At 65.2% G+C, this 50,736-nt stretch carries 48 protein-coding genes and 1 pseudogene; 28 read left to right on the top strand and 21 right to left on the bottom strand.

Annotation, left to right across the window (positions count from 1 at the left end; translation table 11 throughout):
• The 8 genes and pseudogenes from AC1DRP_RS01740 to AC1DRP_RS01705 form a co-directional block, all read left to right on the top strand.
• Nucleotides 1–80, top strand: a pseudogene (locus AC1DRP_RS01740) (transposase); the annotation flags it as partial.
• Between the two features lie 399 nt (nucleotides 81–479).
• Complete coding sequence (locus tag AC1DRP_RS01735; RefSeq protein ID WP_441504888.1) at nucleotides 480–1,679, top strand: mandelate racemase/muconate lactonizing enzyme family protein; 1,200 nt, start codon at nucleotides 480–482, stop codon at nucleotides 1,677–1,679.
• Nucleotides 1,657–2,406, top strand: a complete 750-nt coding sequence (locus tag AC1DRP_RS01730) for a GntR family transcriptional regulator (protein ID WP_441504887.1) — start codon at nucleotides 1,657–1,659, stop codon at nucleotides 2,404–2,406. Before AC1DRP_RS01735 ends, AC1DRP_RS01730 begins: the two co-directional genes overlap by 23 nt.
• A 31-nt stretch (nucleotides 2,407–2,437) precedes the next feature.
• Nucleotides 2,438–3,751, top strand: a complete 1,314-nt coding sequence (locus AC1DRP_RS01725) for an ABC transporter substrate-binding protein (RefSeq protein WP_476767639.1) — start codon at nucleotides 2,438–2,440, stop codon at nucleotides 3,749–3,751.
• A gap of 20 nt (nucleotides 3,752–3,771) precedes the next feature.
• Nucleotides 3,772–4,383 carry a carbohydrate ABC transporter permease gene (locus AC1DRP_RS01720; RefSeq protein WP_476767642.1) on the top strand — a complete coding sequence of 204 codons (612 nt, stop codon included), beginning with the start codon at nucleotides 3,772–3,774 and terminating at the stop codon, nucleotides 4,381–4,383.
• Nucleotides 4,383–5,288 (top strand): carbohydrate ABC transporter permease, encoded by a 906-nt coding sequence (locus AC1DRP_RS01715; RefSeq protein ID WP_476767638.1) that lies wholly within the window; start codon nucleotides 4,383–4,385, stop codon nucleotides 5,286–5,288. Before AC1DRP_RS01720 ends, AC1DRP_RS01715 begins: the two co-directional genes overlap by 1 nt.
• A gap of 3 nt (nucleotides 5,289–5,291) precedes the next feature.
• A complete protein-coding gene (locus AC1DRP_RS01710; RefSeq protein WP_441490679.1) occupies nucleotides 5,292–5,723 on the top strand; it encodes a GlcG/HbpS family heme-binding protein in 432 nt (143 codons plus the stop codon).
• A 40-nt stretch (nucleotides 5,724–5,763) separates the two neighbouring features.
• A complete protein-coding gene (locus AC1DRP_RS01705) occupies nucleotides 5,764–7,464 on the top strand; it encodes a GMC family oxidoreductase (RefSeq protein WP_441504884.1) in 1,701 nt (566 codons plus the stop codon).
• A gap of 366 nt (nucleotides 7,465–7,830) precedes the next feature.
• On the opposite strand, the gene AC1DRP_RS01700 is transcribed toward AC1DRP_RS01705, so the two are convergent.
• Nucleotides 7,831–8,523 (bottom strand): 3'-5' exonuclease, encoded by a 693-nt coding sequence (locus tag AC1DRP_RS01700; RefSeq protein WP_476767637.1) that lies wholly within the window; start codon nucleotides 8,521–8,523, stop codon nucleotides 7,831–7,833.
• Nucleotides 8,524–9,451: 928 nt separating this feature from the next.
• Between AC1DRP_RS01700 and AC1DRP_RS01695 the strand changes: the two genes are divergently transcribed.
• Complete coding sequence (locus AC1DRP_RS01695; protein WP_476767636.1) at nucleotides 9,452–9,727, top strand: YMGG-like glycine zipper-containing protein; 276 nt, start codon at nucleotides 9,452–9,454, stop codon at nucleotides 9,725–9,727.
• Between the two features lie 318 nt (nucleotides 9,728–10,045).
• Nucleotides 10,046–11,482, top strand: coding sequence for a patatin-like phospholipase family protein (locus AC1DRP_RS01690; RefSeq protein WP_441504881.1), 1,437 nt, complete (start codon nucleotides 10,046–10,048; stop codon nucleotides 11,480–11,482).
• 49 nt (nucleotides 11,483–11,531) lie between these two features.
• Here AC1DRP_RS01690 and hydA read toward each other — a convergent pair whose 3' ends face one another.
• Complete coding sequence (gene hydA, locus AC1DRP_RS01685; protein ID WP_476767635.1) at nucleotides 11,532–12,974, bottom strand: dihydropyrimidinase; 1,443 nt, start codon at nucleotides 12,972–12,974, stop codon at nucleotides 11,532–11,534.
• On the opposite strand from hydA, the gene AC1DRP_RS01680 reads away from it, so the two are divergent.
• A complete protein-coding gene (locus AC1DRP_RS01680; RefSeq protein WP_476767634.1) occupies nucleotides 12,974–13,894 on the top strand; it encodes an NHL repeat-containing protein in 921 nt (306 codons plus the stop codon). The genes hydA and AC1DRP_RS01680 overlap by 1 nt on opposite strands.
• An 89-nt stretch (nucleotides 13,895–13,983) precedes the next feature.
• Here the strand turns inward: AC1DRP_RS01680 and AC1DRP_RS01675 are convergent, their stop codons facing one another.
• The 5 genes from AC1DRP_RS01675 to AC1DRP_RS01655 form a co-directional block, all read right to left on the bottom strand.
• Entirely contained in the window at nucleotides 13,984–14,658 is a 675-nt protein-coding gene (locus tag AC1DRP_RS01675; protein WP_441490687.1) for an amino acid ABC transporter permease, read from the bottom strand.
• Nucleotides 14,658–15,332, bottom strand: coding sequence for an amino acid ABC transporter permease (locus AC1DRP_RS01670; RefSeq protein ID WP_441490688.1), 675 nt, complete (start codon nucleotides 15,330–15,332; stop codon nucleotides 14,658–14,660). Before AC1DRP_RS01670 ends, AC1DRP_RS01675 begins: the two co-directional genes overlap by 1 nt.
• Before the next feature lie 9 nt (nucleotides 15,333–15,341).
• Nucleotides 15,342–16,109 carry an amino acid ABC transporter ATP-binding protein gene (locus AC1DRP_RS01665; RefSeq protein WP_476767633.1) on the bottom strand — a complete coding sequence of 256 codons (768 nt, stop codon included), beginning with the start codon at nucleotides 16,107–16,109 and terminating at the stop codon, nucleotides 15,342–15,344.
• A complete protein-coding gene (locus AC1DRP_RS01660; RefSeq protein ID WP_441504878.1) occupies nucleotides 16,106–16,981 on the bottom strand; it encodes a substrate-binding periplasmic protein in 876 nt (291 codons plus the stop codon). The genes AC1DRP_RS01665 and AC1DRP_RS01660 overlap by 4 nt, the downstream gene beginning before the upstream one ends.
• Before the next feature lie 108 nt (nucleotides 16,982–17,089).
• The gene (locus AC1DRP_RS01655) at nucleotides 17,090–18,055 is read right to left on the bottom strand and encodes a LysR family transcriptional regulator (RefSeq protein WP_476767632.1); all 966 of its coding nucleotides are present in this window, start codon (nucleotides 18,053–18,055) and stop codon (nucleotides 17,090–17,092) included.
• Nucleotides 18,056–18,175: 120 nt separating this feature from the next.
• Between AC1DRP_RS01655 and AC1DRP_RS01650 the strand changes: the two genes are divergently transcribed.
• The 8 genes from AC1DRP_RS01650 (at nucleotide 18,176) to AC1DRP_RS01615 (ending at nucleotide 26,529) form a co-directional block, all read left to right on the top strand.
• Nucleotides 18,176–19,264 carry a DUF917 domain-containing protein gene (locus AC1DRP_RS01650; protein WP_476767631.1) on the top strand — a complete coding sequence of 363 codons (1,089 nt, stop codon included), beginning with the start codon at nucleotides 18,176–18,178 and terminating at the stop codon, nucleotides 19,262–19,264.
• A 150-nt stretch (nucleotides 19,265–19,414) separates the two neighbouring features.
• On the top strand, nucleotides 19,415–20,764 hold the full coding sequence (locus AC1DRP_RS01645) for a dihydroorotase (RefSeq protein WP_476767630.1): 1,350 nt from the start codon (nucleotides 19,415–19,417) through the stop codon (nucleotides 20,762–20,764).
• Nucleotides 20,765–20,775: 11 nt separating this feature from the next.
• Nucleotides 20,776–22,020 (top strand): hydantoinase/carbamoylase family amidase, encoded by a 1,245-nt coding sequence (locus AC1DRP_RS01640; RefSeq protein WP_476767629.1) that lies wholly within the window; start codon nucleotides 20,776–20,778, stop codon nucleotides 22,018–22,020.
• A 4-nt stretch (nucleotides 22,021–22,024) separates the two neighbouring features.
• On the top strand, nucleotides 22,025–22,696 hold the full coding sequence (locus AC1DRP_RS01635; protein WP_441490696.1) for a flavin reductase family protein: 672 nt from the start codon (nucleotides 22,025–22,027) through the stop codon (nucleotides 22,694–22,696).
• Nucleotides 22,693–23,382: an aspartate/glutamate racemase family protein gene (locus tag AC1DRP_RS01630; RefSeq protein ID WP_441490697.1), complete on the top strand. Its 690-nt coding sequence runs from the start codon at nucleotides 22,693–22,695 to the stop codon at nucleotides 23,380–23,382. The genes AC1DRP_RS01635 and AC1DRP_RS01630 overlap by 4 nt, the downstream gene beginning before the upstream one ends.
• A complete protein-coding gene (locus AC1DRP_RS01625) occupies nucleotides 23,379–24,803 on the top strand; it encodes an FAD-binding oxidoreductase (protein ID WP_476767628.1) in 1,425 nt (474 codons plus the stop codon). Before AC1DRP_RS01630 ends, AC1DRP_RS01625 begins: the two co-directional genes overlap by 4 nt.
• A gap of 8 nt (nucleotides 24,804–24,811) precedes the next feature.
• Entirely contained in the window at nucleotides 24,812–25,744 is a 933-nt protein-coding gene (locus AC1DRP_RS01620) for a dihydrodipicolinate synthase family protein (RefSeq protein WP_476767627.1), read from the top strand.
• Nucleotides 25,744–26,529 carry an SDR family oxidoreductase gene (locus tag AC1DRP_RS01615; RefSeq protein WP_441490700.1) on the top strand — a complete coding sequence of 262 codons (786 nt, stop codon included), beginning with the start codon at nucleotides 25,744–25,746 and terminating at the stop codon, nucleotides 26,527–26,529. Before AC1DRP_RS01620 ends, AC1DRP_RS01615 begins: the two co-directional genes overlap by 1 nt.
• A 267-nt stretch (nucleotides 26,530–26,796) precedes the next feature.
• On the opposite strand, the gene AC1DRP_RS01610 is transcribed toward AC1DRP_RS01615, so the two are convergent.
• Genes AC1DRP_RS01610 through AC1DRP_RS01600 form a run of 3 tightly spaced genes read right to left on the bottom strand, consistent with a single transcriptional unit; the run spans nucleotide 26,797 to nucleotide 29,528 of the window.
• Complete coding sequence (locus AC1DRP_RS01610) at nucleotides 26,797–27,816, bottom strand: ABC transporter substrate-binding protein (RefSeq protein ID WP_476767626.1); 1,020 nt, start codon at nucleotides 27,814–27,816, stop codon at nucleotides 26,797–26,799.
• 49 nt (nucleotides 27,817–27,865) lie between these two features.
• Nucleotides 27,866–28,732: an ABC transporter permease gene (locus AC1DRP_RS01605; protein ID WP_441504867.1), complete on the bottom strand. Its 867-nt coding sequence runs from the start codon at nucleotides 28,730–28,732 to the stop codon at nucleotides 27,866–27,868.
• Between the two features lie 16 nt (nucleotides 28,733–28,748).
• On the bottom strand, nucleotides 28,749–29,528 hold the full coding sequence (locus AC1DRP_RS01600; protein WP_441490703.1) for an ABC transporter ATP-binding protein: 780 nt from the start codon (nucleotides 29,526–29,528) through the stop codon (nucleotides 28,749–28,751).
• Between the two features lie 103 nt (nucleotides 29,529–29,631).
• On the opposite strand from AC1DRP_RS01600, the gene AC1DRP_RS01595 reads away from it, so the two are divergent.
• Together AC1DRP_RS01595 and AC1DRP_RS01590 are read left to right on the top strand one after the other, a co-directional pair.
• Nucleotides 29,632–30,297 carry a response regulator transcription factor gene (locus tag AC1DRP_RS01595; RefSeq protein ID WP_441490817.1) on the top strand — a complete coding sequence of 222 codons (666 nt, stop codon included), beginning with the start codon at nucleotides 29,632–29,634 and terminating at the stop codon, nucleotides 30,295–30,297.
• Complete coding sequence (locus AC1DRP_RS01590) at nucleotides 30,284–31,654, top strand: sensor histidine kinase (RefSeq protein ID WP_441490704.1); 1,371 nt, start codon at nucleotides 30,284–30,286, stop codon at nucleotides 31,652–31,654. The genes AC1DRP_RS01595 and AC1DRP_RS01590 overlap by 14 nt, the downstream gene beginning before the upstream one ends.
• A 14-nt stretch (nucleotides 31,655–31,668) precedes the next feature.
• Here AC1DRP_RS01590 and AC1DRP_RS01585 read toward each other — a convergent pair whose 3' ends face one another.
• On the bottom strand, nucleotides 31,669–32,190 hold the full coding sequence (locus tag AC1DRP_RS01585) for a 2'-5' RNA ligase family protein (protein WP_441490705.1): 522 nt from the start codon (nucleotides 32,188–32,190) through the stop codon (nucleotides 31,669–31,671).
• Nucleotides 32,191–32,319: 129 nt separating this feature from the next.
• Here AC1DRP_RS01585 and AC1DRP_RS01580 point away from each other — a divergent pair, with 129 nt between their 5' ends.
• The 6 genes from AC1DRP_RS01580 to AC1DRP_RS01555 all read left to right on the top strand — a co-directional run bounded on the left by AC1DRP_RS01580 (nucleotide 32,320) and on the right by AC1DRP_RS01555 (nucleotide 38,635).
• Nucleotides 32,320–33,426 carry an ABC transporter ATP-binding protein gene (locus AC1DRP_RS01580; RefSeq protein WP_441490818.1) on the top strand — a complete coding sequence of 369 codons (1,107 nt, stop codon included), beginning with the start codon at nucleotides 32,320–32,322 and terminating at the stop codon, nucleotides 33,424–33,426.
• 14 nt (nucleotides 33,427–33,440) lie between these two features.
• Nucleotides 33,441–34,571, top strand: a complete 1,131-nt coding sequence (locus tag AC1DRP_RS01575; RefSeq protein WP_476767625.1) for an ABC transporter substrate-binding protein — start codon at nucleotides 33,441–33,443, stop codon at nucleotides 34,569–34,571.
• Nucleotides 34,572–34,638: 67 nt separating this feature from the next.
• Nucleotides 34,639–35,469, top strand: coding sequence for an ABC transporter permease (locus tag AC1DRP_RS01570; protein WP_441490707.1), 831 nt, complete (start codon nucleotides 34,639–34,641; stop codon nucleotides 35,467–35,469).
• A complete protein-coding gene (locus AC1DRP_RS01565; RefSeq protein ID WP_476767624.1) occupies nucleotides 35,466–36,281 on the top strand; it encodes an ABC transporter permease in 816 nt (271 codons plus the stop codon). The genes AC1DRP_RS01570 and AC1DRP_RS01565 overlap by 4 nt, the downstream gene beginning before the upstream one ends.
• Before the next feature lie 257 nt (nucleotides 36,282–36,538).
• Nucleotides 36,539–37,096 carry an HdeD family acid-resistance protein gene (locus AC1DRP_RS01560; protein WP_441490709.1) on the top strand — a complete coding sequence of 186 codons (558 nt, stop codon included), beginning with the start codon at nucleotides 36,539–36,541 and terminating at the stop codon, nucleotides 37,094–37,096.
• A gap of 51 nt (nucleotides 37,097–37,147) precedes the next feature.
• Nucleotides 37,148–38,635 (top strand): alpha/beta hydrolase, encoded by a 1,488-nt coding sequence (locus AC1DRP_RS01555; protein ID WP_441490710.1) that lies wholly within the window; start codon nucleotides 37,148–37,150, stop codon nucleotides 38,633–38,635.
• Between the two features lie 67 nt (nucleotides 38,636–38,702).
• Here the strand turns inward: AC1DRP_RS01555 and AC1DRP_RS01550 are convergent, their stop codons facing one another.
• From AC1DRP_RS01550 to AC1DRP_RS01515, 8 genes are all read right to left on the bottom strand, one after another.
• Nucleotides 38,703–40,514, bottom strand: coding sequence for an SLC13 family permease (locus tag AC1DRP_RS01550; protein WP_441490711.1), 1,812 nt, complete (start codon nucleotides 40,512–40,514; stop codon nucleotides 38,703–38,705).
• A gap of 183 nt (nucleotides 40,515–40,697) precedes the next feature.
• Nucleotides 40,698–42,326 (bottom strand): complex I subunit 5 family protein, encoded by a 1,629-nt coding sequence (locus AC1DRP_RS01545; protein WP_441490712.1) that lies wholly within the window; start codon nucleotides 42,324–42,326, stop codon nucleotides 40,698–40,700.
• Complete coding sequence (locus tag AC1DRP_RS01540; protein ID WP_441490713.1) at nucleotides 42,323–43,858, bottom strand: complex I subunit 5 family protein; 1,536 nt, start codon at nucleotides 43,856–43,858, stop codon at nucleotides 42,323–42,325. Before AC1DRP_RS01540 ends, AC1DRP_RS01545 begins: the two co-directional genes overlap by 4 nt.
• Nucleotides 43,855–44,205, bottom strand: a complete 351-nt coding sequence (locus AC1DRP_RS01535; RefSeq protein ID WP_441490714.1) for an NADH-quinone oxidoreductase subunit K — start codon at nucleotides 44,203–44,205, stop codon at nucleotides 43,855–43,857. Before AC1DRP_RS01535 ends, AC1DRP_RS01540 begins: the two co-directional genes overlap by 4 nt.
• Nucleotides 44,202–45,134: a hydrogenase subunit MbhD domain-containing protein gene (locus AC1DRP_RS01530; RefSeq protein ID WP_476767623.1), complete on the bottom strand. Its 933-nt coding sequence runs from the start codon at nucleotides 45,132–45,134 to the stop codon at nucleotides 44,202–44,204. Before AC1DRP_RS01530 ends, AC1DRP_RS01535 begins: the two co-directional genes overlap by 4 nt.
• The gene (locus AC1DRP_RS01525; protein ID WP_476767622.1) at nucleotides 45,131–45,424 is read right to left on the bottom strand and encodes a cation:proton antiporter; all 294 of its coding nucleotides are present in this window, start codon (nucleotides 45,422–45,424) and stop codon (nucleotides 45,131–45,133) included. Before AC1DRP_RS01525 ends, AC1DRP_RS01530 begins: the two co-directional genes overlap by 4 nt.
• On the bottom strand, nucleotides 45,421–45,711 hold the full coding sequence (locus AC1DRP_RS01520) for a monovalent cation/H+ antiporter complex subunit F (RefSeq protein WP_441506414.1): 291 nt from the start codon (nucleotides 45,709–45,711) through the stop codon (nucleotides 45,421–45,423). The genes AC1DRP_RS01525 and AC1DRP_RS01520 overlap by 4 nt, the downstream gene beginning before the upstream one ends.
• Entirely contained in the window at nucleotides 45,704–46,207 is a 504-nt protein-coding gene (locus tag AC1DRP_RS01515; protein ID WP_476767621.1) for a Na+/H+ antiporter subunit E, read from the bottom strand. The genes AC1DRP_RS01520 and AC1DRP_RS01515 overlap by 8 nt, the downstream gene beginning before the upstream one ends.
• Nucleotides 46,208–46,777: 570 nt before the next feature.
• Between AC1DRP_RS01515 and AC1DRP_RS01510 the strand changes: the two genes are divergently transcribed.
• Nucleotides 46,778–48,529 carry a metallophosphoesterase family protein gene (locus tag AC1DRP_RS01510; RefSeq protein ID WP_441490719.1) on the top strand — a complete coding sequence of 584 codons (1,752 nt, stop codon included), beginning with the start codon at nucleotides 46,778–46,780 and terminating at the stop codon, nucleotides 48,527–48,529.
• Here the strand turns inward: AC1DRP_RS01510 and AC1DRP_RS01505 are convergent.
• Together AC1DRP_RS01505 and AC1DRP_RS01500 are read right to left on the bottom strand one after the other, a co-directional pair.
• Nucleotides 48,519–49,586 carry an AI-2E family transporter gene (locus AC1DRP_RS01505; RefSeq protein WP_441490720.1) on the bottom strand — a complete coding sequence of 356 codons (1,068 nt, stop codon included), beginning with the start codon at nucleotides 49,584–49,586 and terminating at the stop codon, nucleotides 48,519–48,521. The two genes, AC1DRP_RS01510 and AC1DRP_RS01505, sit on opposite strands and share 11 nt — an antisense overlap.
• Before the next feature lie 63 nt (nucleotides 49,587–49,649).
• A complete protein-coding gene (locus AC1DRP_RS01500) occupies nucleotides 49,650–50,720 on the bottom strand; it encodes a patatin-like phospholipase family protein (protein WP_476767620.1) in 1,071 nt (356 codons plus the stop codon).
• Between the last annotated feature and the right edge of the window lie 16 nt (nucleotides 50,721–50,736).

Raw genomic sequence — 50,736 nt, 5'->3', positions numbered from 1 at the left:
TCGCCACACGATACGACCGCTGCGCCCACACTTTCTTCTCGGCAATCTGTATCGCCGCGGCCGTCATCTTCTGGCTCTGATCAACGAGTCCTGAGCCTAGCTCTTGCCGCTGCCCTGCGTCGGCAATGCTCTCTTAGGCGCCGCTGGAATGATTCCGTCATCCGGCGCATCGAGCAGGGCGCCAGCCCAGCGGCCGTGATGCCGCGAGCGCTTAGGACTTGCTTCCCCGGATTGTCGAAAAGACGTGAGTGCCAGTCACTCTCCAAATCAGCCCTTTTCATCCGCGCCAACGAAATGCGCTTCATCGGCCGGAGTGCCCAGGCGCGAAGCGTATGGACGATACGCTCGGCCGCTCACTAAACGAGAGGGCACGCTCCCTGGCCAAGTTTCATGTCGCAGGCGACGATCTTGTCGGCCACTCCATCTTGACGGCGCGCCAAAAAAAATAAATTATAATTTATAATATCGGAGGCGCGACGTTGAAGATTTCTCGACTCAAGGCGATCCAGCTCGAAGCACGGTTCGCGGATGTGTTCGGCGGCATCGAGAAGGTGCCCGCAGAACTGCTCGCTCCGGCCGCTCACTTTCGGCGGATTCCCCGCACCGGCCAGGTTTCGACGCTGGTCATCGTCGAGAGCAATGACGGCGCCATCGGCTATGGCGAGGCTTTYGGCCTGCCCCATGCCGGCGCGGCGACTGCGATCATCAACGGTGTCATCGCGCCGGTGCTGATCGGCGCCGAGATCGGCGATCCCAACGAGATGCTCGGGGACCTCGAGCGCTATTTCACGGCGATGGGCAGCACGCGCGGACCCGCCATCGAAGCTCTGAGCGGCGTCGACATCGCCTTGTGGGATCTCAAGGCGCGGGCCGCCGGCCTGCCGCTCGCGACGCTGCTGGGCGGCTCGCCGGGCCCGGTCGCGACCTATGTCAGCCCCGTCGGCTTCCAGGATCATCCCGACAAGTCGGCGCGCGCCGCGCGGGCCTATCTCGATCAGGGCTACACCGCCATCAAGCTCAAGGTCGGCCGCGGCCTCGCGATCGATATCGATCATATCGCTGCCGTGCGCGGCGAAATGGGGTCTGATAAGGCGCTCTATCTCGATGCGAATTGCGCCTATGACGTGCCTACGGCGATCGCGGTCGCCAAGGCGCTCGCTCCCTACAATATCGGCTGGTTCGAGGAGCCGGTGCCGCCTGATGATCCCCAGGCCCTCGCCGAGGTGCGCAGGGCTTCGCCCGTGCCGGTAGCAGCGGGCGAGAACGATTTTACGCTCGCCGCTCACGCCAAACTGGTCGCTGCCGATGCGGTCGATTTCCTGCAGCCAAATATTTCACGCGCGGGTGGCGTGTCGGGTCTGATGGCGATCGGCGCGCTCTGTGCGCGCTCCGGCATCCTGATGGCACCGCATGGCGTCGGCAGCTGCGTCGCCGTCTCGGCGGCAGTGCATACCTGCCGGGCGGCGCCAGCCGTCCATGGCTATGAGGCAAACCGGCTGCTGAACCCGCTGCGCGACAACATGGCGGTGCGCCCACTCGTCACGGAAGCCGGGCAACTCGTCGCTCAGGATTTCCCGGGTCACGGGGGCGAGCCGGATCTAGCACGCCTTGCCCGTTACGTCGTGAACGGCCTCGAGACCAACGCGGAGCGGGGCGATGTCATCCATATCAGTGCGTAGCCCCGGAGACATGGGCGAACTCGTCGGCAAGCCCGGCGAGACGCTCGCCGAGACCTTGCGGCGCACGCTGCTCGACATGATCGTCTTCGGCTACTTCGAGCGGGGCACGCGGCTCTATCCGGAAAAGCTCGCCGAGCATTTCAATGTCAGCCTGACTCCGGTGCGCGAGGCCCTGATGCGACTGGCGGCGGAGGGCTTCATCGAGGTCATCCAGCGGCGCGGCTATCACATCCGCGACCCCGACGCGAAGCAGGTTCTCGACCTCTGGCAGGTGCGGCTCGCAATCGAGCTGATGGCCGGCGAACTGATGATCGGACGCCTGAACGAAGGCAGCCTCGACATCACGGCTGTCGACGCGATCGAGGAGGTCCAGCGCCGCCTCGAAGTCGATCCGCAGGAGATCTCGCACAAGAATCGACATGAGCAGAACGCGAGCTTCCATCACAAGATCGTCGAGTTCAGCGGCAACGACCTGCTGCTCTCGACCTATCGCGGAATCCAGATGCAGGTGCTGAACGCCTGGATCCAGCGCGGCATCGAATCCTGGCGCACGCGCCATGCCTCGGAAGCCGTCGAGCACCGCGCCATCATCAAAGCGCTGCGCGACCGCAATCCCAACGACTACGCGAAGGCGGTGCGCGCCCATCTGGGCCGCTCGCTCAAGGACGCGCTGGCTGATCTCAAGGCCCGCAATCTGATCGAAGAACTCGCACAGAGCCGAACCTAATCGGCCGCTTTTTCATGGGGAGGAAATGAACATGAAGAGACGTCACGTTCTAAATGGCCTGGCGGCGCTCGGTTTCGTGGCTGCAGGCGCGCTTGTTCCACAGGCTCCGGTCTTGGCGCAGACCAAGACGATCCGAATGTGGACGTTCCTGAGCGCCACAGGGACGACGCCGCGCGAGGTGGCCCTGGCGCAGATCATCAAGAATTACGAGGCCGCCAATCCCGGCACGAAGATCGTCGTGGAGACGCAGGTCTGGGATCAGATGACACCGAAGTTCCTGGCGGCCCATCGCGCCGGCAACGCGCCCGACATCAGTTGGGTGGTGACCGATTTCCTTGGCGACGCGATCGGCTCCGGATCGCTGGCCGACCTCAACGAGCTGTTCATCAAAAAATGGCCGGCAGACCAGGTCAAGGACCATGCCAGCGCCTATTGGGACCTGACCAAGAAGGGCGACAAACAATATGCCTTGTTCGCCTCGCCGAACTACATCTCGATCGTCTACCGCGCGGATCTGATGAAGGCTGCCGGCATTGACCCGGCTTCGATCAAGACCTGGGATGACTTCCGCGCCGCCGCCGAGAAGCTGACGGTGAAGAACGCCGGAGGCCAGGTGACGCGCTATGGCTATGCCCAGGGCTTCAGCGAGCAGCAGGCCGACCCGCACATGATGATCCCCTATCTTCTCGGAGAGGGCGAGACGCTGTTCAAGCCGGACGGAAAAGCCAATTTCGCCAGCCCCGCGGGCGTCGCCGCCATGACCTTCGCGACCGACCTGGTCAAGAAATACAATGTCTCGCCGCCCCAATCGGCGACCTGGACGGTCGACGACCTCTTCGAACAGTTCTCCTCCGACCGCGTCGCCATGATCCAGGGCCCGAGCGTGCGCGTCTCGACGTTGCAGGCCAAGCTCGGCAAGGAGAATGTCGGCCTGATGCTTTGGCCGGGCAACGGCAAGTCCGCCCATTCGCCGGCTGTCATGGCCGGTTGGGCCGTCGGCGTCTGGTCAAAGGGCACGCAGAAGGAGGAGGCCGGCAAGTTCGTAGACTACCTGTTGGGCGCGGAAGCCGAGAAGATCTGGGTCACCGTCGGCGGGCAGTCGCCCCTGATRGCATCAACGGCGAAGGCGGTCGCCCCCTTCGTCGACCAGCCGGGCAACGGCTATATCCGCGTCGCCGCCGAGGGGGCGAGCAAATATGGCTGGCTCACTCCGATTGAGTTCAATGTCGGCGGCTACCGGCAGGCGCTGAACAAGGCGACGCAACGCATCATCGTCGAAGGCGTCGCCGTCAAGGCGGCCCTCGAAGAGGCAGAAACCCGCTTCAACCGTCAGAACAATCGCTGACGTGAGCCAGGCGGAGTCGAATCCGGCTCCGCCTTCGATCCAACCGACTCGGCCAGCGGCTCGGCTTCGTCGTCCAGATGATCGTCATCCTCCCCTGGATCATCTCGACGGTGGTGGCGACGCTGCTGTTCCGCTGGGTCTTCGTCAGCGATATCGGGCTGGTGGGATCGCTGATCCGGATGGCGGGCATCCCCGACGTGCAGCTCCTCAACAGCCCCGGCAGCGCCATGGCCTTGCTGATTGGCGTCTCGGTGTGGAAGCGGGTTGGCTATGCCGTGATCATCCTGCWCGCGGGGCTCAAGGGCATTCCCGACGATTACGAGGAAGCCGCCAAGATCGATGGCGCCAATCCTTGGCAGATCTTCTGGCTGATCGTGCTGCCGCTCTTGAAGACTCCGCTGTTGCTGGTCACGATCGTGCTGACCCTGTCCAACCTCAATACCGTCGAGACACCGCTCGTCCTGACCGGCGGCGGACCGGGCGATGCGACACGAATCCTGCCGATCGAGGTGTTCGACCGCGCCTTCGTGAGTTTTGACCTCGGCTCGGCCACGGCGCTCGCCCTGGTGATGTTTGCCGGCAATATCCTGCTCGTCCTGGCCTATGTCAGGCTCGCGAAGTGGAAGACGTGATGAGCGCTGCCTCTTCCGCCGCTCATCCCAGGCCCGTCCCAGCGCAGAATGCCCAGCCGGTCGGAGCCCGCGCGATCCTGCCCGGCCCGCTCGGCTTCGTCATCGCCGCCCTCTTCCTGGTGCTGGCCGGCCTCAATTTGCTGCCCCTGTTCTGGGGCGTGCTCACCTCGCTCAAGTCGCAACCGGACCTGTTCAGGACGCCTCCGGTGCTGTTTGATTTCATACCGACGGCCGAGAACTACCAGCGCGTCGTCGACAGCGGCTTTCTCGGCAATATGCGTATGAGCGTGTTCTATTGCGTGGTCACGGTGGCGAGCGTGCTGCTGCTCGCGCTGCCTGCCGCCTATGCCTTCGACCGCTTCGATTTCCCACTGCGCCGGGCGCTGTTCATGCTCGTCGTCGCCAGCATTCCGCTGTCGCTCGGCGCGGCCGCCCTGCTGATCCCGAACTATCTGTATTTCACCCGGCTGGGCCTGACCAATTCCTGGTTCACGCTGCCGGTGATCTACACCGCCTACCAGCTGCCGATGGCGATTTGGATCATCAAGGGCTCGCTGGAAGCCATCCCGCGCGAACTCGATGAGGCCGCGATCATAGACGGCGCCACGCATTTCCAGATCCTGACGCGCGTGATGCTGCCCCTGACGCGGCCCGCACTGGGCGCGGCCGGGGTGCTGACCTTCGTCGCCTGCTGGAACGAATTCGTGGCCGGCTCGGTGATGATCGACACGCCGGACCTGCGGCCGATCCAGCCGGCGATCTACAATTTCATCGGCTATTTCGGGCGCGAATGGGGTCCTCTGACAGCCTCCGCGACGCTCGCCATTCTCCCCATCCTCATCGCATTCGCCCTGCTCAGCCGCCTCATCGTGTCCGGCCTGACCAAGGGTTCGGTCAAGGGCTGAGACATGCATACCATCTCCAATATCGGCTGYGACGAGGCTGAGGCCGTCATCACTGCCGCAGCCAGGGAAGCGGCGCAGATCGGCGTGCCGCAGAACATCGCGATCGTCGATGCCGCTGGCCACCTGGTGGCCTTCCGCCGAATGGACGGGGCGAAATTCACCTCGATCGAGATCGCGCTGGCAAAGGCCTTCACTGCGGCCGGCACCCTGGTCGAGACCCGGGCGATCGGGCCCAAGACCCTACCGGGTGAACCCGGCTTCGGCATCCAGAACATGCATGGCGGCCGCTTTACCACGCTCGCCGGCGGCATGCCGCTGCGAGCCGGGACACAGGTGGTCGGCGCGATCGGCGTCAGCTCTGGCTCGACCGCTCAGGACCAGCAGGTGGCCGAGGCCGGGGCGGCTGCCTTCGCTGCCCTCGGCCTCTCCGCCTGATCCGCCTTTCCCTGCCTCTGCAAGCATCGTGAGCCTCACCATGTGGGATATCATCATCGTGGGCGGCGGTTCGGCCGGCTGCGTCCTGGCCAATCGCCTCTCCGCCGACCTATCGAGAAAGGTCCTGCTGATCGAGGCCGGGCGCGACCTCAAGCCCGGGGAGGAAGGTGCGGCGATCCTCGACACTTATCCCGGCAAGGCCGCGTTCGACCCGCAGAACCACTGGCCGGACCTGCTGGTGCAGACTCAGCCGCATCTTCACAATGTGGCCAACCGTCCGCCCGCAAAGCGCTACGAGCAACCGATGCTGATCGGCGGTGGCTCCAGCATCAACGGCCAGATCGCCAATCGCGGCACGCCCGACGACTACAACGAATGGGGTCAGGCCGGCGCCGAGGGCTGGGACTGGGACGCCGTGCTACCCTATTTCATCAAGGCTGAGACGGATCTGGACTATTCGGGACCGCTGCACGGCAAGAGCGGGCCGATCCCGATCCACCGCATCCCGCATGAGCGCTGGCCGGCCTTCTCCATTGCCGCCGAGGCCGCCATGGAAGCGCAGGGTTTACCAGACATCAAGGACCAGAACGGTGCCTTCGGCGACGGGCATTTTGCTATAACGCTGTCAAACAACGGGCAGCATCGCGTGTCGACCGCCATGGCCTATCTCGACGCCGCGACCCGGCGACGGCCCAATCTCACGATCATGACCAACACTCAGGTGCTCACTCTGGCGATGGAGGGCAATCAGGTCGTCGGCGTCGACATCGCAAGGGGCAAGGGCCAGGAAAGGCTGGCGGCCCGCGAGGTCGTGGTGTCCTCCGGCAGCATGCACTCGCCGGCCCTGCTGATGCGCTCCGGCATCGGCCCAGGCGGGCATCTGCGCTCGCTCGGCATCGAGGTCCGGGCCAATCTGCAGGGCGTGGGCGCCAATCTGCAGGAGCACCCCGGCATCTCGCTCTCGGGCTACATCAAGCCAGCGGCGCGGCTCGGCAACTCGACGCGCCGCCATATCCATGTCGGCATGCGCTACAGTTCCGGCGTCGAGGAGTGCGGGCCGTCCGACATGTTCCTGATGGTCGCCGCCAAATCCGCCTGGCATCCGCTGGGACCGCGGATCGGCACAATCATCTCCTGGATCAATAAGGCTCATTCGCGCGGCGAGGTGCGGCTGGCATCGTCGGATCCGCGCAAGGAGCCGACAGCGGACTTCAATTATCTCTCCGACCATCGCGATCTCCAGCGCATGGGCGCGGCTGTCCACCTTATTGCAAGGCTCTTTGCCACGCGGCCCCTTGCCGATCTCGTCGAGATGCCGGGCGCCTCGAGCTATAGCGGCTTTGCCAAGTCGCTGGGCCGCCAGACCGTGCGCAACTACCTGATCACCGCGCCGATTGCGCTCGCCATCGATGCTCTGCCGCCGCTGCGAAAGCTGTTCTTCCAGCGCGCCGTCTCAAGCGGCATCAGCTTGCAATCGCTGCTGAACGAGCCCGACATCCTCGAGGCCTACGTCAAGGCACATGCCTTCGGCCAATGGCACTGCTGCGGAACCTGCCGCATGGGCGCTGCGGTCGACCCCGACGCGGTCGTGGACGGCGCCACGGGGCGGGTGCATGGCGTGGGCGGCCTCAGCGTCGTCGATGCCTCGATCATGCCCACCGCGCCACGCGCGAACCTGAACCTGCCGGTGATCATGATGGCCGAGCGCATGGCAGACCTGATCGCGGCCCGACCAACCTAGGCTATACCTGCCAGTGCGGACGGACGTGGCAGCATCGTCGAACATGCCGATCTTCGAGCGAGCGGCACGCTGAACGCCACCGCCCAGCCGGAGATCAACGACGAGGCGCCTCGATCTACGGCCGAATACTGGTCAGGTTGGGCACGATCGTGGGCTGGTCGAGCGCGGCGAAGCAGATTTCGCAGCACGCCCTCTAAGCGGCAATGAACCCCGGCGCCTGGTCAAAACTCGCCAACTGTGGATCGGACGAGGAGTGCCGGCCCCTGCGTCGGATTGAATGGCCCAGACAGTACCAGGGGATGTCGTCCTTTCTGTCCATGCGGAATCGAAGCCGACGATGGTTCAGAAGCAACAACTCATTTTGGGTTAGTTCACCGAGCTGATGTTCTGCGCGACAGCACCGGCTAATCCAAATTTGCGGTGCGATTTTGCGTCAGGGCTACCTAACGCCGCCAGCCAGTCACGCGCTCGCGCAGCCGGGACACGCTGCAGCCGGTGCAGCACGTCGTCATCGAAATGCTCGGCGCGACAAAGAGAGCGTGCGTCTGCGCAGATGCGATCGAATAGGTGCGCGGTCACGAACGTATCTGCACTCGCTCGATGGAGCCGTCCAGGGAACGAAATGCCCATCTCTTCGATGAGGCCGCCCAATCGATAACTCTTCCGGCCCGGAAACATGCGCCGAGCCAACAGCAGAGTGCAAAGAGTGCGAACGGGCCGCCCCTCAAGGAATTCGCTCGCCTCATGCTCGTAGAATTTTCGATCGAAGCCCGCGTTGTGGCAAACGACGGGCGACGATCCAATGAAGGACGCCAGCTGACGCATGGCTATGGCCGAGGTCGGTGCTCCGATCAGCATCGCAGTGGTTATTCCGGTGATCTGAGTGATCTCCTGGGGCACGCGAACGCCTGGGTCGACAAAGGTGAGTAACTCGTGGCCCGCTCGACCATCCAGCACTTCGCGGGCTGATACTTCAATCACACGAGCCCCCAAGGCTGGGCTGAGGCCGGTCGTCTCGAAGTCGAGCACGACAAAGCGTCCGCCGGGAATGCTGTTCAAGGTAGAGACTCCTCGCGCCTGCTTCGTTGATTCGAGGACAGGATATCATTCAAGGACGGTCGGCCGCGCCTGAAGTCCTCGGGCATTCGGGCGGGGTGATATAAACGAACGGGGCGGCTCGTTGACCATTTATCGGCGGCAGGCGGACTAGAGAGATGACGCTGCACAGCGGGGGGCATCGGCAGCAATCGTCGCTTTAGAAGGGCTCCCGTCGATGACGAAGACAGTGTCTCTGGTGGCTCATTGGAAGCACGTCCTGCGCGCGGGAGAACAAAGCTGAGCAGCGGCCATAAGCCGAGCGTGCCGTGGTCGTGCCGACGGCGGTCATGATCACGACTCGCGTCGGATTTTTGAGGCGAAGCTTTTGGAAATTAAGGGATTTATCTAGCGCTCGGCAAACTCAAATCCAGCTTCGGAGGGCAACGCTCTTTCCAGCTGAGCTACGGGCGCAATCCGTGGATGGTGGATAGCTGATTGCCGGACGCTCGGTAACAGGCGTTTGATCGAAGGCCGAACTGGAGAGGGCGCAGGTTCAAATCCTGTTGGGCGGGCCGATTAAGTCGAAGTTGATATTCCGGGGCTGGTAGCCGTGGCGGACCGGCGGCTCGTTGCGATCATCAGGAAGCAGCTTGCCGGATGGGGCCACGCCCACTTCACGACGGATGCATCCGCCTATCGGCCGGCCGCGCCCCGAAGCGCCGCCGACCGCTTGGTCCGCTTCGATGATCCGTGGCCAATCGGTTGCGACCCCAGTGCGGGCAGCGGGCTCGCGTAGGGCGCGTGCCAAGCGGCGGTTTTCAGCCTTCGGTTCAGAGCGGCAAGAAACGCCATGCACATAGATTGGGACGCAGGGCGATGGCAGGTTCGGCTGCTTGGCCTAGATTGATGCGTTCGCATTCGCGCGCACTCTTGAACAAGGAGCCCCATAATGATCCGTTCGATCACGTTCGCCGGCTTTATCGGCCTCGGCCTCTTCCTCGCAGGGTGCAACCCTGAGTCTCAGTCGCAGCGCACGCTTGGCGGCGCGGCAATTGGCGCTGGCGGCGGTGCGCTCATTGGTGGGATCGCGGGCGGCGGACGGGGGGCCGCGATCGSTGCCCTCGCTGGTGGCGTGACCGGTGCGGTCGTCGGCCGGGCGACAACCCCGAACAACTGCATCTTCCAGGACAGGAGCGGTCGCCGTTTCACGGGGCCCTGCCCATAGGGCACGCCTGAGCGCAGCTGCGGGCCAAAGGGCGGGCCGCCTGGCAGTATCTGGTCTCGTACACGGCCGCTCCGCTGGGGTGGCTGCTGTGCGTGAGGGCCAAGACCGCAACCCCTATCGGGGCGGCCCGTCGCACCGGCGACGGTCCGGCCTTCATGAGTGAACGAAACTGCGTCGGATGCCGGCGCAGTCAATGGCGGGATTCCGAGCCAGGACCTGATTGCTGGTTGCAATTTGATCGAGCGGTTCGACCGAATCGGCTATGTGCCGGGATGTCAGTTACGTAACCAGTCATCGTGCGACGGTGCCGGAGAGCGAATGAGGCTGCTTGCTGAGAAGGGCGTGAAGGCCATCTGGCTGATGGCCACGCTCATCCTCTGCGGCTGCTCGGCTGCGGATGTCGGGCCCGTCAATAGTCACGCGGAGAAGACGCCGCCACCGTCGCCGGAATTCGTCCCCGATCGCGGGGATGACGGCTCGATGGTCGTTGGCCTCGCCTTCTCGGGAGGCGGCGTTCGCGCTTCGGCCTTTTCCTACGGCGTCCTGCGTGCGCTTGACGATATCGTCGTCGACGAGAAGCCTTATCGACGCACGATGGTCGATAATGTCCGGATGATTTCCGGGGTCTCCGGCGGCGCCATTACCGCGGCCTATTTCGGCTATCGTGGCCGCGACGATTACCGTGATTTCGATGATCGCTTCTTGTTCCAGCACGCAGAAGCGAGCATGGAAACATCGCTGGCGTCACCCTTCAGCCTGTCCCGGGCAGTGGCTGGCGGCGTCAATGACCGAAATACCTTTGCACGCTGGTTGAACGATAATCTGTTCGATGGGGCAGATTTTACCCGTTTCAAATGGGCGAACGCACCGTCCGTCTGGATCAGCGCTTCGGATATCTACAATCGGACGCCTTTTCTATTTAGCTACGATACCTTTGCGGCGCTCTGCAGTGATCTCGACAAGCTGAAGATTTCGGATGCGGTGGCAGCCTCCGCCGCCGTGCCTGTCGTCTTTGCGCCCGTCGTGCTGGCTGCCACCAAACAGGATTGCGGCTATAGCCGCCCCGCCTGGTTGAAGGAGGCGCTGAGCGGCTCCAACCCATCCACGCGACTGACGGCCTACGCCAACGCATTGCACTCCTATCATGCCGAAGACGGCATCAAGTTTGTGCGGCTGATGGATGGCGGGCTGACGGACAATCTGGGCATAACGGGTTTCGTCCTCGAAAGAAGCGCGTCAAAGACACCGCACGGACCATTATCGGCGGAGCAGGCCGTCAAGCTGCGCCATTTCCTGTTCATCGTTGCCGATGCTGGCCGCGGGCAGACGGATGATTGGGGGGCTTCGATGAATGGCCCCTGGCTGGCGCCACTGGTCGAAGCGGCAATCGATACCGGCATGACCTCATCGTCTCGCCATGGTCTCGACGCTTTGAACTTTGCCGTCGAAAGGTGGAAGGAGCGGGTGGTCCGCTATCGTTGCGGGTTGCCGTTGGAAACCGTGCGCCGGATCCGGGGCAGCGCTGACGGCTGGGACTGCCGTAAGGTGGATTTCAAGGTCGAACACCTTGAATTCGCTGATCTGGAACAGAACGTCGCGTCCCACCTGAACCGCGTCGAAACGCGGCTCTCGCTGCCGCGCGAGCAGGTCGAGCTGCTCATCGAGGCCGGAAGGACGGTTGTTCACCGGAGCGCGGCCGTGAAGCAGGCGGTCGACGATGTCCGCCGCGCTGCGGGCGTCAGCGGGGGAAATTGATCGCGAGGCCCCTGTCGTTCAGACAACGGCGCGTCTGCCAGAACCGGGCCTAACCAAATGGATTGAACGGCGTCGGGAAACGTCCGGTGGGAGCGATTTCCGCATAGGCCGATCGCGCAATCAGCTGTCCGGCTCCGGGCTGCGCAAGCACATTGGTGCCGTCGAAGATCAACTGGCCGCGCTGGTAGGTCGCAGTGGGGTAGCCGAGCACCTCGAGCCCCTCATAGGGCGTGTAGTCGCTGCCATGGTGCTGCAGCGCGTTGGTCAKGCGCATGCGCTTGGTCGGATCGAAGACGACGATATCGGCATCGGCGCCGATCGCGATGGAACCCTTGCGCGGGGCAAGCCCGAAACGGCGCGCCGGATTGGTCGCAACGAGCGAGACGAACGTGCGCAGATCGATGCGCCCCTTGGCGACCCCCTCGGAATAGAGAATCGGCAAGCGCGCTGCGAGGCCGGGAACGCCGTTCGGGATCTTGTTGAAGGGGGCCGTTTCGCCGTGCTGCTTCTTGCCGCGCGGATCGTCGAAACGCAGCGGCGAGTGATCGGACGAGACGATATCGATGACGCCGTCTCGGATGAGCTGCCAGAGCGCCTCGCGATCGGATGGTGGCCGCAGCGCCGGCGAGATCATGAACTTGGCGCCTTCGAAGCCCAGCCGGTCCATGTCGGATTCGCTGAGCACGAGATACTGCGTGCAGGTCTCCGCCCAGGCCTTCTGGCCGCGAGCCTGGGCGCGCGCCACCTCCTCCCCGGACTGTGCGCCCGAGACGTGGAAGACCTGGACCGGGGTGTCGAGCGCCTCCGCCAGCGCCAGAATGCGGTGGGTCGCTTCGCGTTCGACCACCATGGGTTTCGCCCAGGCAAGATGCTTTGGTGCGCTCAGCCCTGCCGCCAGCAGCGCCTGCGTCAGCCAGCCGATCAGTTCGTGATGTTCGGCATGCACGCAGACGAGTGCTCCGGCATGTCGCGCCGCCGCGAGCACCTGCAGGATCTGCGCATCGGCGAGGCGATTGCTCTCATAGGTCATGAAGACCTTCACGGAGCGATGCCCCGCTGCAACCAGCGCCGGCAGTTCCCGCTCGAGCACCTCGGGCGTCGGGTCGTTGATCAGCAGGTGAAAACCGTGATCGATGCGCGCCTGCTTCGCTTTCGCGCCATAGGCCGCAACCGCCTCGGCAAGCGACCCGCCGCGCGTCTGAGGCGCGTGGCAGACGATCGTCGTCGTGCCGCCCGCCGCAGCTGACGCTGTCCCGCTCGCAAAATCGTCGGCGATGTCGGCGCCGGACGAGAAGGGCTGGTCGAGATGCACATGCGTGTCGACCCCGCCCGGAAGGACCAGCAATCCCTTCGCATCGATATCGGTGTCGCCTCGAGGCAGACCGGCGCCGATCGCGGCAATCAACCCATCCTTGACGCCGACATCGCAAACAGAGATGTCGGACGCGGTCACCGTCGTTCCGCCACGAATGACGAGATCGAAATCGCTCATTGCAGTTCTCCGGTTCTGGCGGCTGGCTCGCCATTCACAAGCCGGCGCGGCTGCGCCGCAGTCTCGAGGGGATGATGAAGACGGAATTGCGCGTCCGGTTGGGCGAGCGGAGCTTTGGCGTCGAGCGGCCTTGGGGCGATCTGTCCCAAACGTCGGGAAAGATCACCGACGTCACGAACGATGCCGAAGGTCGCGCCTATGTGCTGCTGCGCTCCGACGTCGCGGTCGACGCTCCCGGCCCCTGCGTCGTGGTTCTCGACCGTGAGGGATGCCGGATCGCGAGCTGGGGCGAAGGTCTCTGCGTCGATGCGCACAAGATTGCGGCAGGCCCCGATGGCGTGATCGCCATTGTCGATCGTGATGCTCACCRCATCCTGTTCTGCGACCGGGATGGCGCCGTGCGGCGCCAGATCGGCGGGACGCATCAGCCGGGCGCGCCGTTCAATCATCCCAGCGATATCGCCTTTGCCCCGGACGGAGGATTCTATGTGGCGGATGGCTATGGCCACGCGCTCGTGCATCGTTTCGACCGCGCCGGGCGGCATCTGTCGAGCTGGGGCTCCGTCGGCAGGGCGCCCGGCGCGCTCCTGACGCCACATGGCATCTGCGTTCTCAGCGATGGCCGCGTGATCGTCGCCGATCGCGAGAACAGCCGCGTGCAGGCCTTCACCGCCACCGGCGATCTGCTCGCTGTCTGGGATGGGTTTCTGCGGCCGCAGGATGTCGTCGTCGATGCCGCCGATCGCATCCATGTCTGCGACTCGATTCCCACGCTCAGCCTGCTGGCCCCCGATGGGACCCTGCTCGGCCGCTGTCGTCCGGTGCTGAACGGTGCACATGGCATGTGGCTCGCGCCGAACGGCGATATCCTCCTTGCGGAGACCAGCCCCAACCGCCTGACGCGGCTGTTCCCGGTCTAATGCATCGGCCCGAACAATGGGTTGCGGTGTCCGGGAGGGCCGATGCAAACACGGATGACCTCGCCGCTGGTCCAGATGCGGGCCGGCGCTCATCCGGCCTGCGCGACGGCCCTGTGCTGCAGGCGCGACACCATCCGGACGAACGGCCAGAACATCAGGAAATAAACGATCGCGACCGCAACCAGCGGCGTCGGGTTGTACAGAAGGCCCTGGGCGAGCTGCGCGGAACGCAGCAGTTCCTGCAGGGCGACGGCTGAGGCGATCGAGGTCTGTTTGACCAGCTCGACCGTGTTGCTGATCAGGTCGGGCAGCACATTGCGGGCGCCTTGCGGCACCACGACATAGGTCATGCTCTGGCGCCAGGTCAGCCCGGTGGAGCGCGCCGCTTCGCGCTGACCCTTCGGCACGGACTCGATGCCGGCACGGAAGATCTCGGCAAAGTAGCTTGACCCGTTGAGGGTCAGTGCGAGCACGGCCGCGGTGAACTCGTTGAGCTTCAGCCCGAGGAAGGGCAGGCCGAAGAAAATGAAGATCAGCAGCACCAGCGGCGGGATTGCCCGCATGACGTCGACATAGGCGACCAGCAGCATCCGCAGCAGCCTGCTGGGCGAATCCTGCGCCATCGCGATGGCGACACCGCAGGCGACGGATAGCGGCACGGCGACCGCCGCGAGCGCCAGCGTCATCCAGAAGCCCTGCAGGAGCAGTGGCCAGACTTCCCGGAGGACGTCGATATTGAGAAATGTCGTGACGAGTTCGTCCATCACGACCTCGGATGAGCGTAAGCGCGTTCGAGCCAGCGCGTGAAGCGCACGAATGGCAGGAACAGGGCGAGGAACAGCAGCGCGCCAACGGTGAGGGCAGTCGGATTGGCGACGTTCGACTGAATGCTCGATGTCACATTGAGCAGTTCGGGGACCGCGACGACCGAGCCGAGCGTCGTGCCCTTGCTGATACCGATCGCGCGGTTGGTCAGGGGCGGGATCGAGATACGCACGACCTGCGGCAGGATGATATGGACCAGCGTCTGGTTGAAGCCGAGGCCCGTCGAGCGCCCGGCTTCCCATTGGCCCTTGGCGACCGCATTGATGCCGGCCCAGAAGATCTCTTCGGAGAAGGCCGAGAGCACGATCGCCAGCGCCAGGACGGTGGCGGTGAACGGCCCCAGCATCAACCCGAAGGAGGGCAGCGCGAAATAGGCCAGCATGATCAGCACGAGCTGCGGGATCGAGCGAAAGAAATCGATATAGAGGATGATCAGCGCGTTCAGCGGCCTGAAGCCGTAAAGCCGCAGGATCGCGATGGCGAGGCCGAGCGGCACGCCGATCAGCACCGTCAGGATCGACATTTCGATGGTGATGAGGAAGCCGCGCAGGATATCCGGCCAATAGGCGGACATCAGCGAGAAGTCGAAGAAATAGCGGACGATCTGGTCCATGACGTGCTGTCAGGCTCTGGAGCGCGTGACGAAGTCGCGGATGCGCTGGTGTTGCGGCGAGACCAGAATGTCTTCCGGGGTGCCTTCCGCCAGCACCGCACCATGATCCATGAACACGACGCGGTCGGCGACGTCGCGCGCGAAATGCATCTCATGCGTCACGACGATCATGGTCATGCCCATCTCCTTGGTGCGGACCATGACGTTCAGGACCTCGCCCACGAGCTCAGGGTCCAGCGCCGAGGTCGGCTCGTCGAAAAGCATCACCTGAGGCTCCAGCGCCATGGCGCGGGCAATGCCGACGCGCTGCTGCTGACCGCCCGATAGTTGCGCCGGATAGGAGTCGGCCTTGTGCGCGAGCCCGACCAGTTCGAGATGCTGGCGCGCCTTCTGCTCGGCCTCGGCCTTTCCGAGGCCTGCCACCTTGCGCAGCGCCAGGGTCACGTTTCCCAGAGCGGTCTTGTGCGGATAGAGGTTGATGCCCTGGAACACCATGCCGATGCGCCGGCGCAGCAGGTTGAGGTCGACCTTGGCGCCGGTCACTTCCTCGCCGCCGACGCGGATGGTCCCCGCCGTCGGCTCTTCCAGCCGTTTGATGCAGCGCAGGCAGGTGCTCTTGCCCGAGCCGGACGAGCCGACGATCACGACGGCCTCGCCCTTGGCGACCCTGAGATCGACGCCGCGCAGGACCTCGACATTGCCGAAGCTCTTCCGCAGACCGTCTATGGCGACGATCGGGTCTGCGGATGCAGGCGTGATTGCGGTCGCCGACCTCACTTACAGACGGCCTTGTGCTCGGTCGCGTCATAGCCCTCGAAGTCCGGGGCACCGATGCCCGGATAGATCTTCGCCGAGGAGGACGAGGCGTCCGGCTTCACGCCGAACCATTTCTCATGGATCTTGGCGAGCGTTCCGTCCGTCTTGATGCATTCGAGGGCTTCCTCGACCTTGGCGCGAAACGCTGCGTCCTCCTTGCGGAAGGCGATGCCGAAATTGCGACCGCTGTCGAGCACGAACGCAACCTCGGCAGCGGGCGTCTGCGTCGAAACATAGCGCGAGACCGGTGCATCGGCGACGTTGGCGAAGGCACGGCCGATCATCACGGCCTGCACCGCGTCGGCATTCTTGTTGTAGCGCTGGATCGTATAGCCGTACTTGGCTTCGTTGTCGGTCAGCCACTTGTCGGAAATGCTACCATTGTTCACGGTCAGCGCCTTGCCCTTCAGCTCCTCGAGATTGGCGATCTTGCCGCCTTTCTTGACGAGGAAGCCGAGGCCGGTCGGCATATAGGGCTCGCTGAACAGCATCTGCTGGGCGCGCTCCGGCGTGATGTTGGTCGGCGCCGGGATCATCTCATAGCGCTTGGAGAAGAGGCCGGCGAAGATCGCCGAGAAGTTCGAGTCGGTAACGTCGACGCCCGGGCGGCCCAGCTTCTGCGCCAGCGCCAGCGACATGTCATAGGTGAAGCCGGTGGTCTCGCCGGCCGCCGTCTTGAAGCAGAATGGAGCAAAGCCGAGGTCGCAAGCCACTTTCAGCTTCTCATTGGCTGGATGATCGGCGTCCTGGGCCAGCACAGGGGTGACAAGGAGCGCCGCCACGGCGAATCCCTGAACGGCCGTGCGCGCCGCTTTGACCGACAAAAACCTCATCATCCTGCTCCCGTTAGATGTTGTCTCCGGGAGCCGCGATCGCCGCGCCTGTCGCTTGCAACGATCCGGCCGCCCAGAGGCAAAACTCTAACAGTGCGAATTCATGCCTTACCAATCACTTGTTGTCGGGTTGCCATAACCTTGTGTTAAGTCCCCGACGTCGGCCTCCTGGCCATGTCCGCCAGGCGGAGGCGGGACAAGATCGCGCAGGATGTCGACGAAGGCGCGTGCCGTGCGTGACAGGGGTTCGTAGCGAAGTGTCAGCAGATGCGCGCGCACACGCGTCTTGGGGGCGAGCGGACGTGAGACCAGTTCGGGCCATGTCCGGCCGCGCAGGACGAATTCGTCGACAACGGCAACCCCCGCTCCGGCTCTGACCATCGCGCAGGCGACGGGGGTGAAGCGAACGACGGTGCTGATGCGAAGGGGCTCGGGGCCGAAAGCCAGTGCCCTTTGGACAATGTCTCCATAGGGCGTCTGCGGCCCGAAACCGATCAACGGATAGGGGGCGATATCGGCTGGCCGGACGACGCGCAATCGGGTCAGCGGGTGGTCGCGCGGCATGATCGCCATCAGGCGCCCCTCCGTGACCACCTCCGATTGAATGGTCGGCTCGTCCACCGGCAGCACTGAAACGCCGAGATCGGCCCGCGCACTGGTGATCTTGGCTATCACTTCGAGCAGCGTCAGGATCTCGAACTCGACGCGCAGATCGGAAAAGCGCTCGCGCAGCCGCGCGATCGCGCCGGGAACCATGGTCTGGCCGACGCTCGGGCTGGCGACGATGCGGACCGTGCCGGTCCCGCGCTCGCGCAGTTCCTCGGCGAGTTCGTTGACGCGCAGCACGCCCTGGTGGACCTGGTCGACCTCGGTGAAGAGGCGCCGCGCCTCCGGCGTCGGCTGGATCCGACCGCGCACGCGTTCGAACAGGCGCAACTCCAGCCGGTCCTCCGTATAGGCCAGGAGCCGGCTGATGGCTGGCTGCGAGACCGAGAGCAGGCGCGCCGCGCCGCTGATCGATCCGGTGATCATGATTGCGCGGAAAACTTCCAGCTGCCGCAGGTTCAATCGCATGCGAATAACATTCAGTTATGACTTCCAGCCGAATTAGCATGCTTGCTTGGACGTGCCGCCATCTAAGTTCGTCCGGGCTCGGCGGGATGCCGGCATGCCAGGTCGATTCGAGGCTGACCGATGGGACGTTTTCTGACGATTGGGGATGTCGAGGCGGCTATTGCAGGCGGCTCGATCTTTGCTGCGGGTGGCGGTGGCTGGGCCGAGCACGGGCGCATGCTGGGGACTGCAGCGGTGATGGCCGGCCGGCCGGAGTTGGTCTCGATCGAAGAGGCGCCGGACGACGCGATCATCGCGACCGCGGCTGCAATCGGCGCTCCTGCCGGCACGACGGACTGGGAGATGCAGGGCGTCGACTACGTCCGGGCCGTCCAGCTGCTGCAGGATGCGCTGGGCAAGCCAGTCTATGGCCTGATCATCGGCCAGAACGGCATGTCGAGCACGCTCAATGCCTGGCTCCCGAGCGCCCTCCTCGGCGTGAAGGTGATCGATGCCGTTGGTGATATCCGCGCCCATCCCACCGGCGACATGGGGTCGATCGGCCTTGCCAACAGCCCCGAGGCGACGATCCAGACGGCTGTCGGCGGCAATCGCGCCAAGAATTCCTATATCGAGCTCGTGACGCGCGGCGCGACGGGGAAGGTCTCGCCGATCCTGCGCACGGCCTCGGACATGTCGGGCGGGTTCATCGCGTCCTGCCGGAACCCGGTTCCGGCGTCCTATGTGCGCAAGCACGCGGCGCTCGGCGGTATTTCCATGGCGCTGGCGCTCGGGGAGCGCATCCTGGCCGCCACGCCCAAGGGCGGGCCCGCGGTCATCGACGCAATCTGCGACCAGGCCGGTGGATCGATCATCGGGCGTGGGACTGTTGTCCGCAAGTCGGTGCAGTACACCAGCGAAGCCTTTGATATCGGAACCATCCAGGTCGGCTCCGGCGCCGCGGCACGGATTCTCCATGTCATGAATGAGTACATGGCGGTGACCGATCTCGATGGCGCGCGCCTGGCGAGCTATCCCGATGTCATCACCACGCTCGGTTCGGATGGCCGGCCCGTCAGCGTCGGCCATGTCACTGAGGGCATGGAGCTCTCGATCCTGCGCATTGCCAAGGATCGCATCCCGCTGAGCTCCAGCGTGACGGATCCGAGTGTCTACCCGATCGTAGAGAAGGCGCTCGGGATGGATTTCACGGGCTATGCGCTCGGGTGATCCGCCTGACGCGCACATGCACTGCTTCCGCTGTCGCGATAACGACCGATTATGGGCGACGGCGAAATTGGTATGTTTGGCTCTGAGGCCGAGCAGCTATCGTGACACGCATGGCCTGCGGGCCAGACAGCATCAACCGGGCATCTGACCATGAGTGATTTCGATCTCGTTCTTCGCGGCAATGTCGTTCTGTCCGACCAGATCATCGAGGATGGCTATGTCGCCGTCACTGGTGGCAAGGTCGGCGCTGTCGGTGCGGGTACACCGCCTTCGGCGCGCGAGACGCAGGATTTCCGCGGTCAGTGGATCATCCCGGGCGTGATCGACGGCCAGGTCCATTCCGGGAGCCAGGCCAACCACGAGGGCATCGGCATGTGCTCGCGCGCGGCCGCCGCCGGTGGCGTCACCGTCATGGTCGACATGCCCTATGACGAGCCCGAGCCGGTCACCAACGCCAGGCTTTTCAACGAGAAGGTCGCGATCGTCGAACGCGACGCACATGTCGATGTCGCGCTCTATGCCACGATCACCATCGAAAACGGCCTGCATGCCATTCCGGGCCTCGTCGATGCCGGCGCCTGCGCCTTCAAGTTCTCGACCTTCGAGGCGAACCCGACGCGCTTCCCGCGCATCGGCGACGACACGCTCTACGAGGCGTTCAAGCTGATCGAGCCGACGGGGCTCCTTTGCGGTGTCCATAACCAGGACCAGGAGATGACGCGCCGGAACATCGCGCGCCTGATCGAGGCCGGCGATACCGGCTCCGACGCCTTCCTGCGCGCCCATACCCCGCTGGTTGAGAACCTCGCCACGRCGCGGATCTACGAGATCGGCGCCGAGACCGGCGCCCGCGCCCATGCCGTCCATGTCTCGACCTCGCGCGGCTTCGAGATCTGCAACCTCTACAAGCGCGCCGGCTACAGGGCGACGGTCGAGAGCTGCGTGCAGTACTTCATGCTCAACGCCGAGGAGCACGCGCCTCGCTTCGGTGCCAAGATCAAGCACTACCCGCCGATCCGGCCGAAGGCGGAGAGCGAGCTGCTCTGGAGCCACCTCGCCGCCGGTCATTGCGACTTCATCTCCTCCGACCACGTCTCCTGGGGGCTGGAGAAGAAGGGCGACCCCAACATCTTCAAGAACACCTCCGGCGGTCCCGGCATCGAGACCCTGCTGCCGGCGCTGTGGACCGGCTGCGAGGAGCACGGCATCTCCCCGACCATGGCGGTGAAGCAGCTTTGCGAAGGCCCGGCGAAGGCCTTCCTGCTCGCCGACAAGGGCCGTCTCGCGCCAGGCTCGGATGCCGACATCGTCGTGCTCGAGCCCGGCCGCTTCATCCATGATCCGAGCAAGAGCCTTGCGGCGGTGAAGTGGAGCTCGTTCGAGGGCCGCGAATTCCGCGTGCGGGTGGCTGCGACCTATGTCCGTGGCGCTCTTGCCTGGGATGGCGCGAAGATCTGCAACGAAGCGGGCGACGGCCGCTTCCTGCGGCCTGCGGCGTAAAGCGGCGAACGATGTCGATCGACGCAGAGCGTTTGTGGCGGCGTATCGAGGCGCTGTCCAAGATCACCGATCCCGATCGTCCCTGGACGCGGCGCTCCTTTACGCCGCGCTTCCTCGAAGGACGCAAATGGCTGGCGGCCGAGTTCCGCGCTGCCGGTCTGGAGACGACGATCGACGCAGGCGGCAATCTCGTCGGCCGCCTTGCGGGCGCCGATCCCTCGTTGAAGCCGATCATCATCGGCTCGCATTCCGACACGGTGCCCTCGGGCGGACGCTATGACGGGATTCTCGGCGTGCTGGCGGGACTGGAAGTCGCGCAAAGCTTCATCGAGCGCGGCGACCGGCTGCGGCATTCGCTCGAGGTTTACGATTTCCTGGCCGAGGAGCCGAGCGAGTTCGGCCTCTCCTGCATCGGCAGCCGTGCGCTTGCCGGTGCGCTCTCCGACGAGATGCTGGCGATGACGCGCCCCGACCGCATGACGCTGCGCGAGGGTATCGGCTTCGTCGGCGGCCGGCCCGACGAGATCGCCTCGGTGCGGCGTACCGCCGAGAGCGTCGCGGCCTATGTCGAGGTGCATATCGAGCAGGGGCGCGTGCTGGAGAGCGAGGGCACGGCGATCGGTGTCGTTACAGACATCGTCGGCATTCGGCGCGAGCGCATCATCGTGTCCGGGCGGGCCGACCACGCGGGTGCGACGCCGATGCCCTTGCGCGCCGATGCGCTCGTCGGCGCGGCCAAGCTGATCGAGGCCGCTTACGAGCGTGCCGGCGCGCGATCGAACGATCCCCAACCCCTGGTCGCCACCTTTGGTCGCATCGAGATCAGCCCCAATGCCGCCAATGCCGTGCCTGGTGAGGCGGTTCTGACGCTCGAGGTGCGTTCGGGCGACGAGGCGGCGGTCAAGGCGTTCGGCGAGGAACTGGTCAGCGATCTGAAGCCGGCACTGGCGGCGCTGCGTCTCACTGTGCGGTCGGAACCGATCAGCCATGTGCCGCCGACGGCCTGCGCGCCGGCCGTGCGCTCGGCGATCGCCGCTGCCGCGGCCTCGCTCGGTCTGTCGACGCGGGACCTGCCGAGTGGTGCCGGGCATGATGGCGTGTTCGTCGCCCGCACCGGTCCGATCGGCATGATCTTCGTGCCCTGTCTCGATGGCCGCAGCCACGCCCCGGAAGAGTCGATCGAGCCACAACAGGCCGGGGATGGCGCACGCGTCCTCGGTGAAACGGTGCGCCTGCTCGACGCGACCCTGGGTTGACGCGATGGAGTGGTCCGTCACCGATCTGGCCGAGCGCGATCTCTACAAGCTGCTCGTCAACACCGTGTTGCCGCGGCCGATCGCGCTCGTCACCACCGTGAATGCGCAGGGGCACGCCAATGCTGCGCCCTTCAGCTTCTTCAACGTCTTCAGCCACGCACCGCCGCTCGTCGTGCTTGGCATCGAAGGCCGCGATCTGGGGGATGCCCCGCTGAAGGATACGATGCGCAACATCCGCGCGACGGGGAGTTTCGTCGTCAACCTCGTCGACCGGGCGCTCGTCGACGCGATGCAGGTCTGCGCGATCGATTTTCCCGGCGATGTCGACGAGATCGCAGCCGCCGGGCTTGAAACAGCGCCCGGCCGCAAGGTCGCCGCGCCACGCCTCGCAGCGTCACCGGTCCAGCTCGAATGCCGCGAGACGGTGTCGCTGTCGCTGGGCACACGCCATCGCAACCTCGTCGTCGGCGAAATCCAGCACATCCATATTCGGGATGGCGCGGTCGATGAGCGGCTGCATGTCGACATCGACAAGCTCGACCTGGTCGGCCGCCTGCATGGTTCCGACTGGTATGTCACGATGCGCGACCGCTTCCAGGCGCCGCGCCAGACGCTCGACACCTGGCGCGCGCAACAGAGCGCGCTGCGTGCGAAGCCCGAAGGAGAGGCCCCGTGAGCGGCACGATCTTTGTCATCAACCCCAATTCGAACGGGGCAGTGACCGCCGGCATCGATACCGCGGTGGCGCCGCTGCGCTCGGTCGATGGTCCGCCGATCGAGTGCCTGACCCTGGCCGAGGGGCCTGCTGGCATCCAGTCCCAGCGCGATATCGACGGCCTGATACAGCCCATGCTGAGGCGGGCCGCCGCGCTGGAGAACGAGGCTTCGGCCTTCGTGATCGCCTGCTTCTCCGACCCGGGCATGTACGCGCTGCGCGAGCAGAGCGAGAAGCCGGTGCTGGGCATTGCCGAGTGCGGGGTCCTGACCGCTTTGACGCTGGGCCAGCGCTTCGGCGTGATCGCCATTCTGCCGGCCTCGATCCCGCGTCACTTGCGCTATTTCGGCGCGATGGGTGTGACGGACCGCCTGGCCGGCGATCTTTCGATCGGCCTGACGGTCGCCGAGCTTGCCGATGACGCGCGGACCATGGGACGGATGACCGATGTCGGGCGCACCTTGCGCGATACCCATCACGCCGATGTGCTGGTGATGGGCTGCGCCGGCATGGCGCGTTTCCGGGACCCGCTCGAGCAGGCGCTCGGCGTACCCGTGGTCGAGCCGACGCAGGCTGCGGTGACCATGGCGATCGGCCGCGCCCGGCTCGGCTGGGGCGGCCGCCCGCTTCGGGGACATGCCGCGTGACGGATCTAGTTGCGCGCCTCGCCGACATCGTCGGTGAGAGGCATGTGCTTGTCGATGCCGAAGCGCAGGCGCCGTTCCTGACGGATTGGCTCGGAAAATACAGGGGGGCTGCTGCCGCCATCGTCCGGCCCGGCTCGACCGAGGAGGTCGCGGCCGTGATGGCGCTTTGCACGGCGCGGAGGATTCCGGTCGTGCCCCAGGGCGGCAACACCAGCATGTCGGGCGGCGCGACGCCGGATATGTCGGGGCGCGCCATCGTCGTGTCGCTGACGCGCATGAACCGCATCCGCGCGGTCGATCCGATCGGCAACACGATGACGGTCGATGCCGGCAGCGTGCTTGCCAAGGTCCAGGAGGCCGCGAAAGCGGCTGGACGCTTCTTCCCGCTCAGCCTTGGAGCCGAGGGGAGCTGCACGATCGGCGGGAATCTTGCGGCCAATGCCGGCGGCGTCGCCGTGCTGCGCTACGGCACCATGCGTGAACTGACGCTCGGGCTCGAGGTCGTTCTGCCGGACGGAAGGATCTGGGATGGCCTCACCGCGCTGCGCAAGGATAATACCGGTTACGCCTTGCGGAATCTGTTCATCGGATCGGAAGGGACGCTGGGCGTCATCACCGGCGCGGTCCTGAAACTGTTTCCTCAACCCTTGGCGCGCGCGACCGCTTTCGTCGCCTTGCGCGACGCGAACGCTGCCCTGTCCTTGCTGTCTTCGGTGCGTGCGCGCTGTGGCGATCGCCTGACCGCCTTCGAATTCATGACCGGCGATTGCCTCTCGCTCATCCTGAAGCACAGCGCCGAGGCGCGGTTGCCGCTTGGCGCCGTTCCGCCTGCGGCGGTGCTGATCGAATTGTCCGATGCGGATGACGAGTTGGCGCTGACCGAGCGGCTCGAAGGCGCGCTGGCAGAAGCCGTCGAGACGGAGATCGTTCTCGACGCCGCCATCGCCCAGGATGGTGTGCAGGCCAAGGCGTTCTGGCGCATCCGCGAAGGCGTCTCGGAAGCGCTGGTGCGCGAAGGCAAGGCTGCCAAGCACGATGTCTCGGTGCCGGTCGCGGCCATGGCCGATTTCGTCGCAGCCACCGATGCGGCTGTCATCGCTGCTGCTCCCGGTGTGCGCCCCATCGTGTTCGGCCATCTCGGCGACGGCAACCTGCACTACAATCTGCTGCCGCGTATGGGACAGAGCGATGCGGACTTCGCCGCCCTCGCACCGGAACTCACCCGCATCGTTCATGACGAGACGTGCAAGCGCCGCGGATCGATCAGCGCCGAGCATGGCATCGGTCAGCTTCGGGTCGCGGAGATGCCGCGCTGCAAGGCGCCGATCGAGCTGGACCTGATGCGCTCGCTCAAGACCCTGTTCGACCCCCACAATCTGCTCAATCCGGGCAAGTTGCTGCCCGACCCCGTCGAGAACTGAGGATCATCATGGCGTTGTTGGATGAAGGCGCGAAGGGCGTCTATGTAATCGCGGTCACTCCGTTCACGGAGGACGGCGCGCTCGACCTGCCGAGCACCGACCGCATGGTCGATTTCTACCTCGAGAAGGGCGCCAACGGCCTGACCGTGCTCGGCATGATGGGCGAGGCGCCGAAACTGACGGCAGAGGAATCGCGGATATTCGTGCGGCGGGTCCTGGCGCGGGTGCAGGGGCGTGTTCCGGTCGTGGTCGGCGTCTCCGCCCCGGGCTTTGCCGCGATGCGGGAGCTGAGCGACAGCGTCATGGCTGACGGAGCCGCGGGCGTGATGGTGGCGCCGCCCGCAAGTTTGCGGACGGACGACCAGATCGTCTCCTATTACGACATGGTCGCAAAGACGCTCGGACCGAAGACCCCCTTCGTGCTGCAGGATTTCCCACTGGTCACCAATGTCCAGATCGCCTCCTCGGTGATCCTGCGCATCGTCGCGGCGCAGCCGAGCTGCGTGATGCTGAAGCACGAGGACTGGCCGGGGCTTGCCAAGATCTCGGCCCTGCGTGCGGCCAGCGACAAGAACGGCGGGCGGCGCATATCGATCCTGGTCGGGAACGGCGCGATGTTCCTGCCCGAGGAACTGTCGCGCGGGGCCGATGGCGCCATGACCGGATTTGCCTATCCCGAGATGATGGTCGATGTCTGGAAGGCCCATGCCGCCGGGGACGTCGAACGCGCCCATGACCTGTTCGACGCCTATCTGCCGCTGGCGCGCTATGAGCAGCAGCCTGGTCACGGGCTCGCCATTCGCAAATATCTGCTCGCCAAGCGCGGCGCGATCGCGTCGGGCATGGTACGCAGCCCCGGGTCAGCCCTTTCGGCGGCCGACATCGCCGACATCGAACGTCTCGTCGCCCGTCAGGCGCGGCGCCTCAAGGAGATCAACTGATGGATCTGGGCCTCAACGGAAAGCGCGCATTGGTGCTCGGCGCCAGCCGCGGCCTCGGCGCGACGATCGCACGCACGCTCGCCGCCGAAGGTGCGACGGTGATCGCGGCGGCGCGCAATCAAGACGCGCTCGCCGCCTGGATCGGCGAGCTGCCGGCTGAGCAGCGCGGCCGCGTGGTCGCCGCCACGCTCGACCTTGCGGATATCGCCTCGATCGATGCGCTGGCCGACAAGCTGATTGCCGAGGGCGGCGTCGACATCCTGATCGGCAATTCCGGCGGGCCTCCGCCGGGCGAGGCCCGCGACGCGAAGCGCCTGGACTGGCTGATGCATTTCGAGGCCATGGCGGCCAACCTGTTTCATGTCGCGCAGCGTCTGCTGCCTGGCATGACCGAGCGGGGTTGGGGCCGGATCGTCACCATCGTCTCCTCCGGCGTCGAGCAGCCGATTCCGCGTCTCGCGCTCTCCAATGGCGTGCGTGCCGCAGTCGTCGGCTGGTCGAAGACGCTGGCCTCCGAGGTTGCGGGGCAGGGGGTGACGGTGAATGTCGTGCTGCCCGGTCGCATCCACACCGAGCGCGTCGATCAACTCGACGACGCAGCTGCGACGCGGGCCGGCGCGACGAAAGACGCGATCACGAAGGCCTCGATCGCGACGATTCCGGCCGGCCGCTACGGCAAGCCACAGGAATTCGCCGATGTCGTTGCGTTCCTTGCCAGCGAGCGGGCGTCCTATGTCACGGGCGCCAAGATTCGGGTTGATGGCGGCCTGATCCGAGGGATCTGACGGCTGCGTCCCCCGGTGGATGGGGCCTGGGCGCGTTGGTATGATCTGCGTGAGCCGATCAACCGCGCGCCAATTGGTTCGCGGCAGAATGGCACGCCGGCCGGCCCGGTAGCGAGTGCCTCGGCGGAGCAATCAGAGCCTGCCCGCCTGGTGGGATCCTCGTCCTGCCCGCGATCGCAGCGGGCCCGTAGCATTGCCGGCGCTCAGATCGCGATATTCCGGGCTCATCGCCCGGCATTATGCCGCCGGCGATGAGCCATTGGGGGGCTAGCTGCCGGAGCGACCCGTCAACTGCGGGACGAACATGTCGCTCCACTTGGCCGGCTTGATCTTGATCGTACCTGCACGGTGCATGAATTCGGCGAACTGCATCACGCCGCTCGGAGTCGTCGAGAAACGGGCGTCGGGATCTTCGATCATCGCCTGGATCTCGGCGGCGTCGACCTTCACCTTGGAACTCTTGGCGTAGATCTCGGCCGCGAGCTTCTGGTCTTTGGCGATCAGCGCGTTGGCGTCATCCATCGCTTCGATGAAGGCCTGCGTCATCTTTGGGTTGGCATCCACGAATTTCTTCGGCGCAAAGGTGACGTCGAGCGTGATGTTGCCGAGATAATCGACCGAGTTCAGGACGCGGTGCACGCCCGGTGCCTTGGCTTCGATGTACTGGAAGGGCGGCGAGGTGAAATGTGCCTTGATCTCGGTCTTGCCGCCGATGAGCGCGGCCAGCGCCTCGGGATGCGGCAAGCTCACCGTCATCGGGTCCATCTTGGCGTAGTTCTCGGGGCCGAACTCCTTGGCCGCGATCATCTGCAGAACGACGGCCGCAAGTGAAGTCTTGATGCCGGGCAGCGCGATCTTGTCGCTGCCCGTGAAATCCTTGAGCGACTTCAGCTCGGGCTTGTTGGCGTTCAACCAGAGCGAGGTCGAGCTCATGCCGGAGACGCCGACGACCTCGACATTGGGAATCCCCTTGGCCTTTGCCCAGAGCGTGACGAAGCCGGGTGCGCCGGTTCCCGCAAAGTCGAGCGTGCCGGCCATCATCGCGTCGTTGATGACATTGCCGCCATCAAGCATCAGCCACGTCACCTTGACGTCGCCAAGTCCGGCCGCCTTCGCGCGCTTCTCGAGGAACTGCTGGTCCTGCATCACGATCAKCGGCAGGTAGAGGATGCCGAAGCCCTTGGAGACGCGGACCTCGCTGACCTCGGCCCGCGCCGCACTGGCGCAGAAGGCAGTCCCGATCACGGCTGCGGCAAGCGCCCCCTTGAACCAGTTTGTGTGTTTCATCTGTCGTCCTCCCTTTGATGCGGCCATTCGGCCTTGGTGACTGGATGTTTCAGTGCTGCATGCCCCAGCGGCGGATCGTCCTGCGCTCGATCGTGGCGAAGATGACGTTCTCGACGAAGAGGCCGATCAGGATCACGGTGAAGAGGCCGGCGAAGACATTGGCCGTCTCGAGTTGATTGCGGTTCTCATAGATGAACCAGCCGAGGCCACCCGAGCCGGACGATACGCCGAAGACGAGTTCCGCAGCGATCAGCGTCCGCCAGGCAAAGGCCCACCCGACCTTGAGGCCGGTGAGGATGGCCGGGAAGGCGGCGGGGATCAGGATGAGGCGAACGAGCTTCAACCCACGCAAGCCGTAGTTCTGACCGACCATGCGCAACGTATTCGAGACCGACCGAAAGCCGGCATGGGTGTTCAGAGCGATTGCCCAGAGCACTGAATGCACGAGCACGAAGATCACGCTGCCCGAGCCGAGGCCGAACCAGATCAATGCCAGCGGCAAGAGTGCGATCGCCGGCAACGGATTGAACATCGAGGTCAATGTCTCGAGCAGGTCCGCCCCGATGCGCGAGCCGATGGCCAAGGTCGTCAGGAGCGCGGCGAGCGCGATGCCGATGCCGTAGCCGATGATCAGGGTCTGCAGCGAGACCAGCATGCGCTGCGGAATGACGCCGCTCGCGATATTGCTGACGAAGGCATCGACCGTCTCGCCGAAGGTCGGGAACAGCAGCGGGTTACCAAGCCAGCGGCCATAGGCCTCCCAGGCAATGGCGAGCACCGCGAGGATCAGCCCCTTGCGCACGAAGCCGAGGCGGTAGGTCCGTTCGATGAGGCTCAGCGACTTGGCCACGACCGGCGCATCGCTCGAATTGACGTCGCGGATGATTTCCGGGCGGAAGGTCAGGAGGTCGGTCATGTCTGTCGTCTCCGTCTCAATGCGCCGCGAAGAGCATGTCGTTGATGCGGGTTTCGAGCGCGGCCTGCGTGCCGGTGCCCATCTCCTCGGGGGGCACGCTGTTGAGCTCGGCCTTGACCTCGCCCGGATGGGGCGACAGCAGCAGGATGCGGGTGCCGATACGGATCGCCTCCTCGATCGAGTGCGTCACAAACAGCACGGTGAAATGGGTGTCGTCCCAGAGCCGCAGCAACTCGTCCTGCATCTTGCGGCGCGTCAGCGCGTCCAGCGCGGCGAAGGGCTCATCCATCAGCAGGACGTCGGGCTCCATTGCCATGCCGCGCGCGATCGCGACGCGCTGCTTCATGCCGCCGGAAAGCATGTGCGGATAGCTGTCGGTGAATTTCGTCAGGCCGACCTTGTCGATATAGGATTTCGCACGCTCTTCGGCCTCCGGCGCTCCGGCGCGGCCGCTCGAGGTCAGGGCGAAAACGACATTCTCGCGCACCGTCTTCCAGGGCAGAAGCTGGTCGAATTCCTGAAAGACCATCATCCGGTCCGGTCCTGGCCCGGTGATCTCGTGTCCCTTGAGGCGGATGCGCCCCTCGACCGGGCTCAGATAGCCGCCGATCGCCTTGAGCAGGGTCGACTTGCCACAGCCGGAGGGGCCAAGCAGGACGAAACGATCGGACGGATAGACGTCGAAGGAGACGCGGCGCGTCGCCGTGACGACCACATCCGGCGTCTTGTATTGCAGCGTGACGCCCTCGACGGAGAGAAGCGGCGCGGCGGCGCTGGTGGTGAATGGGGCGTGCATCGGCCCTCCCTTGCTTTCGTTTCCCTGCGCACTTGCGGCGCTTGCCATGCTAGTAACCTGCGAACCTGACTCCGACCTGACTCCGACGAAGGATGTTTTGGCCGTGCGCGTTCTCGTCGTCGAAGACACCGCCGATATCGCCGAGGCCGTCGTGATGCGGTTCGAGAAGATCGGTCACGCCGTCGATTGGGAATCGAACGGGCGCACAGCTGCCGAGCTGCTTCAGGTCCAGGCCTATGATCTCGTGATTCTTGATCTGACCTTGCCGGGCGAGGACGGGCTCACGCTGCTCAAGAGCCTGCGCGCGAGACGGCTGAAGACACCGGTCCTGGTCATCACCGCGCGTTCGGCTGTCGACGAGCGGATCAGCGCGCTCGATCTCGGCGCGGACGATTACCTGACCAAGCCATTCGACTACCGCGAACTTGAAGCACGTGCTCGCGCCCTCTTGCGGCGCAGCGCCGGGCTTTCGGACAATATGCTGCGAGTGGGCCCGCTCGTGATCGATCGAGCGGGCCGGGTCGCGAGCATCGGCGACAGGACGCTCAACCTGACGCGCCGCGAGCTGACGGTGCTCGAGATCCTGGCGGCCAGGCCGGACAGGATCGTGCCCAAGGAGGAACTGATCGAGCAGCTCTTCAACTTCGATCAGGAACCGAGTCCGAACGCCGTCGAGCAGTTCGTGGCGCGCTTGCGGCGCAAGCTCGCAGATGCCCCCATCGAGATCAGAACCATGCGCGGCCTGGGCTATCAGCTTGCAACGACATGACCTGCTCCTCTCGCTGCGGGTCCGCATCATCGTCGTTCTGTCGGCGGTGCTGGGGCTCGGCGCGGTCGTGCTCGGCGTCGCCGCCTGGCACTCGGCGACGATCGCGGCACAGCAGGCCTATGATCGGCTGCTCAGCGGCGGCACGATCCAGATCGCGGAGAATGTCTATGTCCAGGGCGGGGTCGTCGCGCTTGATCCCCCCGTCGCCGCGATCGCGACACTCGCCGCCTATGATCTGGTCTTCTACAAGGTCGTCGATCCGCGCGGGGTGGTGGTTGCAGGCTATGAGGATCTCGCCTCGGGGGCGGAACCGGCAGCCGCGCGCAGCGGCGTCGTGCTCGAGGACGGCTCCTTTCAGGGACAGGGCGTGCGCATTGCGACGGTCGCCCGCCAGATCGACGATGCCATGCTCGGCGGCTGGGCAACCATCGTGGTGGCCCAGACGACCGATGCTCGCACGGCGCTTGCGCGCGATCTTACTCTCAAGGCACTGGGTGTCATCGCTGCGATGAGCGTGCTCGCCTTGCTGGCGACAGGCTTTGCGGTGCGCCTCGCCCTGAAGCCGTTGACGCGGATCGAGCTGGAAATCGCAGGACGGCGCCCCGACGATCTGCGCCCGATCCAGACAGAGCCGCCTGTCGAGATCCGCAACCTCGTCCACGCCATCGACGATTTCATGCGCAGGCTTTCCGATCGCATGGCCGTGATGCAACGATTCATTGCCGACGCGGCCCATCAGATTCGCACGCCGCTCGCCGCACTCGACGCCCAGGTCGAGATCCTGTCGAGCGCGAGCCCCTTGAAACGCCGCGCCGAACATATCGCCCGCGTTCGTGAGCGCACCACCGAGTTGGCGCGTCTGACCAGTCAATTGCTCGACCACGCCATGGTCATCCACCGCGCCGACGCGGCACGCGCCGCGCCCGTCGATCTCAACGAATTGGCAAAATCGGTTCTCGCCAAGGCCGTGCCGCTCTCGTTGCCGCGCGAGGTCGATATTTCCTTCACGCCGGCGCCTTCGGCTCCGGTGATCGACGGCGACGCGGTGAGTCTGCGCGAGGCGCTTGCCAACCTCATCGACAACGCACTCGTCCATGGAGCGCATACGAGGCTGTCCGTGACGGTCTCGGCGGACACGGGAAGCGCCTGGATCGAGGTTGGTGACGATGGCGACGGCTTCCCGATCGAGCTGGCGGAAACAATGACCAGGCCCTTCGAGAAGGGCGGGCACTCCAGAGGCTCCGGGCTCGGCCTATCGATCGCCGCGGAAGTCGCACGCGCCCATGACGGCGAACTCACCTTCGCGAGAGGCAGCGGCCTGACGCTTGTCCGGATGTCGTTTTTCCGGCCGAACTGAGCCGATGGGCTCGTCTAGGTTCCGTTCTTGCCAAGCTCGACCGTCTCGATCACCGCCCATTCGGAAATGGGGATGTCCTGGCCTGACCGAACCACGCAGAGCCGGTCAAAGACGATGGCTCTCCCGGCCAGCATGCGCTGAAACTCGGCCGCGGCCGAGGCCTTCGGGGCGGGCGCGACGGGGCCATAGAGCAACGAGACATGCGGCATGAAGCTGTCTGCCATGTCGCTGTCCAGTCGCTGCTTGAGCTGCGCCAGCGGCGCGCTGATGCGAAAACGCGCGTAGAATGACCGGAAATAGGCGTCGCTGGTTTCGATCGCGGCGACCGCCTCCCGGAAGGCCGGGACTGCGGCTGCGGCCTCCGCGATCCCGCCTGCGAGCGCGGCCATGGGCAGATCCGTGTCACCCTTGACCGTCAGATGTGGCGTGAACAGCGGCGTGCCAAAGCGGCCCGAGAGATCCGCAACCAGGCTGGAGAGGAATGCGCCGTCCTCGGCGCTCGGCATCAGCCAGATCGAATGAATTTGGGGTGACATCAAGCCTTCATAAACCTGTTGCACATCGGCGCGAGTGTTCGTTATGTTTATTCCAAGCGGTCCAGAAAATGGAAGAGATATTCCATAGAGCTGGAAAAAAGGTCGCGACAGGGGAGAAAGCGTTTGCAAGTGGGAGTGCCGGACAGGGCGCGCAGCGGCGCGGCCATCAGCGTGCGTGACCTGCATGTCGCCTATGGCGGCACGCAGGTGCTGCACGGCGTCAGCCTCGATTTCACGCCCGGCAGCTTCACGGCGCTTCTTGGTTCGTCCGGCTGCGGCAAGACCACCCTGCTGCGTTCGCTCAGCGGCTTCGTGCCGGTGCAATCCGGTTCGATCATCGTCGGCGGCAATGATGTCGCGTCACTCCCGCCGGAGAAGCGCGGGATGGCGATGGTCTTCCAGTCCTATGCGCTTTGGCCGCATATGACGGTGCTGCAGAATATCGGCTACGGGCTGAAGCTGCGTGGTGCGTCCAAGGCCGAGATCGCCGCCAAGGTCGCGTCCATGCTCGAGTTCCTCGGCCTGACCGGATATGAGGGCCGCAAGGTCACGGCGCTCTCGGGCGGGCAGCGTCAGCGCGTTGCGCTTGGCAGGGCGCTGGCGATCGATCCGGGCATCCTGCTGCTCGACGAGCCGCTCTCCAATCTCGACGCCAAGATCCGCATGACGATGCGCCATGAGATCCGCGCGATCCAGCAGCGTCTTGGCCTGACCGCCGTCCATGTCACGCATGACCGCGAGGAGGCCATGACCATGGCCGACCGGCTCGTCATCATGCAGGCGGGGCGGATTGCGCAGGTCGGCACGCCGGAAGAGGTCTATGATCGCCCGGCGACCGCCTTCGTCGCCAATTTCATGGGGGCGGAGAATGTCCTTCCCCTTCATGTCGAGCGCTCCGAGCGCGGCGCCTCGCTGAGGGCAGGGGACGCCACGGCCCAGATCGCGGCCGAGGCGTTCGATGCTTTGCCTGTCGGAGATGCCGTCGCCTATTTCCGCGACGATGTCGCGCGCCTCGATGCGGCCGACGCCCCAGCCTCCGACGACCTGCTGGTGCCCGGACGCATTGCGGCTCGCGCCTATCCCGGCGGAGTCTACCGCTACCGGGTCGAAGCCGCCGGCCGCCAGATCACGGTCGACGACGCTGCCCGTCACGAACTCGGAACGAAAGTCGGCCTGCGCATTCCGCTGCAGCGCCTCCACATCTTCCCGGCATCCGAGGCCGGGATCGCCGCCTGACAGGGAGTCAGCTCATGCGCATTCTTACAGTTGCCTGCTCGATTGCAGCGCTGATGGTGGCGACGCCGCTGTCCGCTCAGACCCTGAACGTCGCCACCGCCGGCGACCAGAACATGGTCGACTACGTCAAGGACTATCTCGGGCCGATGTTTGAGAAGTCGCATCCCGGCGTGAAGGTCGTCTCCGTCGGAACCGGCGCCGGCGACTCCGGATCGCAGAAGATCTTCGAGAAGCTCGACGCCCAGAAGAGCGCCGGCGCTTCGGATTTCGATGTTGTCGTCATCCACCAGAAGGCCGCCGGCACGATGGTGAAGGAAGGTCTCCTCGCCAAATATACCGACAAGGTCGAGACCGCGAAGCTCGTCTCCAGCGAGACCGCGAAGAACTCGCTCGGCGCCGATGTTTCCGGCTTCGTGATCCCGATGTTCCAGTCGCAGACTGCGCTCGCCTATAATGCCGACATGCTGAAATCGCCTCCGGCGACCTATGCGGAGCTGAAGGACTGGGCCAAGAAGAACCCCAAGCAGTTCGGCTATAACGGCATCAAGGGCGGCATGTCCGGCGTCGCCTTCGTGGCGGGCTGGGTCTACGCCTTCGGCGGCGACGCCGACAAGCTGATCAAGGGACCGTACGATCCGGCGGTGAAGGCAACCTGGGATGGCGCGCTTGCCGACCTGAAGGACTTCAACAAGAGCGTCGTGATCACCCCCGGCAATGCCGGCACACTCGACATGCTGAACCGCGGCGAGATCGCCATCGGGCCGGTCTGGGTCGACATGTTCTATTCCTGGCAGGCTGACGGCAAGCTGCCGCCGAACATGAAGCTGAAGCTCGCGGCCCCCGGCATGCCGGGCCAGCCGATGTACTACGCCGTGCCGGAGAAGACCGCGCACCGGAAGCTCGCCGAGGAGTTCATCGCGCTCGCGACCAGCCCGCAGGTGCAGGCGGACGGCATCGTGAAGAAGTTCAACTGGTATCCGGGCATCGATGCCAAGAACCTTGAAGGCAAGCTCGACCAGGCTGCCTGGAACAAGCTCTTCACCGACATCACCCCGACGGACCTGTCCAAGAACGCCAAGGCGTTCCCGATCGCGCCCTATTTCAACGACATTCTCGAAGGTTACGAGAAGAAGGTCGCGAACTGAGACGTTCCACCACCTCCTGGCCCGACGCAAGTCGGGCCACCTCTCCTCTCGATCGGCATATCTGCCCATGTCCCAACGCCAGCTGGCGCTGATCCTGATCGCGCCGGGCCTGCTCCTCGTCGCGGCTCTGTTTCTCTATCCGCTCGGCTTTTCGCTGGTCTCGGCCTTCACGCGCCCGGACGGCTCGCTGACGCTGGAATGGTTCGCCAAGGCGTTTGAGCTTTACTCCGGCGATATCGTCTTCACGGTGATCATCGTGCTGTCCTCCTGCCTGCTGACGGCACTGGCTGCGATCGCTATCGCGGGAACGCTGACGCTCGGCGAAAACAGATGGGTCGTGGGTACGCTGAAGGCGCTCTATCGCTGGCCGCTCTTCATCCCCTTCATCGTCGCGGCGCAGTGCATGCGGACCTTCCTCGCCAAGAACGGGCTGATGAACAACACCTTCGTCTCGCTTGGCCTGATGGACCCATTGAGCGCGACCAGCTTTCTCGACTGGCGCGGTATCATCGCGACCTTCGTGTGGAAGCAGACGCCGTTCGTGGCCCTGCTGCTGGCCGGCGCATTGGCGTCGATCGACCGGGCGACGCTCGAAGCCGGCCGCAATCTCGGCGCTTCGCGCCTGCGGGTGCTGGTGGAGCTGGCGCTGCCGCAGGTGATGCCGACGCTCCTCGTCGCGCTGGTCCTGTCCTTCGTGACGATGCTCTCTGTGCTCTCGGTGCCGATGATGGTGTCGGGTTCGCAGCCGACCATGCTGACCGTCGACATGGCCTTCCGCATCAACGCCTATGGCGACTACGCCACTGCCAATGCGCTCGGCGTAATCACCTATCTGATCAGTGCCGGTGCCGCGATCCTCTACCTGAAACGCGGCATGTCGAAGGAGGCCGCACCATGATCCGGCTTGCCTCCACGGCGAAGGCGGCGCTGGCTGCCGCCCTTCTCACCGCTTTCGCCTTCGTCCTCATCGGTCCGCTTGCGAACCTTGCGCTGTGGTCCGTCGCCGAGCGCTGGTACACGCCCTACAAGCTGCCGGTGACCTATGGCACCCGCTATTGGGAGCAGGTCTTCCGCCCGACCGGCGACGCCATGGCCTCGCTCGGTACCAGCGTATGGATCGCGGTGCTGACGGTCATTGTCGCGCTCGCGCTCTCGATCCCGGCCGGCTATGCGCTGGCGCGGCTGAAGCTGCCGGTGCGCGCGCTGTTCATGGTGATGTTCCTGCTGCCGCAGGCATTCCCGTCCRTCGCGATCTACATCAACGTCGCGCGCGTCTTCTACCAGATCGGCATCAACGGCACGGTCTTTGCCGTGGTCCTCGTCCATGCCGCTCACGGCCTCGTCTATTCCGTCTGGATCGCGGCGGCGGCCTTTGCCGCAGTCGACAAGGACCTGGAGCTCGCCGCCCGCAATATTGGCGCGTCACCCCTGCGTACCTTCGCCACCGTGACATTGCCGCTGGCTGCGCCTGGCATCATCGCCAGCGGCATCTTCGTGTTCCTGGAATCGCTCGACGAATTCACCGGCACCTTCTTCGTCGGTGTGCCGCAGGTCACGACATTGCCGCTGCTGCTCTACAACGCGGCGATGGGCGGCAACTACCAGGTCGCGTCGATCACGGCTTTGATCCTGCTCGTCCCGTCCGTGCTGTTCATGCTGTTCATCGAGCGCTTCCTGCGCGCCGACGTCCTGGCGAAGGTCGGTGCGTGAGGCCTCCGATCCGCGCCTGATCGCGGTCCGGGCGTCCGTCGCGTCATTGCGCCGGCACACCCGGGCCGCTGCCCGCCAAAATCCATGAAAACGGGATTCCCTGACTAGCTTTGGGATTCCCTGCTGATCCGTCCCGAGACCAGGCGCGGCATAACTGCTCATGACGGCATTGCCCGATTGCGACTGTCTGCCGGTGCGGCGGGCGGCCTCGGCGGCAAGGCCATCGCTTGCTTCTACAGCGACGGATTGCGCAACTCATGGCCCAGAATTCAAGCAGGTCCGATCACAGCCTCGTTCGGCTGATGTCAGGCAAGATCATCGCACTCGGGATCGCCCTGGTCATTTGCGGGATCATCGCGATTGCAAGCCCTGCCATCTCGACCATGGCGGTGACCTTGTTCCTTGGCCTGATCCTGGCTGTCGCTGGCGCATTCAAGGTGGTCCAGTCCTTCATGGTCAAGGAGTGGAGTGGCTTCGTCTGGCAGTTGCTGGTCGGGATGATCGAGTTGTTGGGCGGCATTCTGGTGTATTTCAACCCGATGAAGGGGGCGATTGCCATCACCTTGGTGATTGCCCTTGTCTTGATCGCGGAAGGCCTCGCCCAGCTCGGGCTTGCCATCAAGATGCGGGCGCAGAGCGGCGTGGGCTGGATGTTCCTGTCCAGCATCATCACGATCGTCGTTGGCGTCGCGCTGGCGATGCGGCTCCCCTATGGCGGCATCTATGCGCCCGGCACGCTGGTGGGCGTCTCGCTGCTCTTCGCCGGCTGGGCTTATATCGCGATCGCGCTCGCCGCCCGGAAGGCTGCTGCCTGACCTCCCGGTCCGGCGTATCATCGGCAGAGCAGATTCTCGAAGGTTCCAGGCATGCGCGGTTTCATCGGCAAGACGCTGAAACGCGGGGGCGCCGTCCTCGCGATCGTCGCGCTGTCCCTGCTCGGACTGCGCATCTACGACACCCAGCGCGGCGCGCCGCTTGAACCCTGGCACACTTATGTGCCGCATGAACTCTCGATCAAGGAGCTCGATCGCGGCAGCTGGGACGACTATCTCAAGGCGGAGGCGGCAGCTTTCGCGGGCGTGCGGGCGGAGGTCACGCAAAAGCTCGCCCCTGAGGAGCGTGTTCCGGTCAATCGCTATTTCGACGGCAGCGCGATTCATCCCGAGCATTTCAAGCAGGATTGGAACCGCTCCTATGTCATGGAGCCGGAGGGCAAGCCGGTCGGCGTGGCCGTGTTCCTGCACGGGCTGACGGATTCGCCCTACAGCCTGCGCCACGTCGCACGGCAATATCGTGACCGTGGTTTCGTCGCCATCGCGATCCGTCTGCCAGGACACGGCACAGTGCCGGCCGGGCTGACCGAGATCGAATGGGAGGATTGGTTGGCTGCGACGCGCCTCGCGGTCAGGGAGGCGAGAAAGCGGGTCGAGCCCGCCGCGCCACTGCATCTCGTCGGGTTCTCGAATGGCGGCGCACTTGCGCTGATGTATGCGCTCGAAGCGCTCGAGAACAAGGAACTGGCGCGGCCGGACCGCCTTGTCCTGATCTCGCCGATGATCGGGATCACGGCCTTCGCACGCTTCGCCGGGCTTGCCGGCCTGCCGGCCATCCTGCCGGCTTTCGCCAAGGCGGCCTGGCTCAGCGTCCTGCCCGAGTTCAACCCGTTCAAGTACAATTCCTTCCCGGTCAACGGCGCGCGCCAGTCGCATCTGCTGACCAGCGCCCTGCAGCAGAAGATCCTGCGGCTGGCGCGGGAAAACCGGTTGAAGGACCTGGCGCCGCTCATCAGCTTCCAGTCGGTGATGGATTTCACCGTGAGCACGCGGGCGATCATCACCTCGCTCTATGCCCATCTGCCGGCGAATGGCAGCGAGCTCGTCCTGTTCGACCTGAACCGTTCGACCAAGTTCGGGCCGCTGCTGAGTTCGGCCTCCGACACGCTGTTGAGCCGCATGCTGCCGGCACCGCCGCGGAATTTCCGGGTGTCGATCATCACCAATGCCAGCGAGGATTCCAGCGATGTCGTCGAACGGGTGACCGAGGCCGGCGCATCGGCCGAGACCGTGCGAGACCTCGGGCTGTCCTATCCCTTCGACGTGTTTTCACTGTCGCATGTCGCCCTGCCATTCCCGGTCACCGATGGCCTCTACGGCCTCAAGCCCGATCCGGCGGAGGATTTCGGCATCAAGCTCGGGGCGGTCGCCGCCCGCGGTGAGCGCGGCACCCTGATCGTGAATCTGGATTCGCTGCTGCGCATGTCGTCGAACCCTTTCTTTCCCTATCTGATCGACCGGATCGACGAACCGCTGCGTGGCGCGGCGTCCGCATCTCCTGCCGTACCCGCCACGCGATAGGCGGCGGCGGAGCCGGTTCCGCGCCGATTGGATCATGGGCGGCGGTTCGAGTCCGGACCGCCGGAGTTCAGAACCGCCAGATTAGCGGTACGTAGAACACCGCCATGATGAAGAACCAGATCATCAGCGGCGTCCCGAGCTTCCAGTAGCTATTGAAGCTGTAGCCGCCGGGGCCCATCACCATCATGTTCGTCGAGGTCGCGATCGGCGTCATGAAGGACGCTGCACCCGCGATACACAGGCTCATCAGGATCGGGCGGGGCGAAACCCCCATGCCGGTGGCCGCCGCCATGGCAATGGGGATGACCAGCATCGTGGTGGCCGTATTGCTCATGATCTGGCCGAGGCTTGCGGTCAGCACGAAAAGGCCCGCGAGAAAGACGATCGGTCCGGCATCGCCGGTGAGCGCAACGAGGTAATTGGCCACGAGCTGTGCCGCGCCCGACTGCACCATGGCGGTGGAAAGCGGCATCATCGCACCGACGAGGATCACCGTCGTCCAGTTGATGGCGCGATAGGATTGCTCGACCGTGACGATGCCTGTGAGGATCAGCAGGCAGGCCGAGACGAGCCCGGCCACCGCCGGCGGGACGATGCCCGTGGCGAGCAGCACGACGAGGCAGGCCAGCACTGCGACGGCGACGCCGGCTCCGGCGCCCATCGGCACCGCCTGGCGCCTGACGAGATCGGGCGAGTTGACGACCAGGATGTCGGGGTCCGTGAGCTGCAGGTCGAGTGCTTTCCAGCTGCCTTCCAGCAGGATCGTATCGCCAGCCTGGAGAGCATCGTCGGGTTCGAGATCGACGCCGGCCCGCTGCACCGCGAGCACCACGAGATCGCCGCTATCGGTGATCATGCCCGGGAACATCGCGCGCCCGATCAGGGCCGAGCGCGGCGGGATAACGACTTCCGCGAGGCCGGAGCGGCGGTTAAACAGGCTCGGCCCGGCCTCGTCGTCCCCTCGGTCCTCGCGCAAGGCGAGGTGCTTCTCCGCTGCGAGATCGGCGACGGCTGCCGCATCGCCCTTCACCAGCAGGTAGTCGCCCTCCGAGATCGCCGGCGCGCGCAATGGCGTGCCGGAATCTCCGGCCTGAACGGCCATCAAGGTGAGACGCTGATCGCCGGCGAAGTCCAGGGCTGCGGGCGCACTCCCGATATAGGACGAGGTGGCGCGCACGCGCAGCCGGAAGACGCCGTCGCTCAGTCCGTAGTGCTCGACCAGCGTCTGGGCGTGGCGGCTGAAGTCGGCGGGCAAGCGCGCGCTGCTCTGCTCGGGCAACAGGCGCTTCCCGAGCAGCAGGATGATCGCCATCGTGCCGGCGAGCAGGGGAATGCCGACGAGAGCGAACTCGGCAAAGGCGAAGCCCTGCAACCCGGCATCTTCCAGCGCTTCCGAGACCAGGATGTTCTTCGGGGCACCGGTGAGCAGCAGGTTCGAGCCGGCATGGGCCGCAAAGGCCAGCGGCATCAGGAGCTGCGACGGGGATTGCCGCAGCCGGATCGCGGCCATCACCACGACCGGCATCAGGGCTGCCACCGCGCCGCCGCCGCTGATCAGGGCGCTCAGGCAGCCGACGGCCGTCATGATGATGATCAGCAGGCGGGTCCGCCTGTTCTCGCCCGCCTTGGCGATCAGGAGCTGTCCGGCCCAGGCGGTCACGCCCGTCTTCTCGAGCGCGGCACTGACGATGAAGAGACTGGCGATGAACAGCACCGCGCGATCGCCAAATCCGGCGAGAGCCTGCTCGAGCGTGACGGCACCGGTCGCCCAGAGCGAAAGCGCTGCTCCAATGGCCACGACGATGACCGGCAGCCTGTTCCAGGCGAACAGGGCAATCGTGATCACGGTGATGACGGCGGTACTCTCGATCGGGCTCAAGTCTGGTCCAGTCCTGTGATGATGCGTGTCAAAGCGGCCACGGCACGAGGCCTCCGCTGTCCTGGTCGTTCACCGAAGCGGGGTCATGTGCTCCGCTGCAGAAGGGCGGATGCGGGTACTGTATCCGACCATGGCCGGGGCGCCAGAGAGCCAGAGAGCCAGGGAGCACAGACCCGCTCGCGTTCAGGCTCGATACATCAGCGCTCCCAGCAGAACGGCAACGATGATGAGCGACAGCCCGGCCACCGACCAGCGGCGCAGCAGGGCGTCCACCTGCTCGATGCCGGCAGCGAGGCGCTGAATGACGGAGGTACCGGCCTTTGCCAGCACGACGATGTCACCCTCGGGGATGGAGCCAGGCAATGCCGTGATGCGACGAACCAGCAGCATGGCAAGCGCGCCCAGCAGCATGGGCCAGGCCACCTTCCAGAGCGCGTCGGGCTGCAGCAGGCTGGCGATGCCTTCGCCCGCAATTGCGGGATAGAGCGACCATGGGATCACCAGCGAGGCGGCCGCGACGATGAGCCAGGGGAGGAGCTGTCCGGGAGGAGCGGAGGACGGGGAGTTCTCCCGTGCGTCGCGCGCCACGATCGACAGGAAATTCAGCATCAGCAGCGTACTGCAAGCGCCGGCCAGCGCCATCGCGTGGCTGACATAGCCATAGCCCAGCATCGGCTTGGTCGCGAGTTTGGCAAGGGCGCCACTGGTCAGGGGCATGCCGCCGAGGCTGAGCGCCAGGAGGGCGGTGAGCAGCAGGACGGGACGCAACCGTGCCTGCCCGGTCGCAGCCAGAATGCCGACCGCCAGGAAGAGGGCCCCCTTCACCAGCGTATGATGCACCGCGTAGTAGGCAACGAGGCTCGTCGCCCCGGTATCGGCATTCTCGAGCCCGACACCGAGAAGGACGGCGAGCAGACCCATCTGGCTGACCGTGGAATAGGCCAGGATGGTCTTGGCGCGGGTCTGGGTCACACCGACGATGACGCCGAAATACGCGGTGACGATGCCGGCCGCGATCAGCACGTTGCCCCAGAATGGCAGGCCGGCCTCGAAGGGCAAAAAGCGGATCAAGCCGATCACGCCCGCCTTGACGACCACCCCGCTGAGCACGGCGGAAGCGGGCATCGGCGCGGCGGGGTGGGCGAGCGGCAGCCAGACATGCAACGGCACGAGGCCCATCTTCAAGGCAAAGCCGAGGATGAGCAGGGCAACGATGCTGTCGCGCATCGGGGATGTTGGCAGGGATGCGACCACGTCCCGGATCGCAGGATTGGCGTCGGGGTGGCCGGCCGCGAGCATCACGAAGGCCAGCAGCAGAAACGCCTCTGCGAGCAGTGCCAGCACGACATAGACGACGCCGGCTCTGTGAGCGCGTGCGGTCTGCTCATGCACGATCAGCCCATAGGCGGCGAGGCTCGCCAGCGTGAAGAGCAGGTAGAAATTCGCGATATCGCCCACGATGAAGAGGCCGAGGCTGCCTGTCAGCGTCAGCAGCCACCAGACGGCGAAGCGGGCAGCGGCCGGCTCGCGGCCCATGTAGGAGGACGCGAAGGCGCCCGCTGCGCTCCAGAGCAGGGCGGCGCCGCCGAGCAGGATTGCACCCGGCCGATCGAGGAGGAGCGACATCCGGAATGGCGGCGGGAAGAAGACCGAGGTTCCGTCCGGCACCAGAAGCGCCGCGAGCAGGCCTGGCAGGGGCGCGACAGCAAGCAGCGACAGCGCACGGGTCCGGAAGCGCCCGAAGATGCAGCAGGCCGCCATTGCGAGCGGGAGGAGCAACGAAGAGGCAAGGAGCAGGCCGGAAGCGTTCATGGCGCCACCGTTGCGATGACCCCGGAGCGCCCCAGCTGCAGGAAGCCGAAGGGCTCGAGCGGTACGAAACCAAGCAGCACGGCCGCCACCGCCAGAACAAGGGCCACGAGCTCGAGGCGCCGCGGTATCGGTTTCTGTGCGACGAGCGCGATGGCCGGTGTTGCCAGGGCGCGGTCGACGACGCGAAAGACATAGCCCGCTGCAAGCAGGCCTCCGGCCAGAATGGTGGCGGCAAGCCATGGGTGGCCGTTCAGCACCGCGGCCGTCAGCAAGAGGCACTTCGCAATGAAGCCTCCGCTCGGTGGAATCCCCATCAGGGACAGGCCGGCGAGGCCGAAGGCCGCCGCGCTGATCGGGAGTACGCGGCCGAACCCGCCGAGATCGGCGATCCGGTCATGGCCAAAGGCCTCGGCGATGACGCCGGCCGCAAGGAACATCGCGGCCTTGGCGAACGCGTGAGAAACCAGCTGGAGGGCACCTCCGGTCCAGGCGATGGTTTCCCAGGGAGCTTGCGCCTCATTTCCGGCTGCGAGCGGGAAGACGATGAAGAGATAGCCGATCTGCGCCACGGTCGAATAGGCGATCATCAGCTTCAGCCGCGCCTGCCGAAGCGCCATGACGCTGCAGAACAGGATCGAGGACGCGCCGAGAACCGCCAGGATCTGACCGGCCAGGATCGCTGCCTGCGGGGGGGCGATGTCGAGCACGAGACGCAGGATCAGGAAGACCGGCGCCTTGATGACGAGAGCCGAGAGCACCGCGCTCGCGGCTGCGGGTGCGCCGGCATGGGCCGGGGGCAACCAGAGATGCAGCGGAAACAGGGCAGCTTTGGCGAGAAGCCCTACGATCATCAGGGCAAGTGCCACCGAGAGGGCCGGCCCGCCTTCGTTCAGGCGCGACAGCATCTGGATATCGAGCGTTCCGTAGCTGCCATAGAGCAGCCCGGTGCCGAGCAGGTAGAGCAGGGACCCGAGCAGCGCGAACATCAGGTAGCGCAACGCTGCGGCGACGGTCTCGGCGCGGCCATCGAGGCAGACCAGCGGGACTGCGGCGAATGTCAGCAACTCGAGGGCGACATAGAGGTTGAACAGGTCCTCGCCGACGAAGACCGCGTTCAGCGCGCTCCAGGTTGCCAGCAGCAAGCCCCAGAAGGTCGTCGGCGCCCTCCCGTCCTGYGTCTTCGGGGCCAGCGCATAGAGGTCCCGCGCAAACAGGCATGTTGCCGTGAGCACCACCGCCGTCATCGCGATCATCGTCGCGGAAAGCCCGTCGGCGCGCAGTGCGATTCCAAGCGGCGGTTGCCAGCCGCCAACGACATAGGTGAGCGCGCTGCCGGTCCGGATCAACTCGGCCACGATAGCGATCGCGGTGACGAGACCGGCGGCGACGGTGACAAGCGCGACCTGCCTGGCATGGCGCGGGGCGAGGATCAGCATGGCCAGCACGCCGAGGACGGGCAAGGTCACGGCAAGGACCAGCAGATAGCCGCCGGGAGTGGCAAGGTGAACGGAGGCGGGCGCGAGAGGGGTCATGGCTCGGCCCGCTGCTTGTCGCCGGCCGCTGGCGCGTCCAGGCTTTCGCGGCCGGTGAGATCGAACAGGCGCTGCAGCAGCGCGACGGCAAGGGCGGTCGCCGAGAATGCGACGACGATGCCGGTGATCACCATGGCCTGCGGAACCGGGTCGCCGGAAAATCCGGCGGCTGCTCCGCGCCGTGCCGCCGCGCCAAAGACCAGGAAGATGCCCGCGCCGAGAATGTTGAACCCGACGATCCTGCGCAGGAGGCCGGCATGGGTGATCACGATGAACAGGCCGATTCCGGCCAGCGCCGCGCCGCACAGGCCAAACAATGTGGCGGGGCCGAGGGATGCGAGGCTCATGGGGCCGGAGCCCTGCTGGAGGGGCCGGCCACGAGCAGGCCGAGCGTCAGGGCGATCGATATCGTCAGCGCTGCCTCGATGCCGACGATGATGGGTTTGGCCGCGCCCTCCGGATAGGCGAGGAAGCCGCCTGCGATCGCAAAGCCGAGGAAGCCGATCGCGAAGAACAGGGCCGGTCCCCCGACCAGAAGGAGCCGCAGCGTCGTCCGCCTCGTTTCCGGTGCGGGACGCAGGCCGGCCAACATGACGAGCAGCCACATCGCGGCAAGCACGGTGCCAGCCTGGAACGTCCCGCCCGGCGCGTCGGCCCCCACCCAGCACATATAGACGGCGATCAGCACGCCAAAGGGGGGCAATACGCGGGCGAGGTAGACAAAGGGCGGCGGCGCAAGCGCTTGCCTCACCTCTGGTGCACCACCCCAGAGCTGATCGGGCGCCAGCGACCACACCCCCAGGAGGGCGAGCAGCAGAACGACCTTCTCAAGCAGCGTATCCAACGCCCGGTAAGCCAGCAGGACGGCCGTCACGGGATTGCCGAGGCCGGTCGCGTCCAGCGCCGCGGCAGCGGCAGGTGCGAGTGTCGGGGCGGGCGAGGGGAAGGAAAGCACGGCGAGCGCGAGGCCAGCCGCCACGAGCGTGCAGGCGATCGCGGCGCCTGCCTTGGCGGTTCTGTTGGGGGCATGGGGGCGGGATGAGCGCTTGCGCAGCCGGGCTTCGGCCCGAAGCAGCAGCATGCCGGTGACACCGCCGCCGATCGCCACCTCGGTCATGGCAACGTCGATCGCCGAGAGCCGCGTCCAGCCCAGTCCAAGCAGCAGACCGAAGGCAATGAAGGCGATGATCGCACCCTGATCATCCCTGGCCCTGGCGACATGGACGGCCAGCGCGAGAAGCCACGCGACGAGCGCGAGATCGAGAAGCATGGTCATGGGCGGGGCTTGCGCCGATAGAGCACCCCGGCGATCAACTGGCTCGCCGTTGCGGCCGAGATCTGGGCCAGCAGCCAGACGCAGACCAGCTTCAGGCCGCCTGCGAAGCTCTCGGCCTGCGGCAGGAGCCCAAGCACGATCAACCCGAGCCCCAGATTGTCGGCTTTGCTCAACGCGTGAAGGCGGCTGAGCGTGTCGGGGAAGCGCAGCAGGCCGAGCGTACCGGCGAGAAACAGAAGAGCGCCGCCGCCGACGGCGATAAGCGTGAAGGCATTGGCGAGCGCCGTCACGCCTCGTCCTCCGTCTGTTCGGATGCGTCGGCGCCGAGGCCGGACTGCCCGAAGGTGAAGGCAGCACAGGAGACGGCGGCCAGCAGCATCAGCAGCAAGGCGACATCCGTCATGGCGGCGGAACGCGAAGCGGCGCCGAGCAGCAGCACGGCGGCAGCGCCCCCCGTGCCCAGCAACTGAACTGCCATCATGCGTTCGACGGGTATGTCGGAGCGCAGCACCTTGAACAGTCCAAGCGCCGTGACGGTCAGGATGAAGAGCGCTGCTCCCGTGAAGAGGTCAGCCATGATCGCCCCCATTCTCCAGAGTACCGCAGAAGGCTGCTTCATCAGCGGCGATCTGTTCCGCCACCGGTTCGCGCAGATCGAGGCAATGGATATGAAGCGTGCCGTCCGCATCCGCCGCGACGGGCAGCTTGCCGGGCTGGAGGCTCATGACCGCACATGAGGCGCTGCGGGCCATGCCGGGCGGCAGCGCGGTGCGATAGGTGACAAAGCCTGGCGACAAGGCCGGCTGTGGGGCAAAGGCGCGGCGCGCGACATCGACGCCGGCCACGGCTGATTGCGGTATGAAGCGGATCAGGAAGCGCAAGAGGCCGCGCGTGGACAGTTTTCCGCTTTCCGGCCAAAGCGCCGTGCTCGTCCAGGTCGCTGCGGCTGCGGCGATCAGACCGATGGGCAGATCCTTCAGGGCGGGGCCCATCAGGATCAGCCATAGCGCGAGAAAGCCGAGACTGCGCGTGAGCATGGCAAGGGGCGGCGCCCTGCCGGCTTCGGTGGTCATGACCATGCCCCTTTGGCCGGCTGGCGCGAGCCGGGTGTGGGCGGGGCCGGCAGCCCGATGATCGCATGCCGGTCGCGGCCTCGAGACGATGCTCGTGCGCAAGTATTTTGTTCGATTTGAAGCTTAGATAAGACGAATATCGAAGATTGCGGTTTCATCTTCCGGAGCGAAAGTGTCTCATTTGATGTAATATGATAGCAATCAAAATCTCGCCAACGCTGCTGTTGGCGAATTATTACTGAAATATCGCTGCAATCTTGTCTTTCGTGCATTGAAGTGGCGCGTTCAATTCTATTGAAATCACGTTACAAATTGTGCAAGTATCTGATTTTAAAGTAGCATCTGCCCTTTCGCCGGTCATCAGCCCCGTGTCTCACTTCTGTGCTCGGCGTCCCATTCTCGGTTTGGGTATGAAAGATTGGCCGTGAAAGCGTGCATGACTCTGGCATCAAGGCTATGTCCTTCGAGGCAACTGAGCTGTGTGCATCCTGATTTTGCTGCGGGGCAAGGCATGACCATTCGACGCCGATCTGTCCTGGCGAGCGCAGTTTTCCTGGATCGTGACTGACCATGCCGATGATCATCGAACCGCGGGCTGGAGACGCAGAGGACGACGCCAGCAGCACCAAGAAGCGCTCCCTGATTGCCATCGCCGGAAGCATGCTGGGGGAAATCAACCTGCCCAAGCTTGCGCTGGCCTGGATCATCCTCGCTCTCTTGCCGGGCGTCCTGCTCGGACTTGCCCCGCTTGTCGCCACGGCCTGGTTCACCTCGATGTCGGGCCGGATCTACGCGCTGGCAGGAATCGGGCCGCTCATTCTCCTGGCGCTGATCGCGGCCCTCGGCTGGTTCGGTTTCAGGCCGCTGTTCCGTGCCGCCGAACGCAGCTTCTGGTCGTTGAATTCGCTCGCCGTCCAACCGGGCTACGCCCTGTGCCGCGAGGGTCTGCGGCATCTGGCCGAGCGCTTTCTCACGACCGAGGCCAGCGAGGACAAGCGCGCGGGCCTGCGGGCCGCGACGGCCATTGGCGCCGGCCTTGCTGCCTTCCTCATGGCCGCGGGCATTGCCGCGCTTGCCTGGCCCGCGACACGCTGGTCGGGCGAGATCGCTGACCTTGCCAATCCCTTGCGACTGGTCGTTCCCGCGCTTGCCAATACGGTGACCGTCATGAGCGGATATCTCGCCGTTGCTTCGCTCGCCTGGGGCCTTGCCGATGGGTTGATGGATCAGCCGCGCGATCTTGGGTCCTATGACGAGGCGCCGCCGTCAGCCCGCAAATGGCGGGTCGTGCATCTCTCCGACATCCATGTCGTCGGGGAGCGCTATGGTTTTCGGATCGAAAGCGGGCGCGCCGGCCCGCGTGGCAACGAGCGGCTTGCCCAGGTTCTCGAGAGACTGGACGAGATCCATGCCCAGGAACCGCTCGACTTCGTTCTGATCACCGGTGACATGACGGATGCGGGCAGGTCGGCGGAATGGGCGGAATTCCTGGACGCGATGGCGCGGCATCCCGCGCTGGCCGAAAGGAGCTTCATCCTTCCCGGCAACCACGACGTGAACATCGTGGATCGCGCGAATCCGGCGCGGCTGGAATTGCCGACGAGTCCCGGGAAGCGCCTGAGACAGATGCGGACGCTGTCGGCCATGGCCGCCATCCAGGGCGACCGGGTCCGGGTCGTCGACCAGGACCGGACGGGACTGGGCAGCACCTTGTCGGCGGCGCTGGAGCCCCATCGAAAGACGATCGCCGCCTTCGCCGATGCGGGCTCGCTGCGCCTGTCGGCGGGGTTGGCCAATATCTGGGACGATATCTTCCCGATGCTACTGCCGCCGGCGGAAGCGGACGGGTTAGGGCTCGTGCTGCTGAACTCGAACGCCGAAACTCATTTCTCCTTCACCAATGCGCTGGGCCTCGTTTCGGAAGAGGACATGCGGGCGATGCTCGCGATCCTGCGCCAATACCCGAAGGCGCGCTGGGTCATCGCGCTGCATCACCATCCCGTGGAATATCCGAAGCCAGCCAAGGCCTTCTCGGAGCGCATCGGCACGGCGTTGATCAATGGCAGCCGGTTCGTGCGCCAGCTCAAGCCGATGTCGCACCGGCTCGTCGCGATGCACGGCCACCGCCATGTCGACTGGATCGGGCGCTGCGGTCCGCTGAAGATCGTCTCGGCGCCGTCTCCCGTGATGGAGGCGACCGATGACGAGGCAACCGGCTTCTATATTCACACGCTCGCAGCCGCCACGGATGGCGGGCTTGCCCTGCTCGCGCCGCAGCGGATCGAGGTCGCGCCCAGGCCGGACGCCGGCCTCAGCTCTTGACGGCTGCGTCGATCGGGATCGCAGGCGCATCCTTCTCCGGCGAGCCGAAGAGCTCCGCGAGCCATAGGCTCGAGGGATGCTGGGCGCAGAAGGTCAGGAATGCGATCGTGATCGGGACGCCGATGAAGGCGCCGAAGACGCCCCAGAGATAGCTCCAGAAGAACACGGAGAACAGTACGGTCGCCGGAGAGATCGAGAGCGCGCTGCCGGCGACGCGTGGTTCGATATAGCTGCCGACGATGAACTGGATCAGGTTGAGGCAGGCGAAGACCGCGATCACCGCCTGCCAGGACCCGAACTGCGTCATCGCAAACAGGGTCGGGAAAACCGTGGCGACGAGCGGACCCAGGAAGGGAATGTAATTCAAGGAAAAGGCGATGAAGCCCCATTCCTCCGCAAGCTGAAGGCCCACAGCCTTGGCGAAGCCCCAGACGAGCAGGCCGGTGATGAGGCTCATCAGGGTCCTGACCACCATGTAGCGGCGGATCTTGCTGGCGGTGGCCGTGCTGCCCTGCAGCAGAACCTGGCCGGTCTCGCGGTTGCGCATGGTGCGCACCTTGCGCCCGAAATCGTCGACTTCCAGCAGGCCGAGGATGACGTAGACGAGGACGACGAGCCAGAAGCTCATCGTGCTGTTGAGGCGGCCGGTGATGGTCTGGGCGGTGCGCAGCATCCAGCTGACATTGAAGTTCTCCGACCAGACGCCGGCCACGGCCACGCCATGCCCTTCCAGCCAGACCGTGATCTGGTCGTAGAAGGATTGGAAGCGCGCAGCGTCGCTGACGATCCAGCGGCCGACACGGCCGAAAGCCCAGACGATCAGCGACCCGAAGGCGAAGAAGGCGACGACCATGACCACGACACTGATCGCGAGCGCGAGCAGGCGGGGCAGGAAGGCCTGCAGGCTCTTCTGAAGCGGCCAGACGAGCGCGATGATGAAGAGCGCGAAGGCGACCGGCGCGAAGACCGAGCTGGCGATCGACAACGCGGCGACCGCCATGATCGTCGCAATCAGAATCAGGGCGCCTTGATAGATCTTGCCGGAGGTCATCTTCATTCCTGGTCAGGCCTGGTGTCGGGAGGTCGGTGCTGAAGCGCGCGGCAGATCCGCTCGCTATCCTCAGATGCCCTCGGTCAATTCGTCGAGATCGAGCGTCGAGGTCTTGCCGATGTCGTCCCGATGCTCCCGATAGAAGGACTCTGCCGAGCGCCTTCCCTCGTTGTGGAGCATGGTCAGGAACTCCCATTCGGCATTGAGTTTGGAGGAGTAGCCGAGCTCGGTCATGGCGTCGCTGGTGATGCGATGGAGGCGCATGCGGGCCCAGCGCGCGCCCTCGCCGCTCTCGGGATTGGCCTTCTGCCGCAGTAGGGCCATCATCCGCAGTTCCTTCAGCAGAACCGCGTTGAACGACACCTCGTTCAGTCGGTTCAGGATGTCGCGCGCAGTAAGCGGTGTCTCGGGTCGCTCGACCGGGTTGATCTGAACCAGGATGGTGTCGAGCGCATCGCTGTGCTTGATCAGCGGCGTCATCGTCGGATTGCCGGAATAGCCGCCGTCCCAGTAGCTCTCGCCATCGATCTCGACCGCCTGGAACAGGGTCGGCAGGCAGGCAGAGGCCAGCAGCACGTCGGGCGTGATCTCGGCGTTGCGGAACACCCGCCCCCGGCCTGTGCGCACATTTGTGGCGGTGATGAAGAGCTTGATCGGGCTTGTCGCCAGGCTACCGAAATCGATCACCTCGGCGAGGATATCGGCCAGCGGGTTCGAGCCGGTGGGATTCAGGCTGTAGGGCGAGACCACCCTCGACATCATGTCCATGGCGACGAAGAGCGGCGAGTTGTCGAGCGTCCAGCGCCCGAGCAGAATGTCCAGCGGGCTGCGTTGGAACGGGCTGAAGCGCGCCGCTTCCGAGACTTTTCGCCAGAAGAGCTCGAGTGCCTCGCGTGCGCCAGCACGGCCGCCCTTGGCATAGCCGGAGGCCAGCACGGCCGCATTCATCGCGCCGGCCGAGGTTCCCGAAATCGCCTCGATCTCGAGCCAGTCCTCCTCGAGGATCCGGCACAGCACGCCCCAGGTGAAGGCGCCATGAGCGCCGCCACCCTGAAGCGCCAGGTCGATTGAGAGGGGCTCGCGCTTGGCGTTGTCATCGCCGCTGCGGGGGGCGCGCGCAGATGTCGGGGCTTTGCTCACGTCGTTCCCATCCTGA

This window comes from Allobosea sp. 01N443 (assembly GCF_056399325.1).
Note: the sequence above shows the minus strand (reverse complement) of the source record. Positions and strands in the feature narration are given on the sequence as shown.

Bases quoted from the DNA above. Each gene is read 5' to 3' on its own strand.
- AC1DRP_RS01715 (WP_476767638.1), top strand. From the start codon at position 4,383: ATGAGCGCTGCCTCTTCCGCCGCTCATCCCAGGCCCGTCCCAGCGCAG.
- AC1DRP_RS01650 (WP_476767631.1), top strand. From the start codon at position 18,176: ATGGGACGTTTTCTGACGATTGGGGATGTCGAGGCGGCTATTGCAGGC.
- AC1DRP_RS01705 (WP_441504884.1), top strand. From the start codon at position 5,764: ATGTGGGATATCATCATCGTGGGCGGCGGTTCGGCCGGCTGCGTCCTG.
- AC1DRP_RS01620 (WP_476767627.1), top strand. From the start codon at position 24,812: ATGGCGTTGTTGGATGAAGGCGCGAAGGGCGTCTATGTAATCGCGGTC.
- AC1DRP_RS01640 (WP_476767629.1), top strand. From the start codon at position 20,776: ATGTCGATCGACGCAGAGCGTTTGTGGCGGCGTATCGAGGCGCTGTCC.
- AC1DRP_RS01730 (WP_441504887.1), top strand. From the start codon at position 1,657: ATGTCATCCATATCAGTGCGTAGCCCCGGAGACATGGGCGAACTCGTC.
- AC1DRP_RS01545 (WP_441490712.1), bottom strand. From the start codon at position 42,326: ATGAACGCTTCCGGCCTGCTCCTTGCCTCTTCGTTGCTCCTCCCGCTC.
- AC1DRP_RS01510 (WP_441490719.1), top strand. From the start codon at position 46,778: ATGCCGATGATCATCGAACCGCGGGCTGGAGACGCAGAGGACGACGCC.
- AC1DRP_RS01535 (WP_441490714.1), bottom strand. From the start codon at position 44,205: ATGAGCCTCGCATCCCTCGGCCCCGCCACATTGTTTGGCCTGTGCGGC.
- AC1DRP_RS01575 (WP_476767625.1), top strand. From the start codon at position 33,441: ATGCGCATTCTTACAGTTGCCTGCTCGATTGCAGCGCTGATGGTGGCG.
- AC1DRP_RS01515 (WP_476767621.1), bottom strand. From the start codon at position 46,207: ATGACCACCGAAGCCGGCAGGGCGCCGCCCCTTGCCATGCTCACGCGC.
- AC1DRP_RS01555 (WP_441490710.1), top strand. From the start codon at position 37,148: ATGCGCGGTTTCATCGGCAAGACGCTGAAACGCGGGGGCGCCGTCCTC.
- AC1DRP_RS01690 (WP_441504881.1), top strand. From the start codon at position 10,046: ATGAGGCTGCTTGCTGAGAAGGGCGTGAAGGCCATCTGGCTGATGGCC.
- AC1DRP_RS01520 (WP_441506414.1), bottom strand. From the start codon at position 45,711: ATGGCTGACCTCTTCACGGGAGCAGCGCTCTTCATCCTGACCGTCACG.
- AC1DRP_RS01660 (WP_441504878.1), bottom strand. From the start codon at position 16,981: ATGAGGTTTTTGTCGGTCAAAGCGGCGCGCACGGCCGTTCAGGGATTC.
- AC1DRP_RS01635 (WP_441490696.1), top strand. From the start codon at position 22,025: ATGGAGTGGTCCGTCACCGATCTGGCCGAGCGCGATCTCTACAAGCTG.
- AC1DRP_RS01505 (WP_441490720.1), bottom strand. From the start codon at position 49,586: ATGAAGATGACCTCCGGCAAGATCTATCAAGGCGCCCTGATTCTGATT.
- AC1DRP_RS01605 (WP_441504867.1), bottom strand. From the start codon at position 28,732: ATGACCGACCTCCTGACCTTCCGCCCGGAAATCATCCGCGACGTCAAT.
- AC1DRP_RS01655 (WP_476767632.1), bottom strand. From the start codon at position 18,055: ATGCGATTGAACCTGCGGCAGCTGGAAGTTTTCCGCGCAATCATGATC.
- AC1DRP_RS01560 (WP_441490709.1), top strand. From the start codon at position 36,539: ATGGCCCAGAATTCAAGCAGGTCCGATCACAGCCTCGTTCGGCTGATG.
- AC1DRP_RS01670 (WP_441490688.1), bottom strand. From the start codon at position 15,332: ATGGACCAGATCGTCCGCTATTTCTTCGACTTCTCGCTGATGTCCGCC.
- AC1DRP_RS01675 (WP_441490687.1), bottom strand. From the start codon at position 14,658: ATGGACGAACTCGTCACGACATTTCTCAATATCGACGTCCTCCGGGAA.
- AC1DRP_RS01585 (WP_441490705.1), bottom strand. From the start codon at position 32,190: ATGTCACCCCAAATTCATTCGATCTGGCTGATGCCGAGCGCCGAGGAC.
- AC1DRP_RS01570 (WP_441490707.1), top strand. From the start codon at position 34,639: ATGTCCCAACGCCAGCTGGCGCTGATCCTGATCGCGCCGGGCCTGCTC.
- AC1DRP_RS01600 (WP_441490703.1), bottom strand. From the start codon at position 29,528: ATGCACGCCCCATTCACCACCAGCGCCGCCGCGCCGCTTCTCTCCGTC.
- AC1DRP_RS01530 (WP_476767623.1), bottom strand. From the start codon at position 45,134: ATGACCATGCTTCTCGATCTCGCGCTCGTCGCGTGGCTTCTCGCGCTG.
- AC1DRP_RS01615 (WP_441490700.1), top strand. From the start codon at position 25,744: ATGGATCTGGGCCTCAACGGAAAGCGCGCATTGGTGCTCGGCGCCAGC.